We start from the raw sequence: 43,068 nt of genomic DNA, 5'->3' as shown, positions 1-43,068 counted from the left end.
CCCGCACCGGTCAGCGCCGCCGTGCTTCGCCCCGAGGCGAGGACGGCGGCGCTCCGGTGCTCGCGCGAACGATCAGCCGGGTCGGGACCAGCGTCTTGTCGATCAGGTCGGGCCCGGTCCGGCCGATCTTGTCCAGCAGCTTCTGCAGGCTGATCCGGCCGACCGCGGCGAAGTCCTGCCGCACGGTGGTCAGCGGCGGCCAGAAGGCCTGGGTCTCCTCCATGTCGTCGAACCCCACGACGCTGACGTCCTCGGGAATCCGGCGGCCGAGCTCGTGCAGGGCGCGCATGACGCCGAGCGCCATGTGGTCGTTCGCGGCGAAGATCGCCGTGACCTCAGGCCGGCGCCCCAGGGTCAGCCCGTGCAGGTATCCGGACCGGGTGGTCCAGTCGCCGTACAGCACCGGGGGAGGGACGACGCCGGACTCCTCCAGCGTGCGCCGCCACGACTCGACCCGATGGGCCGCGGAGAACGAGGTCGGGGGACCGGCGACGTGCCACACCTGGCGGTGGCCGAGTGCCAGCAGGTGTTCCGTCGCCTGACGGGCGCCCTGCGCCTGATCGGTGTCCACCACGGTGTAGCCGGGGCCGGTGTCGGAGTCGACGACGACCATCGGAACCCCAGGGGGGAGGCTGAACTCCGTGTCGTCCAGGAGATGCGCCTCGAAGACGAGGATCACCCCGTCGACGGCCGCCTCGCTGAGCCGGTCGTAGGCGCCCGACAGCCTGCCCATCGTCGGGTCCGGCACGGGGATGAGGGTGACGGCGTACTTGGCGCGCGCGGCTTCCTTGGCGATGGCGTCGAGCGTGCGCGTGTTGCCGAACGTCCTGAGCGTGAAGGTGATGACGCCGATGGTGTTGAACCGCCCGCTCTTGAGCGCGCGCGCCGCTCCGTTGGGCCGGTAGCCCAGCGCCTGCATCGACTCCACGACCCGCTGCCGGGTCGCCGGGTCGACGTTGGTGTGGCCGTTGGACACGCGTGAGACCGTCTGCGGTGCGACACCGGCGTGACGGGCGACGTCCGCCATCGACGGCCGAGGCTGTCCGGACCTGGACCTGTCCCCCATCGCCATGATCCCCTGTTTCCCTGTTCCTCTGTGTTCCCGTTCCCGGTTTCCCCTGTTTCTCGGGCCCTGAGGACAGCCTAGGCCCACTCCCCGCAGGCCCGCGGCGCGAGGGCTCGCGGGCGCCCTCGCGGGGAATGCGCGGGACCGCGGGTCAGCGCCGGGCGGCTTCGCCGAGCGCGCGCCGGTAGGCCAGTTCGTCGTCCTCGCCGAACACGGCGAACACGACGCGGTCGAAACGGCCGGGGTGGGCGTCCAGCCACTCGCCGACCGTGCGCAGCGCGACGGGGGCCGCCTCGCTCCTGGGATAGCCGAAGACGCCGGTGCTCACGGCGCAGAAGGCGACGGTGCGGACGGCCTCCACCTCGGCGGCGAGGTCCAGGCAGGAACGGTAGGAGGAGGCGAGCGCCGACACGTCGTCGGCCCGAGTGCGGCCGTCGACGATCGGGCCGACCGTGTGCAGGACGTACCGGGCCGGCAGGTGATGGCCCCGGGTGATCTTGGCCGTGCCGGTCGCCTCGGGTGCGCCCTGCAGCGTCATGACCGTGTGGCAGTCGTCGCGCAGGCGGGGTCCCGCGGCGTTGTGGAAAGCGTTGTCGATACAGGGGTGCATCGGGCGGAAGCAGCCCAGCAGGGCGCTGTTGGCGGCGTTGACGACGGCGTCCGCGTCCAGAACGGTGAGGTCTCCGCGCCACAGCACGGTCCGGCGTCCGGCCGGGAAGGCGAATCCGGGGAACTGCTCCGCGATCGTGGGCAGACTCTCCACCCGGACGGTCGGCCGCAGCAGGCGCTCCCCGCCGAGGATCGCGTCCACCGCTTCGTCCACGCCGTCCGGCAGCGGGCCGGGATCGCGGACGGTCAGCACCGCGCGCAGCAGCTCGCGGGCCGTCGCCGCGTCCATGCCGTCGAGGTCCGCCGGCGAATCGGCCCGCATCCCCAGTCGGGCAGCGGCCGGATCGGCGGCGAGCAGGCGCAGCGCCGTGCGGACGTGGGCGTCCAGCCGGCCGGCGGCCGCGGCGGCTGCGGCCGGCCGGAAGGGCTCGTCCAGCGCGACGGCCTCGCGGTAGGCGGCCAGGGGCAGCGAAGCGGGCCGCGGCCTCGTCCCGGCGGGGACGTCGGGCTCGGTGTGGGGCGCGTTCATCGGGGGCTCCGGATGGGGGCGTGCGGACGGACCGTGCCGGCGGCCCGGCGCGTGCACGACGACGTGCACGGGCCGGGCCGCCGGCGGGGGAGGGGGCGGGGCTGTTCGAGCGTGCCGACGTGCAGCTCGACGATCCCTGCTCGACCGTCTCGCGGGTCCGGCGGGCGTGGTCAGAACAGGCCGTTGCCGTGGGGCAGTTCGGTGGGCACGGGCGCGATGACGTCCCAGTGCTCGACGATCTTGCCGTCGGCGACGCGGAAGAGGTCGTAGTAGGCGACTGCGACGCCGAACTCGCCCTCGGACTGCGTCAGGACGAAGTCGCCTTCGGCGATGACCTTGTGGACCTTCTTGTAGACGAGGTTCTTGCCCTGCTCGGCCCACTTGGCGGCGGCCGCCCCGAAGCCGTCGAGGCCGTCGGCGGCGTCGGTGTTGTGCTGGTGGTAGGTCTCGGTGGAGATGTAGTCGGTGAGCACCGAGTAGTCGGCGCCGACGAGGACCTGCTCGGCGAACGCGGTCACCAGGGCGCGGTTCGCCTCGGTGCTGTCGGGGTCGGCGACCGCGGCCGGGCCGTCGGTCTGGGAGCGGCCGGAGAGGGTGTTCTCGACCTTGGGGGTCAGGGCGTCCCAGTGCTCGGCCAGCTTGCCGTCGGCGTCGACGCGGAAGACGTCGAAGCCGACGAGCGGGACGGGGCCGAAGCCGTGGTAGGTGCCGTGCAGGGCGACGAGGTCGCCGTCGGCGATGACGCGGGCGCCTTCGTAGCGGAAGTCCTCGCCGAGGCCTGCCACGAGTGCGCGCAGGGCCTCGGGGCCGTCGGCGGCGAGGGCGCTGTGCTGCGTGTAGTCCGCGGCGGCCCAGCGGTCCACGGCGGTGGGGTCCTTGTCGCCGAACAGTTCCGAGGCGGCCTGGAGGACGGCGTTCTTTGCGTTGCTCATGACGGTCTTCCTTGAGTGGGGGACCTGCGCCGGGATGAACCGGCGGCCGAGTGGTGATGTGTTCAAACTAGGCCGTGATCAGTGGGTCGACGGGCCCAAGAGGGACATTTGATGGTCAAAAAGTGACGCCTCGTGTGTGCTGAGGCGTCTGTGCACATGGGTCAGCTCCGGGCGGCGCGCACGACGTCGGCGAGGGGCGTGGCGGGGCGGCCGGTGAGGCGGGGCACGGCGTCGCTGACGCCGTCGAGTTCCCCGGCCGCGATGGCCGTGTAGGTGGACACCCAGGCGTCCAGCTGCCACGGGGGGGCGCCGTAGGAGGCGCGGGAGGCGTAGGCCTCCGCGACGGTCTCGGGTCGGTAGACGACCGTGCGCCCGAGCTGCTCCGACAGGATCACGGCCGCTTCGTCCAGGGTCAGGGACTCGGGGCCGGTCAGGTCGTAGGCGACGCCTGCGTGGTCCTGCGGACGGGAGAGCACCGCGGCGGCCGCGTCGGCGATGTCCTCCTGGCCGACGAACGCGGCACGCCCCTGTCCGGCCGGGCCGCGGATGACGCCGTCCTCGCCGACCAGGTCGGGGACGAACTCGGCGTAGAAGTTGTCCCTGAGGAACGTGTGCGCAAGCCCGCTCTCCCGGATGTGCTGCTCGGTGTGGAAGTGGTCCCGCGCCAGGGTGAAGGTGGCGTCGGGGGACGCGCCGTAGAAGGAGACGTACACCAGATGGCGCACTCCCGCCGCCGCGGCGGCGTCCACGAACGCCCTGTGCTGGGCGAGGCGGTCGGCGCTCTCGGAAGCCGACACCATGAAGACGGTGCGGATGCCGGCGAGGGCCTCGCCCACCGCGGCACGGTCGGCGTAGTCGCCGCGCACGGCCACCGCGCCGGGAAGCCGCGGAGCCCGCTCGGGGCGGCGGACCACCAGCGTCTGCGCGACGCCCCGCTCGGCCAGCAGCCGGGCGACCCGCCCGCCGAGACGGCCGGTGGACCCGGTGACCGCGATCGTGGGTGCGGCGGGTGCGGCGGAGGTGGGGGATGCTCCGGCTGCTGCTGATGCGTCGGACATGACGTGGGTCTCCTCGCGTGGTGAGGTGGGTGCTCCGCCGGAAGCCGTCAGGGCTCGAGTCGGTCGAGGAACCGGTCCGCCCCGAGGGGAACGGACAGGGCCCGCTCGCCGAGGTCTGCGGGCACGTCGGGGTGACGGGGGTTGATCCGGACGAGGCGGGCTCGGGGCGTCCGGCGCACCACGTCCTCCATGGGCAGCCGGATCACCCCCGGGGTATTGAATCCGGCGCCCAGTTCCAGGACGAGCAGGGTGCTGTCCGTGGGCGCGTCCTCGAGCCACCGCACCAGCCGCCGTCCCGCCGGCAGGTGATCCCGGTCGACGAACTCGGGACCGACCCGGACGTTGGGGAAGACGTCGGCGCCGCAGTTCGGGCACCGCGGCAGCGCCCGGGGGTCGGTCACCCGGCCGGTCTCACGGTCGTAGGCCGCGAGGATCCGGTCGAGGAACGGTTTGCTGGGCCAGGTCTCAGGGGTGCACGGGACGGTGCACTGGAGGCGCCCGTAGTCGCCCTGCGGGGTGAAGACCCGGTCCGCGGCGAAACCGCTGCGGGCGAAGAGCGCGTCGACGTTGGACGTCACCACCCAGTGGTCGCGCTCGCCCACCAGCGTCCGCAGCCGCCGGTACAGGGGGTTGGGGCCGGGGCTGTACCGGATGTCGTCGATGTGAACGGCCCAGTACCCCCACATCATGTCCTTCGGCAGCGGCGCGCCGAACAGATAGCGCGAGCGCAGACCGAGCCGGTGCAGCCCGGGCAGCAGTTCCCTGAAGCGTTCGGCGTCGTCGTAGTCGTAGCCGGCCGCCGCGCTCAGACCGGCGCCGGCCGCGACCAGGACCCGGTCGGCCTCCTCCAGCCACCTGCGGACCGTCTCGGCCGTCACCCGTCCCTCCAGCTGCATCGCCGTTCGCGTCCTTTCCGTTTTCCGCCAGGACAGGCGGAATCCGCCGCTTCGGCGGTACTGCCAACGTACGAGGACGACAGGACGCGTCCCGATAAACTTGTGACTGATGATGGCCAAAACCCGACACGGCGCCGCGAAGGAGATCCTCGAGATCCCCTTCGCCGCGCCCGCGGGCACTCCGCCCGGAATCGAGGTCATGTCACTGGCCGAGCTGCGCCGCCGCGTCGCCGCGCCCACCCTGGGCCGGCCGTTGCGCCCCGACTTCCACCACCTGCTCACCCTGTCGACGGGCGAGCTGCGCCACACCGTCGACTTCACCGGCCATGTGCTGCGACCCGGGTCCTGGCTGTGGGTGCGCCCGGGACAGGTGCACCAGTGGGGCGACCTCGGCAGGGCCGAGGGCACGCTGATCCTCTTCCGGCAGGACGCGCTCGACGCGGCCACCGCGACGGCCGCCCGGGTCGACGACCCGCACGCACCCGTCGTCAGCACTCCCGTCGCCGACGACGCGCAGGCCCTGACCATGGCCGCGGAGCATCTGGGCCGCGAGTTCCAGGCGCTCGGCCACCTCCCGCTGGAGGTGCACATGGCGGCCCTGCGTCATCTGCTGGCGGTCCTGCTGCTGCGGCTCGCCCATCTCACGGTCCCGGTGGGCAGCGCCGTACCGGACCCCGACGAGACGTATCTGCGGTTCCGGGACGCGGTCGAACGGGACTTCACCCGCACCCGGCGGGTCGAGGACTACGCCCGCACGCTCGGCTATTCGGGCCGCACCCTGTCCCGGGCGACGCTGGCCGGCGCCGGGCTCAGCGCCAAGGAGTTCGTCGACCGCCGGGTCGTGCTGGAGGCGAAGCGGCTGCTGGCGCACGGCGACCGGACGGCGGCCCAGATCTCCGACCAGCTCGGCTTCGTCAACCCCTCGCAGTTCAGCAAGTACTTCCTGCACCGTACGGGTCAGTCCCCGATCGAGTTCCGCAACGGCGTCCGCGGGCGGGGCGACGGGGCTGCCCCGCCCGTCGGCGCCGGTCAGGGGCCGGCCCGTCAGAACGGGTAGTGGGCCTGCTCGGCGGCCAGGGTCACCCAGCGGGTGTTGCTGAAGGCCTCGATGCCCCAGCGTCCGCCGAAGCGGCCGTGGCCCGAGGACTTGAACCCGCCGAAGGGGGCCTGCGGCTCGTCGGCGACGGACTGGTCGTTGACGTGCACGATTCCGGTGCGGATCCGCCGGGCGACGCGCAGCCCGTGGGTGCCGTTCTCCGTGATGACGCCGGCGGTGAGGCCGTGGTCGGAGTCGTTCGCCTTGGCGACGGCCTCGTCGTCGGTGGCGAAGGTGTCGATGACGCACACTGGGCCGAACGCCTCCGCGTGGTAGAGCTCGGCGTCCCGGGGGAGCCCGGTCAGCACGGTCGCCGGGTGGACCGCGCCCTCGGGCGGGGTGCCGCCGGTCAGGACGGTGGCGCCCTTGGCGACCGCGTCCGCGACGAGCGCGGCGACGCGCAGCGCGGCGGCGGGGCCGACCAGCGGGCCGATCACCGTGGTGGGTTCGGCCGGGTCGCCCGTGGGCAGGCCGGCTGCCTTCGCCGTGAACTTGGCGGTGAACTCCTCGGCGAGCGACTCGTGCACCAGGATGCGGTCCCCGGACATGCAGATCTGCCCGGCGTTCATGAAGACGCCGAAGGCGGCGGCGTCCACCGCGTAGTCGACGTCGGCGTCGTCCAGGACGATGATCGAGTTCTTGCCGCCGAGTTCCAGCAGGGCGGGCTTGAGGTGGCGGGCCGCGTGGAGGCCGATGGTCCGGCCCACGCCGGTGGAGCCGGTGAAGTTGACCGCCCGCACGCGAGGGTCGGCGATCAGGGTCTCGGCGATCTGGGCGGCGTCGGCACGGTCGTTGGTGACGACGTTGAGCACGCCGTCCGGCAGTCCCGCCTCGCGCAGCACGTCCGCGACGAGCAGCCCGCAGGCGATCGGGGCGTCCTCGCTCGGCTTGACGACGACCGTGTTGCCGGCCGCCAGCGGCGCCGCCACGGCCCGGACGCCGAGGATGACCGGCGCGTTCCACGGTGCGAACGCGGCCACCACGCCCAGCGGTTCGCGCACCGCCAGACCCAGGGCGCCCGGCTCCTGGGCGCTCAGCACCTCACCGCGCGGCGCGGTGATCGCGGCGGCCGCCTCCCGCAGGATGTTCGCGGCGAGGCCCACGTTGAAGTGGGCCCAGGGGCGTGTGCCGCCCGCTTCGGCCGCCATGATCTCGGCCACCTGCTCGGTCCGGGACTCCAGAAGGTCGGCGGCCTTGAGGAAGATCGCCCGGCGGGCGAAGGGCGTGACCGCGGCCCAGTCGGCGAATGCCGCCTCGGCGGCGTCGACGGCGCGGGTGACGTCGTTGGGCCCGGCGGCGGCGACGGTCGCGTAGACCTCGCCGGTGTAGGGGTTGACGTCGTCGGCGGTGCGGCCGGAGAGGGCGGGCACGTCCTTGCCGCCGATGAGGAGGTCACGGGTGAGGGCCATGGGGGACTTCTTTCGGTGCGGGCGCGGGTGCGGGCGGGCAGGGCGGGTGGCGCCGGGGCGAGGAGGGCCGGGGTCAGGCAGGCCGGGGCGGGCCGGGGTCAGACGGGCATGCGGACGATCGGCTTGATCACGTCACCGGCGTACGACGCCGCGAGCGCCTGCTCGATCTGGTCGAAGGCGAACCAGGAGACGAGGCGTTCCATGGGGAAGCGGCCCTGGCGGTACAGCTCGACGAGCGCCCCGATGAGCTCGGTGCTGCGACCGCCGCCGCCCAGCACGCCGACGATGCGCTTGCCCCACAGGGTCGTGAGGTGGTCCAGGGTGAACTCGGCCCCGGCGGGGGCGCCGCCGATGAGCGCGCAGGTGCCGAGCATGCCGACCGAGTCGGCGGCCTGCCGGACGACGGAGATGACGCCGGTGCACTCCAGGGCGTTGTCGGCGGGCCCGCCGCAGATGTCGTGCACGGCGGCGACCGGGTCCGTCGCGCCGGCGTCGACCGTGTGGGTGGCGCCGAGCTCCCTGGCCAGAGCCAGCCGGGAGGCGTGCCGGTCCACCGCGATGATCGTGGTCGCGCCGCTGTTGCGGGCGGCCATGACGGCGGCCAGCCCCACCGAGCCGGCGCCGTAGACCACGAGGCTGGAGCCGGTCTGCGGGCGCAGGGTGTTCAGCACGGCCCCCGCGCCGGTCGACAGTCCGCACGCCAGCGGTCCGAGCAGGTCGAGCGGGACGTCGTGGGGGACCTTCACCAGGCTGCCGGCCCGGGTCAGGGAGTGCGTCGCGAACGACGACTGTCCGAAGAAGTGCCCGTGCAGCTCGCCGCCGTCCGACCGGCGCAGGGCCGAGGCCTGCGTCCCCGGCCGGACGCCGCCGACGAGCAGCTCGCCGAGGCGGGCGCAGTAACGGGGCTCGCCCGCCTGGCAGTTGCGGCACTCGCCGCACCACGGCCAGCCGATGACGACGTGGTCGCCCTCCTGGACCGAGGTGACGCCTGGGCCCACCGCCGCCACCACGCCCGAACCCTCGTGGCCGAGGACCCCGGGCGCGGGGAAGGGGAGGTCGCCGTGCAGTGCGAGGCCGTCGGTGTGGCAGATGCCGGTGGCCGCGATCCGCACGAGGACCTCGCCCGCCTGTGGTTCGTCCACTTCGACGTCCTCGAGACGGAACGGGCCGTCCTGCTCGTCGAACACAGCGGCTTGTATACGCATGGCGGCCTCCCGGAACCCACGCGAACACAGTACTGTTCGCCTGGTGAAGCAAGTTTCACAAAGTGGGATGCGTGAGTCTGCGCCCGTCCATGGACCGTGTCAACGAAGTACGCTCCAGATGTTCCGCATGAGGGGACACCTGTTTCAATTATTCGGACATTCGCCCCTTCGGGCGATGTCCGAGGCGCGTGGAGATCTCGGCGGTGGTGCGCCGCAGCGGGGCTTCGAGACGGGTCATGACGGAGTCCACCGAGGAGTTCCACACCGTGAGGTGCACGGCGACGTTGACCGCGGCCACCACGGCGCCGTCCCGGTTGCGCACCGGGGCGGCCAACGACCGCAGCCCCGGGGCGAGTTCCTCGTCGTTGAGCGCGCATCCGGTGCGCCGCACGCGGGTCAGCGCCACCATCAGCTGCTCCCGCGCAGTGATCGTCTTGGGTCCGCGCCGAGCGAGGTCCGTGCGGTCGACCAGATCGCGCAGCACGGCCGGCTCCTGGTGGGCGAGCAGGACCTTGCCCATCGAGGTGCAGTAGGCGGGAAGGCGTGAGCCGACGTGCAGCTGCAGGCCCATGGCGAAGCTGCCCGCCCGGCCGCTGCGGCGCCGGTCGACGTAGACGATGTCCGGGCCGTCGAGCACCGCCATGCTCACGGTGTACCCGGTCTCGTCCGACAGGGCCTGCAGGAACGGCCCGGCGACGCGGGTGATCTCCATCGAGTTGATCGCCGCGAATCCGAGGTCGACGACCCTCGGGCCCAGCGAGTACTTCCTGGACTCCGGATCCTGTTGCAGATAGCCGAGCTTGGCGAGCGTCGCGACGTACCGGTAGGTCGTGCTCCGGTTGAGGCCGACCGAGCGCCCCAGGTCGGAGATGCCGAGGACGGGCCGGGTCTCGCTGAACGACGAGAGGATCAGCAGTCCGCGTTCCAGGGACTGGGAGAACCCCGCGGCGGAGGACTTCCCGGTGTCGGTGCGGCCCTCGGCGTCACCGGTTGCGGCTGGGGGCGGGGGCTCGTCGGGCGTCGACTGAGGGCTCTGTGAGGTCATGCCTCATCGTAGGGCGAGTGTTTCAGCTATTGAAACGCCGCGTTGACTTTCGTGACAGCCACTCCTACGTTCCCCCCACCTTTGGTTCACCAGGAGGGCGAACATGCCTAAGTCTCCTATGTCCGAACCGTCCCCCGAAGTCAGCAGACGTCAGATTCTGCGCACGGCGGGTCTCGGTATGTCCGGATTGGCCCTGGCCGGCCCCCTGCTCACCGCCTGCAAGGTCGGCAGCGGCGGCGGCAGCAGCAGTGGCGGGACGTCCACACTCAAGATCGGCTTCGTCAGCCCGCGCACCGGTCCCGCGGCCGGCTTCGGCGAGCCGGACGCCTACGTCCTCGGCCTCGCCCGCAAGGCCCTCGCCGACGGCCTGACCGTCGGCGGCAAGAAGTACCGGGTCGAGATCATCGACAAGGACGGCCAGTCCAACCCGCAGCGCGGGTCCCAGGTGGCCAACGACCTGATCAACGCCGAGGGCGTCGACCTGATGCTCACCACGTCGACGCCGGAGACGGTCAACCCCGTCTCCGACGCGTGCGAGGCCGCCGGCGTGCCGTGCATCTCCACCGTCGTGCCCTGGGAGGCCTGGTACTTCGGCCGGGGAGCCAAGCCCACCCAGAAGCAGGCCTTCCAGTACACCTTCCACTTCTGCTTCGGCGTGGAACAGTTCCGCCAGGCCTACACCAGCCTGTGGGCGCAGGTGAAGACGAACCGCAAGGTCGGCGTCATGTGGCCCAACGACTCCGACGGCAACGCCATTCGGCACGCGCTCGGACCCCTGCTGGAGAAGGCCGGCTACGACATCGTCGACCCCGGCGCCTACACCGACGGCACCAACGACTACTCGTCGCAGATCGCCCGGTTCAAGTCCGACGACTGCGAGATCTTCAACACCTTCCCCATCCCCTCCGACTTCGCCACCTTCTGGCGGCAGGCCGCGCAGCAGGGCTACAAGCCCAAGATCGTGCAGGTCGCCAAGACGGGCCTGTTCCCCTCCCAGGTCGAGGCCCTCGGCCCCCTGGGCGTCGGCATCGCGGGCGGCGCCTACTGGACCCCGACCTTCCCCTACAGCTCCTCCCTCGCAGGCGTCTCCTCCAAGGACCTGGCCGACGGCTACCAGCAGTCGTCCGGCAAGCAGTGGACCCAGCAACTCGGCGCCAGCCTCGCCCTGTTCGACGCGGGCGCGGCCGCGCTGCGGGCCGCCTCCGACCCCAAGGACAAGAAGGCCGTCGCCAAGGCGATCGCCGGACTCGACGTGGAGACCCCGGTCGGCAGGCTCCAGTGGGGCAAGGGCCCCAACGCCAACGTCGTGGCCACCCCCATTCTCGGTGGCCAGTGGGTGCGCGCCGCCCAAGGCAGCCCGCACCAGCTGGACTTCGTCCTGTGCGAGAACGCCTGCGACCCCAACGTCCCCCTCGCCGCGCGACTGCGCCCCTACGGCTCATGAGCTCCCTGAGCACCCCGGCCGCCGGACCCACGAGGACGCAGGGGCCGCAGCCGGTCCTCGTGGGCTCCGGCCTGACCCTGAACTACGGCGAACTGCGCGTCCTGGACGGCGTCGACTTCCACGTCGGCGCCGGCGAGGCCGTCGGCATCGTGGGACCCAACGGCGCGGGCAAGACCACGCTGCTCAACGCGCTGGCCGGGGCCGTCACCCCCGACCGGGGCGCCATCCGCCTCGACGGGCGCGACGTCACCTCGCTGCGACCGGAGTCGAGGTGCCGACAGGGCATCGGACGGGCGTTCCAGATCCCGCGCCCGTTCGTCGGGATGACCGTCCTGGAGAACGTCCTCGTCGGCGCCTCCTACGGAACCCGGCTGTCGCGGCGCGCCACCCACCAGCGGTGCGTCGAGGTCCTGGAGCTGTGCGGTCTGATCGACCTCGCCAACCGCCGCGCCGAGAGCCTCGGCCTGCTCCATCGCAAGCGGCTGGAACTCGCCCGCTCACTGGCGACCGACCCGCGCGTGCTGCTCCTCGACGAGATCGGCGGCGGCCTCACCGACGCCGAGGCCGCCGAACTCGTCGTCACCGTAAAGCAGTTGCGGGCCCTCGGCATCAGCATCGTGTGGATCGAGCACATCGTCCACGTACTGGTCCAGGTCATCGACCGCCTGGTGTGCATGGACGCCGGACGCGTCCTCGCCGAGGGCGAGCCGCAGGCCGTCCTGCGCGACGCGAACGTCGTCGACGCCTATCTGGGAAGAGGCAGCCATGGCTGAACTGCTGGACGTCTCCCGCCTCGTCGCCCGCCACGGACTCCTCCAAGCGGTACGGGGCGTGTCCCTCGCCGTGGCCGACGGCGAGACCGTCGCCCTGGTGGGCGCCAACGGCGCGGGGAAGTCGACCCTGTTGCGCACGGTGGCCGGAGCGCACCCCGCCGCCGAGGGCACGCTCCTGCTGGAGGGCGACGACATCACCGGCCTCCCCGCGCACCGACGGGTGGCCCGCGGCCTGGCGCTCGTCCCCGAGGGCCGCAAGCTCTTCCCCGACATGACCGTCGAGGAGAACCTGCTCGTCGCCGGCCGGCGCGCCCGGCCCGGACCGTGGAGCGTCGACACCGTCCTCGACGCCTTCCCCCTCCTGCGGCCGATGCGCCACCGCAGGGCGGGCAGTCTGTCCGGGGGCCAGCAGCAGGCCGCCTCCATCGGCCGCGCGCTGATGACCAACCCCAGGCTGCTGCTGGTCGACGAGGTCTCGCTCGGCCTGGCGCCGGTCGCCGTCGACGCCGTGTACGAGTCGCTCACGGCACTGATCCGCGACGGCGCCACCGTCGTCCTGGTCGAGCAGGACCTGAGCCGGGCCATGTCGGTGGCGGACCGGGTGGTCTGCATGCTCGAAGGGCGTGTCGCCCTCGACGCCCCCGCCGGGGACGTCACCCGCGACCAGGTCACCGACGCCTACTTCGGCCTAGGCCGTGTCAGCACGACCTCCGCCCCGGCCGACACGCCGGCGGCCCGTCCCACCCCGGAGCGGACATGAGCTGGATCAACGCCCTCGTCCAGGGCCTCTTCCTCGGCGGCCTGTACGCCCTCTTCGCCTGCGGCCTGTCCCTGCTGTTCGGCGTCCTGCGCATCATCAACCTCGCCCACGGGGACCTCGCCGTGCTGGGCGCGTTCGGCGTCTGGTGGGTGTCCGACCGGACCGGCGTGTCACCGTTCCTCGCCCTGCTGGCGGTGCTCCCGCTGATGCTCGCCCTCGGCTACGCGCTCCAGCGGGGAGTGCTGGCCCGCAGCCTGCGCGGCGGAGAGCTCACCCCCCTGCTGACCACGTTCGGGCTGGCCGTCGTCCTGCAGAACGCCATGCTGCAGATCTTCTCCCCGGACGTGCGCTCCCTCGGGCCGTCCGTCGGCTCGCTGTCCACCGGCAGCTGGCGCATCACCGACCAGCTGTCCATCCCCTACCTCGGCGTGCTGATCCTCGCCGTCGCCGTCGCGGTCCTCGGCGGACTGCAGTTCGTGCTGCGGCACACCGGATTCGGCCGGGAGATGCGCGCCACCGCCCAGGACCCGGACACCGCCGCCCTGGTCGGCGTGCCCGCGGCGTCCGTCTACGCCCGCGCCACCGCGATCGCCGTCGCGGTGGCCGCCCTGGCCGGGACCTTCCTCGCCGTCCATTCCACCTTCGACGCCTCCAGCGGCCCGACGCAGCTCATCTTCGCCTTCGAGGCGGTCGTGATCGGCGGACTCGGGTCCCTGTGGGGAACCCTGACCGGCGGCATCGTCCTCGGGATCGCGCAGACCGTCGGCGCCCACATCGACCCCCAGTACGCGATCCTCGCCGGCCATCTGGTCTTCCTCGCCCTTCTCGCCGGCCCCCGCGGCCGGTTCATCGCCACCCGGAGAGCCCACGCATGACCACAGCAGCCGCCCCCGCTCCCGGCGCATGGTCCGTCCGGCGCGCCGGCCTCGCCTCCCGCATCGGATCCGGCGCCCTCGTCGCCGTCGCGATCGCCCTGTTCGCCGTCCCCCAGGTGTTCGACGCGAACATCGTCCAGCAGCTCACCAGCCTGCTGATCTTCCTCATCCTCGCCGTCATGTGGAACGCGCTGGCCGGGTACGCCGGGCTGGTCTCGGTCGGCCAGCAGGCGTTCATCGGCTTCGGCGCGTACGGCACGATCCTGCTCACGCAGTCCGGCGTGCAGCCCTACCTCGCCGTCGTGCTGGCGGCGCTGGCCTCCGCCGCCCTCGCCGCGGTGCTGTCCCTGCTCGTCCTGCGGCTGCGCGGCGGCCAGTTCGCCGTCGGCACCTGGGTCGTGGCCGAGGCGATCGCCCTGTTCGTCATGCTCGACCAGAGCCTCGGCGGCGGCACGGGCGTGTCCTTGCAGGGCCTGAGCGGTTACGCCCCCGAGGTCCGCCGGGCCTTCACCTACTGGCTCACCCTCACCTTCGCCGTCGTCCTCCTCGTCCTGCTGTTCCTCCTGCTCCGGCACCGCACCGGAGCGGCCCTGCAGGCGATCCGCGACGACGAGGACGCGGCCGCCTCACTCGGCGTCAAGGTCAGGCCGCTCAAGCTCGTGCTGTTCGTCCTCGCCGGCTTCGGATGCGGCGCCGCGGGCGCCCTGACCCTGGCCAACACCCTGTTCGTCCAACCCCAGTCGATCTTCGGGGTGCAGTGGTCGGCGTACATGATCTTCATGGTGCTGGTCGGCGGCATCGGCACCTTCGAAGGCCCCGTCATCGGCGCCGTCCTCTTCTTCACCGTGCAGTACTTCTTCGCCGACCAAGGGGCCTGGTACCTCATCGGACTCGGCCTCACCGCCGTCGCCTTCGCGCTCTTCCTCCCCAAGGGGCTGTGGAGCCTGCTGACCGACCGGCTGCACGTCCAGTTGCTACCCGTCGGTTACCATCTGCGGCGAGAGGGGCCCCGGCCCCCTTCGTCCCCGAAGGAGACTTGACCAGGTGAACGACCCCCGCCCCGCGGCGCCGGAAGCCCACCGACCCGACGCTCCGATCACGGTGCGTCATCACATCGGGGGCGAGTGGACCGAGCCGCCGGGCGGAGAGACCTTCGCGGACCACGACCCCTGGACCGGGGCCGTCATGGCGACGGTCGCCGCGGGCGACGCGGAGGACGCCCGCCGGGCGGTGGACGCCGCCCAGGCCGCCTTCGCCGGATGGGCCGACGCGCTTCCCGCCGAGCGCCAGAGGATCCTGCTGCGCGCGGCCGACGTCCTGGAGCGCCGTCGCGAGGAAGTCAGCGGCCTGCTGACCGGCGAGACCGGATGCGGCCGCCACTACGCCACCGTCCAGGTGGACTTCGGCGTCGCCCTGCTCCGCCAGTCCGCCGCGCTCCCCTACGCGGCCGTCGGACAGGTGCTGCCCTCCGACATCCCCGGCACCCGCGCCCTCGCCGTACGGCAGCCGGTCGGGGTGGTGGCGGCCATCGCCCCGTGGAACGCCTCGCTCGTCCTCTCCGGCCGCAGCGTCGTGGGCCCCCTCGCCCTCGGCAACACGGTCGTCCTCAAGCCCTCCGAGGAATCCCCGCTCACCGGAGGCGCCCTGTGGGCGGAGATCTTCGCCGAGGCCGGCCTTCCCCCGGGCGTCCTCAACGTGGTCACCCACGCCCCCGGCGACGCCGGCGCCCTCGTGGACGCCCTCATCTCCCACCCCGCCGTGCGCCGCGTCAACTTCACCGGCTCGACGCCCACCGGACGCAGGCTCGCCGAGACGGCGGGACGCCACCTCAAGCGCATCGTCCTGCAGCTCAGCGGCCACAACCCGCTCATCGTCCTCGCCGACGCCGACCTGACCTACGCGGTGGACGCCGCGGTCTACGGCGCGTTCGTGCACCAGGGCCAGGTGTGCATGTGCGCCCGCCGGATCTACGTGGAGCGGCCGGTCGCGGAGGAGTTCACCCGCCTGTTCACCGAGAAGGCGGCGGCGCTGCCCGTCGGCGACCCGCGCGATCCGCGCACCGTGGTCGGACCGGTGATCAACAAGTGGGCGCTGTCCCTCCTGGAACGCCGTGTCGAGGAGGCCGTCTCGATGGGCGCCCGCCTCCTGACGGGCGGGGTGGCCGAGCCGCCGTGCTACCCGCCCACCGTCCTGACCGACGTCCCCGAGGACGCCGAACTCGCCTTCGACGAAAGCTTCGGCCCGGTCGTGATCCTGGAGACGGTCGACGACGCCGACGACGCCGTGGAGCGCGCCAACGCCTCGCGGTACGGGCTGACCGCGGGCGTCCTGACCGGCGACGCCCACCGCGGGCTGGACATCGCCCGCCGCCTCCAGGCCGGCATAGTGCACGTCAACGACCAGCCGGTCAACGACGAGCCGAACATGCCCTTCGGCGGCGTCAAGGAGAGCGGCTGGGGCCGCTTCGGCACGGGCTTCAGCGCGGAGGAGTTCACCGAACTCCGCTGGATCACCCTCCGCGGAGAGCCCCGCGACTTCCCGTTCTGACGGGGACCTATCACCAGAGCGAGTTCGACCGTGCGGCGCGCAGCGTCGTCGTGGGGTGGCCCGGCGCGCCCCCGGTCTGTCGCGGCGTAGACACGGGTTCGCCGCCGGCAGCCGCGATTGACCGACGGCTCTTCGCTTCGTCCGCCGCTCGGCACCCGCTAGAACAGGCTGATGTTCCAGGCCAGTTGGCGGGTGAGGTCGTCGTCGCCCGGGCGGGGCGGGGGCGGGGCGCCGGTGGTGCGGGCTGCAGGGGTGTGGGCGCCGCGGGAGATGTTGCCGCTGACGGTGGTGTTGTGCTCCACGCGGGGGCGGCGGAGCGTCTCGTAGAGGGTGAGCGCGGACTCGGTGTCCGGGGCGTCGCGCAGGCACTTCGCGAGGATCACCGCGTCCTCCAGGGCCATCGACGCGCCCTGTCCGGTCGCGGGGGAGGCCGCGTGGGCCGCGTCGCCGATCAGCAGCGTGCGGCCCGAGCGCCAGGGCGTGCCGTTGGGGATCTCGGTGGCGTCGGTGACCAGCACGGGGGCCTCGGCAGACGCGACGATGTCCGCGGCGGCCGTGCGGTCGGCGCGCAGCAGCGCGACGAGCAGGTCCCGCCAGTGGCCGGGGCCCGCGTCCGCGATCTCGTCGGCGGTCAGCGGCTCGGCGGCGTCGACGCGGGCGAACCAGGAGGTCTCCCCGCCCGGTGACGTCATGTGGCCGAAGGCGACCGCGCTGCCGCGGGTCATGGTGATGCACGCCGTCTCGTCGACGCCGCTCACCGGAGCGTCGGCGGTGTAGCCGTAGAAGACGCGCTGTCCCGCGTGACACGGCGCCGCGGCGGGGGCGATGGTCCGGCGGACGGCGGAGTTCAGGCCGTCCGCGCCGAGCAGCAGGTCGCCGGTGGCCGTACCGCCGTCCGCGAAGTGCGCGGTGACGCCGTCGGGGCCGTCCTCGACGAAGACGAGGCGCGCGCCGTGGACGATCTCGACGCCCCGGCGGACGGCCTGCGCCTGCAGCGCCGCGCTGAGCTCGCCGCGGCGCAGACACCGGTACCGCAGCCGGGGGTCGCCGGCCTCCCCGAGCGGGACGTGGGCCGTCTCGGCGCCGGTCGCGTCCACCACGCGCATCGAGGTGAGCGGGAAGCCGAGCGAGGTCACCGCGTCCGACGCGTCGATCTCGGTCAGCGCCCGCAGCCCGTTGCCCGCGAGGGTGAGGAACGCGCCGACGTCCTCGGCGGAGTCCGGGTGCGCCTCGTACACGACGGCCTCCTGCCCCGCCTTCCGCAGTGCCAGTGCCGCCGCCGCGCCGGCGATCCCGCCGCCGATGACCAGTACGCGCGCCATGCCTCTCCCCGCTCTCTCCGTGTCCGGACGTGCACGGATCGTCCTGCCCGCGATCCTGTGCGGGGGAACGTCCGGACGGCGGCCGGGAGTCCTCGGCGTCAGCGCCCGAGGGACGCCAGCAGCGAGGCGAGCTGCCGCAGCGGCTCCGGCCCCACGACGCGCAGGACGACGGTGTCCGCGCCGGAGGCGTGCAGGGCGCGGACGTCGTCGGCGGCCTGTGCGGGGGCGCCGGAGACGGTGAACACCTCCTCCTGCGGGCGGCCGAGCCATGCTCCGTGGCCCTCGGTGTGCGGGTGCAGGGTGCGCGCGACGTCGTCGGCGTCCTCGCCCACGCAGGCGAACGACAGGACGGTCAGGGTGTGGTCGGGACCGGCGCCGCCCTTGGCGGTCAGGACCCGGGTGTTCTCCAGGTCGGCCGGCCCGTGGCCCTCGGCGATCAGCACGCCGTCCGCGACCCGCCCGGCCAGCTCCAGGGAGCGGGGCCGCACGACGCCCGCGACCACCGGCGGGACCTCGGCGGGCGGATGCACCAACGCGACGCCGTCCAGGCGCACTTCACGGCCGTCCAGCTCGACCCGCTCGCCGCGCAGCAGCGCGCGCACGGAGGTGATCGTCTCCTCCAGCAGGGCCAGCGGCGACCGGGGCGCGACGCCGGCCGTCTCCATCCACTCGCGCACCCCGTGCCCGACCCCGGCGACCAGTCGCCCGGGGAAAACGCGGGCCAGCGTGGCCAGTTCCATGGCCAGCAGCGCGGGGCTGCGCAGCGGGGCGGGGGCGATGCCGATGCCGACCCGGATGCGTTCGGTGGCTCCCAGCGCCACGGCGGCCGCCGACACCCCGCCGTTCCACCCGAGATCCTCGACCACCCACAGGTCGTCCACGCCGAGCGCCTCGGCCTCCCGCGCGAACCCGGGCAGCCCCTCGGGGGCCCAGTCCCGGTCGTACATGACACCGATCCGTACGTTCGTCATGCCCTGAACCTATGCGGCGGGCGGCGGGCCGATCAATGGGGTATCGGCCCGGCAAGACGGCAGCGCGCCGGGCCCGCGGCGGTACAAAAGCGCCGGCCGCGCGGCAGGCGCCGGCCGTGCTCAGAGGAATCCGCTGTGACTGGTCCTGAGGTGAGCGCAGTGCGCGCACTCCTCGGCGTGGTGCGGCTTGGAGGTGAATCCGGTGCAGATGCACCGCAGGCATGCCGTGCTCACGGGGGGATCCGTGAAGCGGCCGGCGGCGACCAGCCGTGCCGTGGCGGTCTCCGAGACGCTGCGGATCCGCTCCTCGAGGTCGGCGAGTTCCGCGTCGTTCAGCTCGTACGCTTTCTTCTGCTCGTCCGTGAACTCGACCTGACGGGTCATCATCCCTCCCACGGAAGACGGGACGGCTCACTTCCATGGTCGCTCCGCCGGTGGCCGCCCGCATGTCGATCTCCGGAGGGAGGGGGGAGGCGCGGACCCCGTGCGTGTCTCTTCCGGGGCCCGCTCCCCGGAGGCGGCGCTGGGCCGTCCCGCGCGTCGCTCAGGCGCCCAGCGGGTTCAGGGTCAGCGGTTCGATCTTGCCCTCCAGCATCGCGCCGAGGCCCTGGGCGGCGCAGATGTCGGGGCGCTCGGCGATGTGCACCGGCATCCCGGTGGCCTGGCGCAGCATCTGGTCGAAGCCCGGCAGCAGGGCGGAGCCGCCGACCATCATGATCCCGCGGTCGGCGAGGTCGGCGACCAGGTCGGGCGGGCATTCCCGCAGCACTCTGCCGATGCCGTCCAGGACGGCGGTCAGCGGGGTCTCGATGGCGTCGCGCACGGCCGCGGTGTCGACCTGCACGGAGCGGGCGAGGCCGGTGGCGACGTCCCTTCCGTGAATCTCGGTGGAGGCGGGCCCGTGCGGGGTGAGGCCGTTGCCCGAGAGGGCGAGCTGCAGTGGCCGTACCGACTGACTCGGCAGCATCAACTCGTGCTCATGGCGCAGGTGTTGCACGATCGCGTGGTCCACCGCCTCACCGCCGACCGGGATGCGCTCGGCGGTCACGATCGAACCGAGGGAGAGGACGGCGACCTGGGTCGCGGCGGCCCCGCACACCATGATCATGGTGGCCTCCGGCCGCTCGACCGGCAGCCCGCAGCCCACGGCGGCCGCGATGAGGGTGTCGACGAGTTCGACGCGACGGGAGCCGAGGCCCACCAGGGTCTCGATCGCGGCGCGCTGGGCGAGCGGGTCGGCGTCGTGCGGGGTGCACGCGGCGGCCCGCAGGAACGGCTTGCGACGCAGCTGCCGGCGGATCTTGTCGCCGATGAGATGGCGCAGCATGCGCTGCGCCATCTCGATGTCGACGACCGTGCCGCCGGAGACCGGACGCACCACGCGGATGTAGTGCGGGGTGCGCCCGGTCATCTTCTCGGCGAACTCGCCGACCGCGATCAGCGCGCCCGTGCGGGTGTTCACGGCGGCGGCGGACGGCTGGTCGACGACCAGCCCGGCCCCCTTCACATAGACCCGCGTCCGCGCCGCTCCCAGGTCGACGGCGAAGTGGCAGCGGCGCAGCTGCTCCAGACTGGCGGTCATGGCAGGTCCTCCCGAGAGCACAGACCGTGGGGGCCGCCGGTCGGCAGGCCTCCCTACGCATCGTGCGGGGACACGGAGGAGGCCGCCCTTTCAGGTGGGCCGGGCGGGGCGCGGCTGAATGGGGGTTGTTGCGCACGCAGGGCAGGCGTGGCACGCACGGCGTCCGATGCACGCCACGCACGGCGCCCGCTGAACCCGTGCCGTCAGGCGGACCGGTGCCGTCAGGCGAAGATGCCCTGGCCCGGGGCCAGGATCCCCTGCGGGTCATAGGTGCACTTGGCCGACTGCAGGCCCGCCCACGCCGGCCCGAAGTGCGCCTGCCAGTCCGCGGGGGTGAGGGGGATGCTGCCGACGGGGTAGTGCGTGCCGCCGGCCGCCGCGACCCTGTCGTAGGCGGAGCGGTTGACGGCCAGAAGGCGGTTCACGGCGGCCGTGTCGTCCGGCGCGGCCGCGCTGAGGACGTCGAAGAGGTACGACACGTCGTCGTCCGAGGTGCGCAGCAGCGGGGTGGTGAGGCGGTCGCGCAGCAGGGGGTAGAAGAGGATGACGGCGCCGGGGCCGACGTCGGCCGGGGTGAGACCGTCCAGCACCTGTGAGCTGAGGGCCGCGGCGGACGTGCCGGGGAGCATCAGGTTCAGCCAGGGGTGGGCGAACCCCCAGATGCCGGCCTCCTTCATGGCGGCGATCAAGGGGGACAGCCGGTCCAGGAAGTCGAAGTAGGGCTGGTCGGCGATCTGCACGGTGGCCGGGTCGTGGCGCAGGCCGCGCAGCAGCGCCGCGTCGTCGGGGGCGGGTCCGGTCGGCGGGCCGTAGGCGACCGCTTCCAGGACGTGGACCTTGAACGCGCCGGACGCGTCCGCGTGGACCTGGCCCTCGACGTAGTCGAAGCGGCCCTCCCGGACGAGGACGCGCTGGTCGTCGAGGAAGGTCGCCAGGTCGCCGTAGGTCAGCTGGTAGCGGCGCACGGTCGTGGGCGCGGGCACCAGGCGCAGCGTGGCCTCGACGATGACGCCGCACTGGCCGAGGCCGGCGAGGACGGCGCGGAAGAGGTCGGACCGGCGGGACGTGGAGCAGCGCACCAGTTCGCCCGCGCCGGTCACGACCTGCAGTTCCACCACGTTGTCGACCTGGGCGCCGACCCGGTGGGCCTGGCCGCCGAGGCCGCCCACGGACAGCGTGCCGCCGACGGAGAGCTCGAGGTAGTCGGTGAACACGGGCGGGGTGAGGCCCTGGGCGAGGGTGGCCCGGGCGACGGCGCTCCACTTGGCGCCGGCGCCCACGGTGATCGTCCTGGACGCCGTGTTCACGGAGCCGACGGCCGCGAGCGGCGCGGTCTCGATGACGAGGCCGCCCTCCGCCTGCGCCTGGCCGAACGGGGAGTGGCCCTGGCCGCGCGGCGCGACCGGCAGCCGGTGGTCGTTGCAGAAGCGGAGCATGGCGACGACGTCGCGCACCGAACCCGGGCGCAGGACCGCCGCCGGGCGACGGTGCACGATGTGCCCGTAGTCGTCGGCGGCGGCGGTGAGCGAGGAGGCGTCCGTGAGGAGCGTTCCGTCCAGCCGCGGGACCTTGGCGAGGGTCGCGGACGTCGAAGGCGTCGAGGACGCGGCGGACGCCGAAGACGCGGACGCGGAGGCGGTCTCGGACTCGGCGGCGGTCGCGGCCCAGGAGCGGGACGCGGTGTCGAAGGCGACCACCGCCGCTCCGGTGACCGTGAGTCCGCGCAGAACGGTACGTCGGGACGGTGTGCGGGGCATGCGCAATTCCACCTCTCGATCTTCATGAAATCTTCAAAACCCCGACAGCGTAAGCCAGTTCATCTGAGCGTCGATGGTCCGGACCGCATTTCCCGACCGGTGGGTTCCGCACGCCGCGCCCCCGCCGCTACAGGGCGCGGGCGGCTTCCAGCACAGGAGTGAGGGAGGGGACCGTCACGTCGCAGCCGGCGTCGATCAGCGCCTGCTCGACGGTGGGGTTGCGGGCGAGGCCGACGAACCGCAGACCGGCAGCCCGGGCGGCGGCCAGCTCGGCGGGCGTGGAGCCGATCATGAGGCCGGCGGCGGGCGCGTCCAGCTGCCGCAGGGCGCGCTCCAGGCAGTGCGGGTCCGGCATGAGCCGTTCGAGCGCGTCGCCGCGGCCGTGCACCCCCGCGAGGAGCGGGAGCCGGTAGGGGTCCAGCCTGCTGTGGACGGCCTGTTCGCAGACGTCGGTGGCCACTCCCACCCGGCGGCCGGCGTCGTGCAGGGTGCGCACCAGGACGACGGAGTGGTGGGTCGCGGGCGCGTCCGGGACGGCGTCCAGCTCCAGCCGGTCCAGGCGGTCCCGCAGGAGAGGGCCCAGCGGATCGTGGGCGAACGCCCGCAGCACGTCCAGCGGATGCACGAACAGCTCCCGGCCCGCCGCGCCGGGGTCGCCCGCCGGACGGCCCGCGAGGGCGTCCTCGGGATCGCGGTGTTCGACGACGACGCGGAGCAGGTCGAGTGCGGCGGCGCGCGCGGTCGTCGCCGTGAACAGCCGGGTCAGCGGCCCGTCGAAGCCGAGCAGCACCGTGTCCGACTCGGCGAGCAGGGCGCCCAGCGGGCGGCCGGAGGCGGCCGGCCGGGGCGTCTCGGGAAGCGGGGCGTGGTCCGGCGCGAGCGTGACCGAGCAGGTCACGGCCAGCCCGGGCACCGGCCACCGGCCGAGCCGGGAGGCGACCGCGCGCCGCGCGCCGGCCGGCCGCCGGACGGAGTGGTGGCGGGTGATCCGCGCCCCCTCCGCCAGCAGATGCGCCCGCAGCCGCTCGGACACGCCGGCGGCCTCCGCCCGCACGAACGCCACCGGGTCGGCCACCCGCCAGGACAGCTCCACGGCCGCGGCGAACTCGCCCTTGCCGGAGCTGGGCAGCGAGAGGCGGTGGACGGCGTGCTGAGGAGCGAGGTCGACCTCGTAGTACGTCGCCGGGCCGGGCGGGCGCCCGCCGTACGGGTCGGCGGGGTTGAGGAGGGTGAGGGGGCCGTCGGGACGCGTGTGCACGATCGCGGTGCGGCCGGGGGCGGGTATGCCGAGCTGCCGCAGATCGGCGGTGAGCAGCGGCCCGCGCACCAGGTCGCGCGTCTCGTCCTCGGGGCGCGGCGGGGGCAGCGGGCAGTGCCAGGCGAGCGGCGGGCCGTCCGGGGCGTCGCCGTACAGCGGGCGGAATCGGTGCGGTCCAAAGGCGGCGGAGCTGCGGGCGAACGCGTCGTAGAGGGCGGGCGGGACGGTGAGGCGGACGAGGGAGGCGTCAGCGGCCTTGTCCGGGCGCGGAAGGGCGCGGGGCTGCGGCGACGGGACGGGGCCGATCGTGCCGCCGGCGCCGCCCGTGTCGTCCGTTCCGTCGGTGCTGATCGTGCCGCCCGTGCCGCCCGTGCTGTCCGGGCCATCCGTGCCGTCCTGGAACGTCACCCGCAGGTGCGGCGGTTCGGGCAGGTCGGCGAGGGGGCCCGGGAGCCAGCGCAGGGCGGCGGCGAGGACGGGGAGGAGGTAGGAGCCGGGCCGGATCCGGACGGCGTAACCGTCGTCGCGGACGTGGATCTCGTAGTGCCGGCGGGTGAGGCCGCCCCGGGCGAGCACCTCGTGGACGGCCACTTCGAGCGTGATGCGGGTCTCGGGCCGGGCGGCGAGGTCGGCGGAGGTCTCGAAGCGCAGGGCCGCGCCGTGGGCGCCGTCGTCCCCCCGCCCTTCCCGTGCCGTCTCCTGCGGGTGGCCGGCGAGTCGTCGCACGGTCTCCTCCCGCACCGTCGCGAACGCCGTGCCGGGCTCGCCCGGCTCGTCGCCCCCGGGGACGGCGGTCGTCGCCTCCGCGCGGAACTCGCCCGCGGCCAGGCCGGCCTGCTCGTCGATCAGGCCGCCGATGCGCGCCAGGAGCTCGCGGGAGCGGCCGCGGGTCGACCGCGGGAGGGTGCGCAGCAGCAGGTCGCGCACACCCGGCCGGAAGTCGTACGAGCCGGGCGGCCCGGCGGCGGTGGTGAGCATGCCGCTGAGAATCACCTCGGCGAGGTGCTGCGGGCGCGGATCGCGGTTGACCGCGCGCTGGACCAGACGCATCACCGGCACCGAGGGGACCGCGAGGGCCAGATGACCGGCCAGCCGGAAGGCCTCCGGGGAGGCGGTGGCGCGGAAGCGCAGGACCAGGTCCTGGGCGGACGGCGGGGCGGGGCCGGGGTCGGTCGTGTCGATGGGCTCGGGCGGCGCGGGGGCCGGGAGCAGCCAGGCCGCCGCGCCGGGCGTGCGGACGCCGCCGGGACCCGCGACCAGCGCCGCCCAGTTGGCGAGCCAGGGCGCGCCGGGCTCGAGGACGGGGAGGGGCAGCGCCGAGGGCGGCGGGGTCGGGGCCTCGGGGTCGTAGGGGGTGAACGCGAGGGCGGAGAGCGGGGCGGCGGTGGCGGGGGAGGAGAGCAGGCCCGGTTCGGCGGGCAGCGCCGTGGCGGGCCACAGGTGTTCCGGCAGCGGCTGGACGACGGCCAGCGGCATCCGGGTCGCCCAGTGCCGCAGGGCGGCGAACCAGCGTTCGCCCGCCGGACCGGGCCGCCACTGCGGGCCGGTGCAGTCGCTGACGACGAGCGTGACCGTCCGCCCGTCCGCCGTGTCGGGGACCTGCCGGGCCAGGCCGTCCGGGGTGGCCGGGTGCAGGGTGACCGTGCGGAAGACGCCCGACTGGGCGAGCACGGTGTGCAGTTCCCGTACGAGGGGCCGCCACACCGGCATCGTCGGCCCCGTGTCGTGGACGAGGCTCAGTCGCAGCCAGCGGTCGTGTGCGGGGCGCAGGACGGGCAGCCATATGTCCGGGTGGGCGCCCAGCCGGGCGATGCGGTCGGCGGTCGCGCGCTCGTCGAGGAGGCGGGCGCGCGCCGCGGGCACCGTCCGCTTCAGCGGGCGCAGGGCGCGCTGCAGGGCCAGGGGGCGGGGGAGCATCGGGGGCGCGGGCGCGAGGAGGGGCCGGGCGGCGCCGGATCCGGCGCCCGCCGGGGCCGTCGGACCGGCGGCGGGCTCGGGGGCCGGAAGGCGCAGCGGGACGCGGTCGGCGGGCGGGGCGGAAGGAGCCGTCCCGGCGGGCGGTCCGGGCGGCTCGGCCGCGGTCGGCGTGGGCACGGGGACCGTCTCCTCGGGCGGGACGGCGACGGCGTCGACACCCGGCAGCGCGCCGTCCCCCGGCAGCTCGCCGCCCGCCGACCGCGCGCCCACCTCCGCTGACGCGTCGTCCGACTGTGCCGTCAGCCACAGCAGTTCGGCCAGCTCGCGAGGGGTGGGCGCGGCGCCGGCGGTCGTCGTCAGCAGCGCGGTCAGTCGCTGCAGGGCGGACATGTCGGCGTGCGCCGCCGCCGACGGCGTCTCCTCAGAAGCCATCGCCGTCCGCCGTGGCGCTGAGATACGGCATCAACTGCTCGGCCAGTTCGTCGCGGGAGGCCGCGTCGAGGCCGGTGACGCCGGTGAGGTAGAGGGCGTTCAGCAGCTGGTCGGTGGCGAGCTCGCCGTCGGCCGCACGGGTCAGGAACCGGTCGATGAGGCGCTCCGCCTCGCCGGGCGGGGTGTCCAGGTGGGCGCGGACGATGTCGGTGAGCTGTTCGCGGCCGGGGCGGCGCAGCTTCAGCCGCACGCAGCGGCGCAGGAAGGCGGGCGGGAACTCGCGCTCGCCGTTGCTGGTCAGCACGACGAACGGAAAGGCGCGGCAGCGGACCCGGCCGCGGCTGACGACGACCGGGGCGTCCGAGCCGTCGGCCAGCACTTCGGCCGTGGCGTCCTCGTCCCCGGCCTTCCCGGCGGGGCGCCGGGCGGCGCGCATCAGCTCGGGAATGTCGTACTGGCCCTCCTCCAGGACGTTCAGCAGGTCGTTGGGCAGGTCGAGGTCGCTCTTGTCGATCTCGTCGACCAACAGGGCGCGGGGCCGCTCGTGGGGCAGCAGGGCGGTGCCGAGCGGGCCGAGGCGCAGATGGTCCTCCACCGCGCCCCGGGCGGGTTCCTCCCCGGCCGCCTCCGCCCGTTCGCGCCACGCCGCCTGCCGGGCCGCGTAGAGCCGGGACAGCGGGTCGTACTGGTAGAGGCCGTCGGCCAGCGTGGAGCGGCTGGTGATGTTCCACCGCAGCACGGGGCCGAGGCCCAGCTCACGGGCGACCGCGTACGCCAGCGAGGACTTGCCGGTGCCGGGCGGGCCGGTGACGAGCAGAGGGCGGCGCAGCACCAGGGCCGCGTTGACCAGCTGGACGCTCTCCGGGGTGGCGACGTACGCGCGGGCGCGGTGCACGCGGTCCGGTGAGACAGCCGTCTCGTCGTCGCCGTCCCCGGGCGGCGGCACGACGGGCTCGCCGTCGAACGCCCGCCAGGGCGGCGGCGCGGGGAGCCGGTCGATGCCGTCGTGCGGCTCGCTGTTCCCGGTGTAGACGGACCAGTGCGGCATGGTTCTCCGAAACTCGGCGTGACTCGGCGTGACGCGGGCGGGCTGGGCTGGGCAGGCCGGGGACGGCGGGGCGGGGGCGGGGCGGTTCAGGTCACCGGGGAGCGGGTGTGCGCCGGTGCGCCGGCGTGCGGGTCGGTGAAGACGCGCGGGTCGTCCCAGAGCAGCTGGATGTCGTGCGCCCAGTGGCCGTCCTCCGCGTCGGCCTCCTCACGCAACGCGAGGACCCGGCGCGGGAGTTCGGCGGGCGGGACGTCGGACACACAGCTGTCGAGCTCGTCCAGGAAGGACTTGCCCGGGCATCCGTCGCCGCCGACGCAGGACTCGTCCGGCCCGGCGTCGCAGCCCTCGCGGGACCAGACGACGATCGGGGCGGGCGCGTTGAGCGTGGTGTCGAAGTGGGGGCGGGTGCGGGACGCGGCCGGCGCCGTGGCGAAGCCGGCCAGACAGGCGTCGTCCTGACGCAGCCGCATCCGCAGCCGGCGGGGCTCCTCGGGACCGCCGCACTCGACCCGGTGCAGACGTGCGCCGGCCGCCGAGTCGAGCCGGTTCCAGGCGCGCGTCAGCTGGTGCCGGACGCTCGCCCGGCGGCGCGTCTGGTCGGTGACGACGAGCGGGTACACGCACCCGAGCGGGGTGTCGTCGTCGGGAGCGCTCGCCCACCGGTCGACGGGCAGGTCGATCCAGTCGCGGGGCAGCGCGAACGCGAGCAACTCGTCGCAGCCGGGCGTCAGATACCGGAACGCCGCCTCGATCCGGTCCTGCACGTAGGCGCGCACCCCGGCCTGCGGGACGGTGTCGGAGCCCACCGGGTGCCGACGGCCGCCGCTGTAGGCGGACACCTCGACGCGCACATGCCCGTCGCCCGCGCCGCTGTGCTGGAGGTCGACGAGGATCGGCGACCAGTCCGGCGGGACGGGCGCCTCGACGAGCGGCTCGGCGGACTCGGCGGGCGACCGGAACACGGACTCCACATGGCCGGTGAAACGGGCCACGGTGGCGGCCGCGTCGTCGCCGTCGATCTCGCACAGCACGAACAGGGCCGCCGACCACAGCGAGTCGAACCCCTCGTCGGGCGCGTCCGGGTCCAGCGGGCCCCTGGCGGCCTCGTACAGCCGCACGCGTCGCCGGGGATCGTCGTCCAGGCCCGCGCGGACGGCGCGCTCGACGAGGGCGCGCAGCCGGGCGCGGTCCGCGGTCCTGTGGTCGGAGGTGGGGACCAGGCCCTCCAGCGCGGGCCAGTAACGGGCCATGACGTCGGTGGGCATCATCCGCCCGTGGTGCGCGCCGCGGTCCCCGGAGGCGGCGGTGACCATGCCGACCACCTCGCCGGTGTCGGCCAGCGTGACGGCGGCCCCGCTGAACCCCGGCTCGAGCGGCCGGCCGCCGGGCTGCCAGGCCTCCAGCTGGATCCACTCGCGGGAGATCAACTGGCTCGCGGTGACGCGGTACTCGGCGAGGGTGCCCTCGTCGAAGCCGACCGGGAAGCCGTAGACGACGAGCTTGCGGGGCCGGTCGGCCCGGTGGGCGTGGGCCGCCCCCTCGGGGGCCAGCGCGGCCGGCGCGGTCGGCGCCTCGTGGGCCAGCTCGAGGACGGCGAGGTCGCCGAGATCGGTCGCGCCGCCGCCCCAGCCGCCGTCGGCGACCACCCGGGCCGGCACGGCGGGCGCGCCGGGCAGCTCGGTGAACGTCACCGACAGGGCGTCCGGCGCGGCCCCGTCCACCACATGGGCGCAGGTCAGCACCTTGTGCGGGGTGACGAGGAAGCCCGCGCCGGCCACCCGGCCGCCGCACTCGATCCGGGCGTGCCATTCGGCGCTGTTCATGAGCCGGAGGAGGGCGACCAGGTCAGTTTCACGACGAGATGTCCCTCCGCCGTGCCCTTGGCGATGATCGCGCCCGTCTCCGCCGACAGTTTCACGCCGAACTCGATCTCGACGCCGTCGGGTTGCAGCGTCCCGTCCCGGAACACCCGCAGCGCGGACTCGGCGGCCGCGCGCACGCCCTCCAGGGCGCCCTCGAAGGTGCGGGCCGCCTGCACCGTCCCGTCGCCGCGGGCCACCAGCCGGGAACCGGGCCGCCCCTCCGCGCCCGCCTCCACGGCGACCACGGCGCCGTCGTCGGTCCTGAACTCCACCAGTCCGTCCACGGTGTCCCCCGCAACCCCTTCCCTGCTCCGCGTTCCGCGCATCCGCCTCTCCTGTACCGCGGCGCTGCGCGTCCTCATTGTCACGGACGGTGCGCGCGATTGTCCTGCGTTCCGTGTGCCTGTTCGGTGCGGATCACCCCTAGGTCCGCCAAATCCTGCGGCCTCAGCCGTAGTTGGTCGGCCGTCGCGTCCGCCTCCTGCGGGGGCCGCTTCAGGATCGCGGCCGCCGACTCGGGCGCGATGACGGAGAAATAGCTGTCCGGGGTCGCCCAGGTGCGCCCGGGCGCGGCCAGCGCCAGCGCGCCGCCGGAACCGCCCTCGCCGATCACCAGCGTGGTGAGCGGCGTGCGGGCGGCGGCGACCGCGCCGAACAGGTCCGCGATCGCCGCGCCGGCGCCCTGCCGCTCCGCCTCCGCGTCGTTGGCCGCGCCCGGCGTGTCCACCAGGGTCAGCACCGGGATGCCGAGCCGGCCGGCGAGCCGGATCAGCCGGGCGGCCGTGCGGTAGCCGGCGGGCCGGGTCGCCGCGCCGGTCTGCGCCGCGTAGGCGATCGTACGGCCCTGGTGCAGGCCGAAGCCGCACAGCATCCCCTCCGGGTCGGCGCCGCCGCACCGGTCGCCGCGGACGGCGAGCCGGTCGGTGAAGTAGGCGTCCAGGTAGGCCTGCGCGCGCGGCCGTTCCGGCGCCCGGGCCCGCCGCACCGCGTCCCGGCCGGTGGGCGGCAGATCCGTCGCCCCGAGGGCGCCCGGCACGGGAGCGGGCTCGACCGGGGCCGGTATGCGGCCGGTTCCCTCCGGACGGGTGTGCGGGGCGGCGGGGCCGGTCTGCGCGGGTTCGGCGGGGGGCTGCGGGCGGGGCGTGGCTGCGGGCGGGGCGGCGGTGTGCGCCGTTCCCTCCGGGCGGCTGTGCGGATGCGCCGCGGACCGGGCCGTTGCCGCCTCGGGCGCGAAAGGCCCGCCGGGGGTCGCGGCTTCCGCCGGTGGCTCCCCCGCCGCGGCCGTCCCGCCGGTCAGGAGGCGCAGCCAGCGTCCCAGCACGTCCCGCAGCTCCGTCGCGGGCACCACCGCGTCCGCCGCCCCCGCCGCGAGCTGCGCCTCCGCCGTGTAGGCGGCCGGGTCGGCGTCCGGCGGCCGCACCCGTGATCCGGCGAAGCCGACCTGTGCGCCCGGCAGCGCCAGCACCACGTCGGCGCCCGCGCCCAGGGTGGCCCAGCCGCCGCCGGTCGTCGGATCCCGCAGGACCGCGATCTGCGCCAGCCCGGCCTCCCGGGTGAGCGCCGACTCGTGTGCCACCCGCTGGAGTTGGGTGAGGGCGAGCATGCCCTCCTGCATCCTGCTGCCGCCGGTGGCGATCAACGACACGACCGGCAGCCGGTGTTCGCGGGCGTGTGCGTACGCCGCGACCAGGCGGTCGCCGGTGCGCTCGCCCAGCGAGCCGCCGAGGAAGCCGAACTCGAAGGAGATCAGCACGGCCCGGACGCCCTTGACGCGGGCGACCCCGCAGACCACGGACTCGGACTCGCCGGTGCGCCGGTGGGCACGCTCGCGCGAGGCGTCGTAGCCGGGCCAGCCGATCGGCCCGTCCGGCGCGGACTCCCTTTCCACGTGCGGGAGTTCGTGGAAATCGTCGGCGACCAGGGCGATGAACTCCCGTGCGCCCGCTCGCTGCGCCGTCATGCCGGCAGCGCCCGCTTCATGATCTTCCCCATGTCGTTGCGGGGCAGGGCGTCCAGATAGCGGACCGTGCGGGGCCGCTTGTGCGGGGCGAGGCGACGGGCGACATGGTCGGCCAACTCGCGCTCACCGGGCGGCGACTGCGGATCGGCGGGCACCACCCAGGCGACGACCCGCTCGCCGAGGTCCGCGTCCGGCTCCCCGGTGACGGCGGCCTCCCGCACCCCTGGATGTTCCAGCAGGACGTTCTCGATCTCGCCGGCGCCGATCTTGTAGCCGCCGCTCTTGATGAGATCGGTCGCCTTGCGCCCGACGATCCGCACATATCCGTCGGGGTCGCGGACGGCCACGTCGCCGGTGCGGAACCAGCCGTCGGCGGTGAAGGCGGCGGCGGTCGCGTCCGGCCGGTTCAGATACGCGGTGAAGAGGTTCGGCCCGCGTACCTGGATCTCGCCGACGCTCTCCCCGTCGTACGCCTCGACGACCGACCCGTCGTCCTCGACGAGCCGCAGCTCCACCCCCGGCAGCGGCACCCCGACGGCCCCTGCCCGGGCCTCGCCGTCGGCCCGTACGGAGGTGTTCATCAGCGTCTCCGTCATGCCGTACCGCTCGATCACCCGCCGTCCGGTGGCCGCCGCGATCCGCTCGTGGTCGTGCACGGGCAGCGCGGCCGAACCGGACACCAGCAGCCGCGCCCCCGCGAGCGCCTCGGCGAGGCCCGGGTCGGACGGCAGGGCCTCGGCGATGCGGTGGTACATCGTCGGCACCCCGAACAGCATGGTCGCGCCGTCGGTCAGCTCCCGTGCGACGCCCTCGGTGTCGAAGCGCCCCAGATGCCGCACCGAACCGCCCCGGCGCAGCGGCCCGAGGACGCCCAGCACCAGCCCGTGCACATGGAACAGCGGCAGCCCGTGCACGAGGACGTCCTCGCCGGTCCACTGCCAGGCGTCGGCGAGCGCGTCCAGCGTCGTGGCGATCGCCCGGCGCGGGATGACCGCGCCCTTGGGGGGCCCGGTGGTGCCGGAGGTGTACACGACGAGGGCAGCCTCCTCGTCGTCCGACGGCTCGCCCCACGCCCCGCCGCCCCACGCCCCGCCGTCCAGCGGTTCGCCGTCCGCCGCCGGACCCGCGCCGCCGCGCTCGTCCACGTCGACGTCGATCCGCGGCAACGCCCGCAACGGATCGGGCAGTTCGTCGCCCGGAGCCGCCAGCACCGCGCTGGGCGCGCTGTCGGACAGGATGTGCCCGAGCTCCTTCTCGCCCGACCTGGGGTTGAGCGGCACGGCGGCCGCCCCGGCGAGCAGCGCGCCCACCACGGCCACCGCGGTCTCCAGGGCGGGCGTGGCCCACACGGCGACCCTTCCCCGCTCTCCGCCTCCCGCCCGCGGGTGGACGCCCGTCGCCTCCCGCACGCGTCCGCCGACGGCACGGGCCGCGCCGGCGAGCTCCGCGTAGGACAGGGAACGCTCACCGAACCGCAGGGCGGGGCGGCCGGACGGATCGTTCGTGAGTGCGGGGAAGAGAGGCGACACGGGACGGACTCCTTGCACGGCTGAGGCGGGCGACAGGGCGACAAGCAGCTTCCTACCCCACGCGTCGCGCCCGCACCTCCCCGTGCCGCCCGTTCCACCGCGCCGCGACCGCTTGTTAGCCTTCCGGTGCTCGGACAGTCGTACGAACAGGGAGTCCGTCGTGGCCCGAATCGCGCTCGTCACCTACGACCCCCGGCCGGAGCCGAGCAAGGACGCCGACTTCCCGGTGCTGCTGAGCGCGCTGCGAGAGGCCGGCGCGGAGGCCGACGGCGTCTTCTGGGACGACGCGGACGTGGACTGGGCGGCCTACGACCTCGTCGTCATCCGCTCCACCTGGGACTACAGCTGGCGGGCGGACGAGTTCGCGGCCTGGACGCGGAAGGTCGCGGCCGTCGCCCGGCTGGCCAACCCGGCCGACGTGGTCGGCTGGAACGCCGACAAGCGGTATCTGGGGGAGCTGGCGGCGGCCGGGGTGCCGACCGTGCCCACGCGCTACTTCGCGCCCGGCGAGCCGGCCGAGCTGCCGGGCGGCGAGGAGTACGTGATCAAGCCCGCCTCCGGGGCCGGCGCGCGCTACGCCGCCCGCTACACGCCCGACGACCACGAGACGGCCGTCCGTCACCTGGCGCGGATGCACGCGGAGGGGCTGACGGCGATGGTGCAGCCGTATGTGCGCGGCATCGACGCCGGCGGCGAACGCGCCCTGCAGTTCTTCGGCGGCCGTCTTCTGCACGCGAGCCGCAAGCGGGCCGTCCTCGCCGTCGGCGCCGCCTTCGACGCGGACAAGATCGCCCACCCCGGTCTGGAGCCCTGGACGCCGTCCCCGGCCGAGCTGTCCGTCGCCGAGCGCGCCCTGGCCGCCGTGCCGGACGCGCCCGAACTGCTCTACGCCCGCGTCGACCTGGTGGACGGCGACGACGGGGAGCCGCGGGTGATGGAGCTGGAGCTGGTCGAGCCGAACCTCTTCCTGTTCCTGCACCCGCAGTCCGTGCCGCACGTCGTCGCGGGGATCCTGGGCGCTGCCGGGGCGGCCGCGGACGGTGCGCGGAGCCGGTGAGCCGTCGTGGCCGGTCCGTGATCCGTCGTGACCGGTAGGCGAGTCGTCGTGAGGGGTCGGTGAGCCGTCGGCCGGCCGTCACTCCCTGACGGCCGTCCGCTGGAGCAGCCCCCAGGTGAACTCGGCGACGACCTCCCGCCGGGCTCCCCGACCGTCCGGCGCGGAGAAGGCCAGTCCCCAGCGGGCGGGGGCGGTGCCTTCGAGCGGGCGGGCCGGGGAGAAGGCGTGGGCGGCCTCGTCGACCGTGCAGGACCAGGGGGTGAGGTCGGCCAGGGACTGCAGGAACGGCGGCCGTGCCCCCGGGGCGCGGACCAGCCACTCGTTCCAGACCGAGCCGTTCGGGGCGAGCAGCACCTCGAAGCGCAGGTCGGGCCAGAGCGGGATCGGCCACAGCCACGCCTCGCAGTCGACGTCGCCGACGCGCCGGGCGGTTCTCGACTCGGGTTCGCCGAGGACCGAGCGATGCCGGGAGAGCGAGCCCCGTGCGTGCGGGGAGTGGACCATCGCCTGCCAACGCTTGTTGGCCTCCCTCATCTGTGTGAGGGAAACGCCCAGTTCGTGGCGGGCGTTCTCCACCAGATCCGGGTTGTGGTCGGCCATGCGGCGCAGCAGGACCAGTTGGAAGTCGAGCGGCGTGAACGAGCCCGCGAGGCGTTTCTGGGTCGGCATCTCCCCATCCTGGCCCACCGCACGACTCACGACCATTGCCCGCCGCAACACCTTATGACAGCCTGTGTTCGTCATGCCGATCGCCTGTTGATATCTCGAACGCGGGCATTCAGACCACAGACCAAGAGAGGGGGCCCGTCGTGGGACGCCTCGTACCTGCCGTGACCCGAGCTCTCGACATTCTCGAGCTCTTCCTGGACGGGGACGGTTCGCTCTCCGCCCCCGACATCGTGCGCAAGCTCCAGCTTCCGCGCACCACGGTGCACGAACTCGTGACCACGCTCTCCGCGCGGGCGTACATCGTGCCCGTCCCCGGACAACCCGGACGATACCGTCTCGGGGTACGCCCCTACCAGCTCGGCAGCCGGTACGCCGAGCAGCTGGACCTCGCCGCAGAGGGTCAGCAGGTCGCCCGCACCGTCGCCGAAACGTGTGACGAGACGGTGCACGTGGCGATCCTGGAAGGGGCCGACGTCATCTACATCGCGAAGGTCGACTCCACGCACGCGGTCCGGATGGTGTCGGCTGCCGGCCGCCGCCTGCCCGCCCACTGCACCTCCGTCGGCAAGATGCTGCTGGCCTCGCTCCCCGAACAGGAGCTCATCGCGCGCATCCCCGACGACGCCGAACTCGTGCGGATGACCCCGAACAGCATCACCGAGCCGAAGGCGCTGCGGGAGGCCCTGGCCGAGATCCGGGAGCGGGGCGTCGCGGTCGAGAACCGCGAGTCCAATCCGGACGTCAGCTGCGTGGCCGCGCCGGTGCGCGACCGCACGGGACAGGTCGTCGCCGCCCTGTCCATCTCCGTCCCCATGATCCGCTGGAGCGAGGAGCGCCGCGCGGACCTGGAAGCGCTCGCCCTGAAGGGAGCCGGGGACCTGTCCGAGCTGCTCGGCCACCGGAGCGCCGGATGACCACGCGGTACGAGGTGGCCGTGCGGGCCGGAGCGATCCTCGGCGAGGGCCCGACCTGGGACCCGGTCGCCGGCCGACTGCTCTGGATCGACATCCTGGGCAGCCGGCTGCACGCCTACGACCCCGCCACCGGCCGCCGCACGGTCCGCACCGCCCACCAGCACGTGGGCGCGGTCAAGCCCCGGGCGGGGGGCGGCCTGGTCCTCAACCTCCGGGACGGCGTGGGCCTCCTCGACCCGGACGGCGGCTTCCGCTGGCTGCGCCACGACCCCGTCCCGGGCCGCCGCGGCAACGACGCGGCCGTCGCCCCCGACGGCTCCCTGTGGGCCGGCTCCATGCGCTACGACGAGGCCCCCGGCGGCGGCGCCCTGTGCCGCCTCACCGGCGACGGGGCGGCCGAGGTGGTCCTCGACGACGTGGCGGTGAGCAACGGGACGGGGTGGAGTCCGGACGGCACGCTCATGTACTACGTCGACTCGCCGACGCGCCGCATCGACGTCTTCGACTTCTCGGCGGACGGGCGGGTCGGCGGCCGCCGTTGCTTCGTGGCGATCGAGGAGGGGGCCGGGTTCCCCGACGGCCTCACCGTCGACGCCGACGGCTGCGTGTGGGTGGCGCTGTGGGACGGGGCCGCGGTACGCCGCTACACCCCCGAGGGCGTCCTCGACCGGCAGATCGACCTGCCCACCCCGCGGATCACCGCCTGCGCCTTCGGCGGCCCCGACCTCACGGATCTGTACGTCACCACGGCCCGCGTGGGCCTCGACGCGCCGCACCCGACGGCGGGCTCCCTCCTGGTGCTGCCGAACGCCGGCAAGGGCCTGCCCCAACCGGCCTTCGCCGGCTGACCGACGCGCGCCGACCCTTACCGACCGACGCCGACCGACCGACGCCCGCCGACCGACGCCCGCCTGCGTTCGGGGACGCCCGCCGGTCCCGCCGTCGGCCGGTCCTCCCCTTCCCCGCCGGGGCGGGGGAGGGGAGGGTCCGCCCGTCTACTGCAGGCCGGCCCGTCTGCGCTCGTCCACCGTCAGCGGCGGGCCGGACAGGGGCGGGCGCAGGGGGCCGACGGCGGCCGAGGCGAGCATGGAGGGGGTCAGCAGGACCTGCGGGCCGCGTTCCAGGGACGTCACGTCCGTCACCCGGCGGGCCATGCGGCCGTTGCCGGTGGCGGTGAGCATCAGCCGGCCCACGTACGCGGCCACGAGCCGGTCGCGCCGCGTGGGTCCGGTCTCGGTCGCGCCGGGGTAGAACACGTCCTGGCCGACGGCGAGGTCCCAGGCGGTCGCGACGGGCCGGGCCACCGCCTTCTGCGCGCGCCGGGACAGCCCGGCCGTGGCCCACCCGTGCCGCCGGACGGCGTCGCGCAGCCGCACCGCGCTCTGGGCGGCGACCGCGAGGCCGTGCCCGTAGAGCGGGTTGTACGCGGCGAGGGCGTCGCCGAGGACGACGAAGTTGTCGGGCCAGGCCGCCATCCGCTCGTAGAAATGGCGACGGTTGACGGTGGAGCGGGTGTACGCCACGTCGGACAGCGGCTCGGCCTGTTCGAGGAGCTGCCCGATGACGGGGTGGCGCAGCTCCTCGCGGGCGAAGCGGACGAAGTCGTCGCTGTGGGGGGAGGGTTCGCCGCCCCGGGTGCCGTTGAGGGTGACGATCCAGCGGCCGTCCTCGATCGGCAGCAGGAACCCGGCGCGGCCGGGTCCGGCGTCCCGCGGGTCGGGCTGCACGTTGACGATCGGGTACCCGGAGCGGGCCGGCTCGGGCGCGAGGTACAGCCGGCTGGCGTACGCCAGCCCGGAGTCCACCTCGCGGCGTTCCACGGCCGGCAGGCCGAGCTCCGCCAGCCAGCCCGCCGCCCGCGACCCCCGCCCGCTGGCGTCGACGACCAGACCCGCCTCGACGACGCGCTCCGCGCCGCCCTCGCGCACCCGCACGCCGGTGACCGCGCCCGCGTCCCCCACCAGCCCCGACACCTCGGCCCCCGCGCACAGCTCGACCCGCTCGTCGGCCAGCACCCGGGCCCGGACCGTCGCGTCCAGGAGGTCGCGGCCGGCCAGGATCACGTGGTGCGACTCGGGCCAGCGGCGGAACCAGCCGCGCGGGCCGAGGACCACCATGTCCGTCGTGACCGGCGCGCGGCGCGCCCCTGCCGCCCGGAGCGCCCCGGTGACGTCCGGCAGCAGCTCCTCCACCGCCCGCACCCCGCCCGACCACAGCATGTGGGCGTGCCGGGCCTGGGGCAGTCCCCTGCGGGGCGCGGGGCCGTCCGGCAGCACGTCCCGCTCGATGACGACGACCCGGTCGGCGAGGCCGGTCAGGGCGCGTGCCGCGAGCATGCCCGCATGGGATCCCCCCAGGACTACGGCGGTTCTGGCGGGGTTGGAGGGTTCAGTCATGCGTGGCGATGCTCTCTGCCGGGGCGGCCGCGCGGGCGCGGACCGCCTGGATGTCGTCGGGGTGGCGCAGGGCCCGGGACACGGCCTGGATCTCGCGCAGGAGATACGTGGCGTCCGGCCCGGAGGGGAAGGCGGTGGAAGGGGCGGGAGAGGCAGCGGCGACGGACGCGGGGGACGTGGCCGCGGCGGCGGGGGACGCGGCACGCGGAGCCGGGGGAGCGGCGGCAGCCGGGGAGGCGGCCCCGCCGTCGCGCTGCGGGGGCCGCGTCGCCTCGGGGGCCGCCGGGCGGTGCGCGCCCTCCCGCGCTTCCACGGCGTCCAGCAGCGCCACGGCGGCCGCCAGGGCCTGGGCCCGGCCGTGTTCGACGCCGAGGTCGACGGCGGCGACGTAGGCCCGGGCGCGCAGATCGTCGTCCAGCCGGCGGGCCAGCGGGAGGAGGGCGTCGCGGATGAACGTCTCACGGCGGATCAGCCGCAGTTCCGGGGTGGCGCGCAGGTCGAACGGCTCCCGGCCGCCGGTCACGGTCCGCATCAGCCGGGACAGCGGCTGCAGGCTCCGGTGGCGGCGGCGCACCCGCCAACGCTCCTGGAGGTACTGGCCGGCGTGCGGCACGATGAAGCCGATCGCGACGAGCGTGGCGGCGACGCACGCCGCCGAGGGCGCGATGCCGGTGTTCAGCCAGTCCAGGTCGTGCCCGGTCCAACGCGCGCCGACGGCCGTCAGCTTGGCCGCGCTGAACAGCAGGTTCGTCACATAGCCGGCTCCCAGGAAGCGCAGTCCCCAGCGCAGCCACGCGTCGAGGCCGTCGGTGCGGCTCCAGTTCCACACCAGGCGGGCCGTGACCGAGCAGGCCACGGTGTGCGCGACCAGGTAGAGCAGGATCTCCTCGCGCATGAAGGGCGTGTTGGCGTAGTACGTGTCCAGGTCCCGGATCCGCTCCACGGGCACGTCCGCGAGCGCGAACAGCACCCACAGCGCGACCACCACCGCCGCGTAGACGCAGACCACCAGGCGGGTCGTCCGCCGGGTCTGGGCCGAGCGCTCGGTGCGGCCGTTGCGCCAGGCGATGATCAGCAGCAGCCAGGACGCGGACAGCGCGGTGAGCAGCGAGTACACCCAGGGCGCGGCGATGTTCGGCACGCCGGTGACCCGGTTGGTCCAGGCGATGGTCTTCGGGGCCGCGAAGACGAACACCGCGCAGCCGAAGACGAGCAGGCCGCCGACCGCGCGCAGCAGCGGATCCCGCCAGAGCTTGACGATGCTGGGCAGCTTGATGGCGAGGGCGGCCCCCAGCACCGCCGTGGGCAGCCAGAAGGAGATGTACAGCCCGTGGCTCATCGCAGGGTCCCCCTGCGTCCGCGGTAGCCGAGGGTCCGCTGGACCGCGGCGGTGTCCGCGGCGTCCCGGGCGGCGGCCGGACCGGAGTCGGCGAGGCGACGCCGGAAGCGGGCCGCCAGCCGGTGGCCGAAGTCGTCGGCCTCGGCCTCGTCGTCCTCCCGGGAGCCGTCGCGGGCGGCGAAGGCCAGGGCGGCGGACTCCCAGCCGGAGCGGTCGGCCAGGACGCCGGCGGCGACCGTGCCGAGGCCGTGATGGTGGTGCCGGTGCCCGGCGTGCAGATGCCACAGTTCATGGCCGAGGATGACCAACTGCTGGACGGCCTCGGCCCGTTCCTCGACGATGACCAGGTCGAAGTCCTGGAACTCGACCCAGAGCCCGGTCACGCCGATCTCGTCGGGGAACCGCTCGAAGCGCACCTCCACCGGCCGTCCGCCGCGCCGCGCGGACAGTTCCTCGCACAGGGCCCGGCACAACTCCCGTACCCCGTCGGGCCGGTCGGCGCGCGCCCGCAGTGCGGCGGAGAGGTCGCCGGTCAGCTTGCGCATGGCCGGGCCGGTCCTCGCGCGCCGCAGCGCCGAGGCGATCCGGGACGCCCTCCCGCGCGCGCCCGCGACGTCCATCGGCTCCCCCTTCCGGCCGCCCGGCGACGGCCGGTCCGAGACTACGCGGCTGGTTGTGTCCGCGTCACGAGAAGTCGTTGCACGCTCAAGGACAGAAAGCGCTGTCAGAAGTCGGGCCGAAGGCATTGACGAGCGCCCGCTTCGAATCTACGGTCCGTTCGGAGCAGCGATCACGATCCGGCATGTCGAACCGCGCGGCCCACCGGCCCCACCAGGCCGCGACGCGACGGAGGAGGGTCCGGGGAGGGCCGGCCGCCCGGGGCGTCAGGGCTGGGGGAGACATAACCCGAAAGGCCAAGATGAGCACCGCCCGCTTCACCCTCGACCCCGCCTTCACCGTCGGAGAGGTCGACCCCCGTCTCTTCGGCAGCTTCGTGGAACACCTGGGCCGCTGCGTCTACACCGGCCTCTACGAACCCGGCCACCCCAGCGCGGACGCCGAGGGCCTGCGCACCGACGTGCTGGACCTGGTCCGCGAACTCGGCGTCACCGCCGTGCGCTACCCCGGCGGCAACTTCGTCTCCGGCTACAAGTGGGAGGACTCCGTCGGCCCGGCCGCGGAGCGGCCCCGCCGCCTCGACCTGGCCTGGCACGCGACGGAGACGAACCGCTTCGGCCTCTCCGAGTACATCGGCTTCCTCCGGAAGATCGGCCCGCAGGCCGAGCCGATGATGGCGGTCAACCTCGGCACGCGCGGCGTCGCCGAGGCCCTGGAGCTCCAGGAGTACGCCAACCACCCCTCCGGCACGGCCCTCTCCGACCTGCGCGTCGCCCACGGCGACAAGGAGCCGTTCGGGATCAGACTGTGGTGCCTGGGCAACGAGATGGACGGCCCCTGGCAGACCGGCCACAAGACGGCCGAGGAGTACGGCCGCGTCGCCGCCGAGACCGCCCGCGCCATGCGCCAGATGGACCCCGGCGTCGAGCTCGTCGCCTGCGGCTCCTCCAGTCAGTCCATGCCGACGTTCGCCGAATGGGAGGCGACGGTCCTCGCCGAGACGTACGACCTCGTCGACTACATCTCCCTGCACGCCTACTACTGGCCCGAGGACGGCGACGTCGACTCCTTCCTCGCCTCCGCCGTCGACATGGAGTCGTTCATCGACAACGTCGTCGCGACCGCCGACCACATCGGCGCGCGGCTCAAGTCGAAGAAGCGGATCAACCTCTCCTTCGACGAGTGGAACGTCTGGTACCTGCGCGAGTGGGAGGAGCAGGCGAAGGGCATCGAGCAGGGGGACTGGCCGGAGGCCCCGCGCCAGCTGGAGGACAACTACAGCGTCACCGACGCCGTCGTCTTCGGCTCGCTCCTCATCGCGCTGCTGCGCCACGCCGACCGGGTGACGGTCGCCTGTCTCGCCCAGCTCGTCAACGTGATCGCGCCGATCCTCACCGAGCCGGGCGGCCCGGCCTGGCGGCAGACCACGTTCTTCCCGTTCGCGCAGACGTCCCGGTACGGCCGCGGCGCCGTCCTCGACGTGCGGGTGGACTCGCCGACGTACGAGACGCGCAAGCACGGCACGACGGACCTGCTGCACGCCACCGCGGTCCGCGCCGAGGACGGCACGGTCACCGTCTTCGCCGTGAACCGCAGCCGCACCGACGCGCTGCCGCTCCAGGTCGCCCTGCACGGGCTGGAGCTGACGTCGGTCGTCGAGCACAGCGTGCTCGCGGACGCCGACCCGGACGCCCGCAACACCCTCGCCGACCCCGAGCGGGTCGCCCCGCACCCGGCGGAGGGCACCGCGCTGACGGACGGCAGGCTGACGGCGACGCTGGAGCCCCTGTCGTGGAACGTGATCCGGCTGGCGTAGCCCCGCTCGCAGCCGGGACGGGGTCGGCGGCGGGCGGGTCCGGCCGCTGACCCCACAATGGAGGCATGAGGATCTCGGCAAGAGCGGACTACGCGGTGCGGGCGGTGCTGGAGCTCGCCGTGCGGCAAGGCGGCGACCCGGTGAAGGCGGAGGCGATCGCCGCCGAGCAGGACATCCCGCACAAGTTCCTCGAGGGGATCCTCGGCGACCTGCGGCGCGGCGGGATCGTCGACAGTCGGCGCGGCGGCGGCGGGGGCTACCGGCTGGCCCGCGACCCGGCGGCGATCACCGTCGCGGACGTCATCCGGGCGGTGGACGGCCCGATCGTGTCCGTGCGCGGCGAACGCCCGACGGGGCTGTCGTACACGGGGTCCGCGCAGCCGCTGCTGCCGCTGTGGATCGCGCTGCGGGCCAATGTGCGACGGATTCTGGAGGGCGTCACGATCGCCGACATCGCCGCCGACGCGCTGCCGGTCCCGGTGAAGGAGCTGGCGGCGGAGCCGGCGGCCTGGGAGAACCCCTGAGCGGTGGCGGGGCTGCCCGAAGCCGGAGGGCGCAACGGTCAACTCCCGTTGTCTCGCGGCTTGTTCAGGCGTCGCGGTAGGGGTGTGAACGGGACTGGGTGAATGGCCGGAGTTCTACCTGGCCGCGCCTCAGTGGCATTCCTACGATGCGATCGCCCCCCCAGTTCTTCACAGGAACTCCACAGGTTTTCCGTTGAACCAAGGAGAGTCACCATGGCAAATGGACTGCTTCTGGGCGGCGCGGTCGCCGCGCTGATCACCGCGGCGGTGCCCGCGCACCACTCGTCTCCCGTGTTCGACAACCCGCCGCCGGACAGGATCGTCATCGACGTCGCCACGGTGAACGGCTCCGGCTGTCCCGCGGGCACGGCCGCCGTCGCCGTGTCCGAGGACAACACCGCCTTCACCGTGACCTACAGCGACTACCTCGCCCAGGTCGGCGGGGGCTCCAACCCCACGGCCTTCCGCAAGAACTGCCAGCTCAACCTGATCGTCCACGTCCCCTCGGGCTTCACCTACGCCATCGCCAAGGCGGACTACCGCGGCTACGCCTCACTCCAGTCGGGCGCGAGCGCCGTGCAGCGGGCCTCGTACTACTTCCAGGGGTCGTCGCAGACGGTGTTCAAGAACCACAACTTCTCCGGTTCCTACAACGACAACTGGCAGGCCACCGACACCACCGACTGGGCCCAACTCGTCTGGGCCCCCTGCGGAGTCCAGCGCAACTTCAACATCAACACCGAGCTCCGGGTCAACGCGGGCTCGTCCTCGCCGAGCAAGGTCAGCTTCATGACGATGGACTCGACCGACGGCGACCTCAGCACCGTCTACCACATGGCCTGGCAGCAGTGCCCGGCCAAGTGACCGGCCCAGTGACCGGCCCGCACCCCTAGGGCCGCCCCGCCGCGTGGACCACGCCCCCGGCCCACGCGGCGGGAGAGCACGGACGGGCGAGGGGAGTTGTCGGACCCCGGCACTACGTTGAGCGCATGACTCAAGCAGGAGAGGGCGAGATCCGCCGCATCCGGCCGGCGCAGTTCCACACGACCGCCGGACTGGAGGACTGGCGGGTGCTGGGCGAGGGCGCGTGCGCGTACTTCCGCACCGGCTCGTTCACCGCCGGCGCCCGACTGGTGCAGGCGATCAGCGAGGTGCCGGGCGTGGGGAGCGGGCGCCCGGACATCGACCTGCGGCACGAGGGCGTGACCGTACGGCTCGTCACGATCACGGACGACTACTACGGGCTCACCGAGCGGCACGTCGAGCTCGCCCGACAGATCTCCGCCGTGGCGCGCAGCCTGGACGTCCCGGCCGACCCGTCCGCCCTGCAGGGCGTTCAGATCACCGTCGACGCCCTCGTCGGCCCGGACGTGATGCCCTTCTGGCGGGCGCTGCTCGGCTACCGGGACCGCGCCGACAGCGGCGAGGACCTGATCGACCCGCACCGCCGCGGGGCGCAGTTCTACTTCCAGCGCATGGACGCGCCGCGCCCGCAGCGCAACCGGCTTCACGTCGACGTCTGGGTGCCGTACGACCGGGCCGAGGCGCGGATCGCCGCGGCGCTCGGGGCGGGCGGCCGGCTGGTGAGCGACGCCGCTGCGCCGTCGCACTGGGTGCTGGCCGATCCCGAGGGGAACGAGGCGTGTGTCGGCGTGGCCGGCGCTCCCGGTCCGGACGCCTGACGTCCGTGAAGGCGCGTGGGGCGTGGGCGCGTTGAGCGTCGTCCGGCAGGCATGCACCGTCACGTCGTGTGCGGGCGGCCGGAGAAGTCGGCGGCCGACCGACTGCGAGTCCACGATCGCAGCCGTCGGATCCACCGAGCGGCCCTCCTTCACGCGCACGCGGTCGCGCAG

At 74.1% G+C, this 43,068-nt stretch carries 37 protein-coding genes; 14 read left to right on the top strand and 23 right to left on the bottom strand.

All coding sequences use genetic code 11. From position 1 onward, the window contains the following. Positions 1–10 precede the first annotated feature (10 nt). From ABT300_RS18745 to ABT300_RS18725, 5 genes are all read right to left on the bottom strand, one after another. The gene (locus tag ABT300_RS18745) at positions 11–1,072 is read right to left on the bottom strand and encodes a LacI family DNA-binding transcriptional regulator (RefSeq protein ID WP_502977959.1); all 1,062 of its coding nucleotides are present in this window, start codon (positions 1,070–1,072) and stop codon (positions 11–13) included. A gap of 145 nt (positions 1,073–1,217) precedes the next feature. Further along, positions 1,218–2,204, bottom strand: a complete 987-nt coding sequence (locus ABT300_RS18740) for a macro domain-containing protein (RefSeq protein ID WP_351676765.1) — start codon at positions 2,202–2,204, stop codon at positions 1,218–1,220. A gap of 170 nt (positions 2,205–2,374) precedes the next feature. After that, a complete protein-coding gene (locus tag ABT300_RS18735; protein WP_351676763.1) occupies positions 2,375–3,136 on the bottom strand; it encodes a nuclear transport factor 2 family protein in 762 nt (253 codons plus the stop codon). A gap of 161 nt (positions 3,137–3,297) precedes the next feature. Continuing rightward, a complete protein-coding gene (locus ABT300_RS18730; protein WP_351676760.1) occupies positions 3,298–4,194 on the bottom strand; it encodes an SDR family oxidoreductase in 897 nt (298 codons plus the stop codon). Between the two features lie 47 nt (positions 4,195–4,241). Then, positions 4,242–5,090, bottom strand: a complete 849-nt coding sequence (locus ABT300_RS18725; protein WP_351676757.1) for an SIR2 family NAD-dependent protein deacylase — start codon at positions 5,088–5,090, stop codon at positions 4,242–4,244. A gap of 109 nt (positions 5,091–5,199) precedes the next feature. Between ABT300_RS18725 and ABT300_RS18720 the strand changes: the two genes are divergently transcribed. Beyond that, positions 5,200–6,147: a helix-turn-helix domain-containing protein gene (locus ABT300_RS18720; RefSeq protein ID WP_351676754.1), complete on the top strand. Its 948-nt coding sequence runs from the start codon at positions 5,200–5,202 to the stop codon at positions 6,145–6,147. On the opposite strand, the gene ABT300_RS18715 is transcribed toward ABT300_RS18720, so the two are convergent. The 3 genes from ABT300_RS18715 to ABT300_RS18705 form a co-directional block, all read right to left on the bottom strand. Continuing rightward, the gene (locus tag ABT300_RS18715) at positions 6,135–7,595 is read right to left on the bottom strand and encodes an aldehyde dehydrogenase family protein (protein WP_351676752.1); all 1,461 of its coding nucleotides are present in this window, start codon (positions 7,593–7,595) and stop codon (positions 6,135–6,137) included. The two genes, ABT300_RS18720 and ABT300_RS18715, sit on opposite strands and share 13 nt — an antisense overlap. Positions 7,596–7,693: 98 nt before the next feature. Further along, complete coding sequence (locus ABT300_RS18710; protein ID WP_351676749.1) at positions 7,694–8,800, bottom strand: NAD(P)-dependent alcohol dehydrogenase; 1,107 nt, start codon at positions 8,798–8,800, stop codon at positions 7,694–7,696. A gap of 148 nt (positions 8,801–8,948) precedes the next feature. Then, entirely contained in the window at positions 8,949–9,845 is an 897-nt protein-coding gene (locus ABT300_RS18705) for an IclR family transcriptional regulator (protein ID WP_351676746.1), read from the bottom strand. A 178-nt stretch (positions 9,846–10,023) separates the two neighbouring features. Between ABT300_RS18705 and ABT300_RS18700 the strand changes: the two genes are divergently transcribed. Genes ABT300_RS18700 through ABT300_RS18675 form a run of 6 tightly spaced genes read left to right on the top strand, consistent with a single transcriptional unit; the run spans position 10,024 to position 16,244 of the window. Beyond that, entirely contained in the window at positions 10,024–11,289 is a 1,266-nt protein-coding gene (locus ABT300_RS18700) for an ABC transporter substrate-binding protein (RefSeq protein WP_351676743.1), read from the top strand. Further along, positions 11,286–12,062 (top strand): ABC transporter ATP-binding protein, encoded by a 777-nt coding sequence (locus ABT300_RS18695; protein WP_351676741.1) that lies wholly within the window; start codon positions 11,286–11,288, stop codon positions 12,060–12,062. The genes ABT300_RS18700 and ABT300_RS18695 overlap by 4 nt, the downstream gene beginning before the upstream one ends. Continuing rightward, the gene (locus ABT300_RS18690) at positions 12,055–12,822 is read left to right on the top strand and encodes an ABC transporter ATP-binding protein (RefSeq protein WP_351676739.1); all 768 of its coding nucleotides are present in this window, start codon (positions 12,055–12,057) and stop codon (positions 12,820–12,822) included. The genes ABT300_RS18695 and ABT300_RS18690 overlap by 8 nt, the downstream gene beginning before the upstream one ends. Further along, positions 12,819–13,697, top strand: a complete 879-nt coding sequence (locus ABT300_RS18685; protein WP_351676737.1) for a branched-chain amino acid ABC transporter permease — start codon at positions 12,819–12,821, stop codon at positions 13,695–13,697. The genes ABT300_RS18690 and ABT300_RS18685 overlap by 4 nt, the downstream gene beginning before the upstream one ends. Continuing rightward, positions 13,694–14,737, top strand: a complete 1,044-nt coding sequence (locus ABT300_RS18680) for a branched-chain amino acid ABC transporter permease (protein WP_351676735.1) — start codon at positions 13,694–13,696, stop codon at positions 14,735–14,737. Before ABT300_RS18685 ends, ABT300_RS18680 begins: the two co-directional genes overlap by 4 nt. Positions 14,738–14,741: 4 nt before the next feature. Beyond that, complete coding sequence (locus ABT300_RS18675) at positions 14,742–16,244, top strand: aldehyde dehydrogenase family protein (protein ID WP_351676732.1); 1,503 nt, start codon at positions 14,742–14,744, stop codon at positions 16,242–16,244. Between the two features lie 158 nt (positions 16,245–16,402). Here the strand turns inward: ABT300_RS18675 and ABT300_RS18670 are convergent, their stop codons facing one another. The 11 genes from ABT300_RS18670 to ABT300_RS18620 form a co-directional block, all read right to left on the bottom strand. Beyond that, complete coding sequence (locus ABT300_RS18670) at positions 16,403–17,566, bottom strand: FAD-dependent oxidoreductase (protein ID WP_351676730.1); 1,164 nt, start codon at positions 17,564–17,566, stop codon at positions 16,403–16,405. Between the two features lie 98 nt (positions 17,567–17,664). After that, a complete protein-coding gene (locus tag ABT300_RS18665) occupies positions 17,665–18,537 on the bottom strand; it encodes an LLM class flavin-dependent oxidoreductase (RefSeq protein ID WP_351676729.1) in 873 nt (290 codons plus the stop codon). A gap of 120 nt (positions 18,538–18,657) precedes the next feature. Then, positions 18,658–18,924 (bottom strand): hypothetical protein, encoded by a 267-nt coding sequence (locus ABT300_RS18660; RefSeq protein ID WP_351676727.1) that lies wholly within the window; start codon positions 18,922–18,924, stop codon positions 18,658–18,660. Positions 18,925–19,081: 157 nt separating this feature from the next. Continuing rightward, positions 19,082–20,119 carry a rod shape-determining protein gene (locus ABT300_RS18655; RefSeq protein ID WP_069767819.1) on the bottom strand — a complete coding sequence of 346 codons (1,038 nt, stop codon included), beginning with the start codon at positions 20,117–20,119 and terminating at the stop codon, positions 19,082–19,084. A 221-nt stretch (positions 20,120–20,340) separates the two neighbouring features. After that, on the bottom strand, positions 20,341–21,876 hold the full coding sequence (locus tag ABT300_RS18650; RefSeq protein WP_351676724.1) for an FAD-binding protein: 1,536 nt from the start codon (positions 21,874–21,876) through the stop codon (positions 20,341–20,343). A 127-nt stretch (positions 21,877–22,003) separates the two neighbouring features. Continuing rightward, positions 22,004–25,483, bottom strand: a complete 3,480-nt coding sequence (locus ABT300_RS18645) for an SAV_2336 N-terminal domain-related protein (protein WP_351676722.1) — start codon at positions 25,481–25,483, stop codon at positions 22,004–22,006. Further along, positions 25,473–26,531 (bottom strand): AAA family ATPase, encoded by a 1,059-nt coding sequence (locus tag ABT300_RS18640; RefSeq protein ID WP_351676720.1) that lies wholly within the window; start codon positions 26,529–26,531, stop codon positions 25,473–25,475. The genes ABT300_RS18645 and ABT300_RS18640 overlap by 11 nt, the downstream gene beginning before the upstream one ends. A gap of 86 nt (positions 26,532–26,617) precedes the next feature. Further along, the gene (locus ABT300_RS18635; RefSeq protein ID WP_351676718.1) at positions 26,618–28,354 is read right to left on the bottom strand and encodes a VMAP-C domain-containing protein; all 1,737 of its coding nucleotides are present in this window, start codon (positions 28,352–28,354) and stop codon (positions 26,618–26,620) included. Next, on the bottom strand, positions 28,351–28,677 hold the full coding sequence (locus ABT300_RS18630; RefSeq protein ID WP_319281301.1) for a CU044_2847 family protein: 327 nt from the start codon (positions 28,675–28,677) through the stop codon (positions 28,351–28,353). Before ABT300_RS18630 ends, ABT300_RS18635 begins: the two co-directional genes overlap by 4 nt. An 80-nt stretch (positions 28,678–28,757) precedes the next feature. Beyond that, complete coding sequence (locus tag ABT300_RS18625; protein ID WP_351676716.1) at positions 28,758–30,353, bottom strand: carboxyl transferase domain-containing protein; 1,596 nt, start codon at positions 30,351–30,353, stop codon at positions 28,758–28,760. Then, complete coding sequence (locus tag ABT300_RS18620; RefSeq protein ID WP_351676714.1) at positions 30,350–31,882, bottom strand: acyl-CoA synthetase; 1,533 nt, start codon at positions 31,880–31,882, stop codon at positions 30,350–30,352. Before ABT300_RS18620 ends, ABT300_RS18625 begins: the two co-directional genes overlap by 4 nt. A gap of 160 nt (positions 31,883–32,042) precedes the next feature. Here ABT300_RS18620 and ABT300_RS18615 point away from each other — a divergent pair, with 160 nt between their 5' ends. Beyond that, positions 32,043–32,939, top strand: a complete 897-nt coding sequence (locus ABT300_RS18615) for an ATP-grasp domain-containing protein (protein ID WP_351676712.1) — start codon at positions 32,043–32,045, stop codon at positions 32,937–32,939. A gap of 78 nt (positions 32,940–33,017) precedes the next feature. On the opposite strand, the gene ABT300_RS18610 is transcribed toward ABT300_RS18615, so the two are convergent. Beyond that, positions 33,018–33,608 (bottom strand): hypothetical protein, encoded by a 591-nt coding sequence (locus tag ABT300_RS18610; protein ID WP_351676710.1) that lies wholly within the window; start codon positions 33,606–33,608, stop codon positions 33,018–33,020. A 140-nt stretch (positions 33,609–33,748) separates the two neighbouring features. On the opposite strand from ABT300_RS18610, the gene ABT300_RS18605 reads away from it, so the two are divergent. Beyond that, positions 33,749–34,522: an IclR family transcriptional regulator gene (locus ABT300_RS18605; RefSeq protein WP_351676708.1), complete on the top strand. Its 774-nt coding sequence runs from the start codon at positions 33,749–33,751 to the stop codon at positions 34,520–34,522. Then, complete coding sequence (locus ABT300_RS18600) at positions 34,519–35,370, top strand: SMP-30/gluconolactonase/LRE family protein (protein ID WP_351676706.1); 852 nt, start codon at positions 34,519–34,521, stop codon at positions 35,368–35,370. Before ABT300_RS18605 ends, ABT300_RS18600 begins: the two co-directional genes overlap by 4 nt. Before the next feature lie 147 nt (positions 35,371–35,517). On the opposite strand, the gene ABT300_RS18595 is transcribed toward ABT300_RS18600, so the two are convergent. Genes ABT300_RS18595 through ABT300_RS18585 form a run of 3 tightly spaced genes read right to left on the bottom strand, consistent with a single transcriptional unit; the run spans position 35,518 to position 38,877 of the window. Beyond that, positions 35,518–36,918 (bottom strand): NAD(P)/FAD-dependent oxidoreductase, encoded by a 1,401-nt coding sequence (locus ABT300_RS18595; RefSeq protein WP_351676704.1) that lies wholly within the window; start codon positions 36,916–36,918, stop codon positions 35,518–35,520. After that, the gene (locus ABT300_RS18590) at positions 36,911–38,257 is read right to left on the bottom strand and encodes an MAB_1171c family putative transporter (protein WP_351676702.1); all 1,347 of its coding nucleotides are present in this window, start codon (positions 38,255–38,257) and stop codon (positions 36,911–36,913) included. Before ABT300_RS18590 ends, ABT300_RS18595 begins: the two co-directional genes overlap by 8 nt. Then, entirely contained in the window at positions 38,254–38,877 is a 624-nt protein-coding gene (locus ABT300_RS18585) for a toxin-antitoxin system, toxin component family protein (RefSeq protein WP_351676700.1), read from the bottom strand. The genes ABT300_RS18590 and ABT300_RS18585 overlap by 4 nt, the downstream gene beginning before the upstream one ends. A gap of 299 nt (positions 38,878–39,176) precedes the next feature. On the opposite strand from ABT300_RS18585, the gene arfA reads away from it, so the two are divergent. The 4 genes from arfA to ABT300_RS18565 all read left to right on the top strand — a co-directional run bounded on the left by arfA (position 39,177) and on the right by ABT300_RS18565 (position 42,897). Next, positions 39,177–40,691 carry an arabinosylfuranosidase ArfA gene (gene arfA, locus ABT300_RS18580; RefSeq protein ID WP_351676698.1) on the top strand — a complete coding sequence of 505 codons (1,515 nt, stop codon included), beginning with the start codon at positions 39,177–39,179 and terminating at the stop codon, positions 40,689–40,691. Positions 40,692–40,756: 65 nt separating this feature from the next. Continuing rightward, complete coding sequence (locus ABT300_RS18575) at positions 40,757–41,215, top strand: RrF2 family transcriptional regulator (protein WP_319282407.1); 459 nt, start codon at positions 40,757–40,759, stop codon at positions 41,213–41,215. Positions 41,216–41,428: 213 nt separating this feature from the next. Further along, a complete protein-coding gene (locus ABT300_RS18570; RefSeq protein ID WP_351676696.1) occupies positions 41,429–42,079 on the top strand; it encodes a DUF4360 domain-containing protein in 651 nt (216 codons plus the stop codon). A gap of 125 nt (positions 42,080–42,204) precedes the next feature. Beyond that, a complete protein-coding gene (locus tag ABT300_RS18565; RefSeq protein WP_351676694.1) occupies positions 42,205–42,897 on the top strand; it encodes a 4a-hydroxytetrahydrobiopterin dehydratase in 693 nt (230 codons plus the stop codon). Positions 42,898–43,068: the final 171 nt, after the last annotated feature.

This window comes from Streptomyces sp. NPDC001027 (assembly GCF_040299045.1).
In the GTDB taxonomy this organism is placed as follows: Bacteria; Actinomycetota; Actinomycetes; order Streptomycetales; family Streptomycetaceae; genus Streptomyces.
Note: the sequence above shows the minus strand (reverse complement) of the source record. Positions and strands in the feature narration are given on the sequence as shown.

Excerpts from the sequence above, each read along its gene's own strand:
- ABT300_RS18680 (WP_351676735.1), top strand. The coding sequence starts at position 13,694 with ATGACCACAGCAGCCGCCCCCGCTCCCGGCGCATGGTCCGTCCGGCGC.
- ABT300_RS18570 (WP_351676696.1), top strand. The coding sequence starts at position 41,429 with ATGGCAAATGGACTGCTTCTGGGCGGCGCGGTCGCCGCGCTGATCACC.
- ABT300_RS18565 (WP_351676694.1), top strand. The coding sequence starts at position 42,205 with ATGACTCAAGCAGGAGAGGGCGAGATCCGCCGCATCCGGCCGGCGCAG.
- ABT300_RS18695 (WP_351676741.1), top strand. The coding sequence starts at position 11,286 with ATGAGCTCCCTGAGCACCCCGGCCGCCGGACCCACGAGGACGCAGGGG.
- ABT300_RS18600 (WP_351676706.1), top strand. The coding sequence starts at position 34,519 with ATGACCACGCGGTACGAGGTGGCCGTGCGGGCCGGAGCGATCCTCGGC.
- ABT300_RS18625 (WP_351676716.1), bottom strand. The coding sequence starts at position 30,353 with ATGACGGCGCAGCGAGCGGGCGCACGGGAGTTCATCGCCCTGGTCGCC.
- ABT300_RS18700 (WP_351676743.1), top strand. The coding sequence starts at position 10,024 with ATGTCCGGATTGGCCCTGGCCGGCCCCCTGCTCACCGCCTGCAAGGTC.
- ABT300_RS18740 (WP_351676765.1), bottom strand. The coding sequence starts at position 2,204 with ATGAACGCGCCCCACACCGAGCCCGACGTCCCCGCCGGGACGAGGCCG.
- ABT300_RS18715 (WP_351676752.1), bottom strand. The coding sequence starts at position 7,595 with ATGGCCCTCACCCGTGACCTCCTCATCGGCGGCAAGGACGTGCCCGCC.
- ABT300_RS18635 (WP_351676718.1), bottom strand. The coding sequence starts at position 28,354 with ATGAACAGCGCCGAATGGCACGCCCGGATCGAGTGCGGCGGCCGGGTG.
- ABT300_RS18730 (WP_351676760.1), bottom strand. The coding sequence starts at position 4,194 with ATGTCCGACGCATCAGCAGCAGCCGGAGCATCCCCCACCTCCGCCGCA.
- ABT300_RS18590 (WP_351676702.1), bottom strand. The coding sequence starts at position 38,257 with ATGAGCCACGGGCTGTACATCTCCTTCTGGCTGCCCACGGCGGTGCTG.
- ABT300_RS18655 (WP_069767819.1), bottom strand. The coding sequence starts at position 20,119 with ATGACCGCCAGTCTGGAGCAGCTGCGCCGCTGCCACTTCGCCGTCGAC.
- ABT300_RS18745 (WP_502977959.1), bottom strand. The coding sequence starts at position 1,072 with ATGGCGATGGGGGACAGGTCCAGGTCCGGACAGCCTCGGCCGTCGATG.
- ABT300_RS18735 (WP_351676763.1), bottom strand. The coding sequence starts at position 3,136 with ATGAGCAACGCAAAGAACGCCGTCCTCCAGGCCGCCTCGGAACTGTTC.
- ABT300_RS18585 (WP_351676700.1), bottom strand. The coding sequence starts at position 38,877 with ATGGACGTCGCGGGCGCGCGCGGGAGGGCGTCCCGGATCGCCTCGGCG.
- ABT300_RS18645 (WP_351676722.1), bottom strand. The coding sequence starts at position 25,483 with ATGGCTTCTGAGGAGACGCCGTCGGCGGCGGCGCACGCCGACATGTCC.
- ABT300_RS18685 (WP_351676737.1), top strand. The coding sequence starts at position 12,819 with ATGAGCTGGATCAACGCCCTCGTCCAGGGCCTCTTCCTCGGCGGCCTG.
- ABT300_RS18720 (WP_351676754.1), top strand. The coding sequence starts at position 5,200 with ATGATGGCCAAAACCCGACACGGCGCCGCGAAGGAGATCCTCGAGATC.
- ABT300_RS18660 (WP_351676727.1), bottom strand. The coding sequence starts at position 18,924 with ATGATGACCCGTCAGGTCGAGTTCACGGACGAGCAGAAGAAAGCGTAC.
- ABT300_RS18725 (WP_351676757.1), bottom strand. The coding sequence starts at position 5,090 with ATGCAGCTGGAGGGACGGGTGACGGCCGAGACGGTCCGCAGGTGGCTG.
- ABT300_RS18690 (WP_351676739.1), top strand. The coding sequence starts at position 12,055 with ATGGCTGAACTGCTGGACGTCTCCCGCCTCGTCGCCCGCCACGGACTC.
- arfA (WP_351676698.1), top strand. The coding sequence starts at position 39,177 with ATGAGCACCGCCCGCTTCACCCTCGACCCCGCCTTCACCGTCGGAGAG.
- ABT300_RS18640 (WP_351676720.1), bottom strand. The coding sequence starts at position 26,531 with ATGCCGCACTGGTCCGTCTACACCGGGAACAGCGAGCCGCACGACGGC.
- ABT300_RS18705 (WP_351676746.1), bottom strand. The coding sequence starts at position 9,845 with ATGACCTCACAGAGCCCTCAGTCGACGCCCGACGAGCCCCCGCCCCCA.
- ABT300_RS18665 (WP_351676729.1), bottom strand. The coding sequence starts at position 18,537 with ATGACGAACGTACGGATCGGTGTCATGTACGACCGGGACTGGGCCCCC.
- ABT300_RS18710 (WP_351676749.1), bottom strand. The coding sequence starts at position 8,800 with ATGCGTATACAAGCCGCTGTGTTCGACGAGCAGGACGGCCCGTTCCGT.
- ABT300_RS18610 (WP_351676710.1), bottom strand. The coding sequence starts at position 33,608 with ATGCCGACCCAGAAACGCCTCGCGGGCTCGTTCACGCCGCTCGACTTC.
- ABT300_RS18670 (WP_351676730.1), bottom strand. The coding sequence starts at position 17,566 with ATGGCGCGCGTACTGGTCATCGGCGGCGGGATCGCCGGCGCGGCGGCG.
- ABT300_RS18575 (WP_319282407.1), top strand. The coding sequence starts at position 40,757 with ATGAGGATCTCGGCAAGAGCGGACTACGCGGTGCGGGCGGTGCTGGAG.
- ABT300_RS18595 (WP_351676704.1), bottom strand. The coding sequence starts at position 36,918 with ATGACTGAACCCTCCAACCCCGCCAGAACCGCCGTAGTCCTGGGGGGA.
- ABT300_RS18650 (WP_351676724.1), bottom strand. The coding sequence starts at position 21,876 with ATGCCCCGCACACCGTCCCGACGTACCGTTCTGCGCGGACTCACGGTC.